This window comes from Mangrovibacterium sp., from assembly GCF_041596335.1.
In the GTDB taxonomy this organism is placed as follows: Bacteria; Bacteroidota; Bacteroidia; order Bacteroidales; family Prolixibacteraceae; genus Mangrovibacterium.
In genome coordinates this window covers 57,672-115,342 of sequence record NZ_JBFHIT010000004.1, presented here as the reverse complement: position 1 = coordinate 115,342, position 57,671 = coordinate 57,672, and the positions used below count along the sequence as shown (strand labels likewise).

Sequence of the window (57,671 nt, the reverse complement as noted above, 5' to 3'; positions counted from 1 at the left end):
TTCAGGGGTAAATCGAAACGCATTGGACAGCAAATTATGGAGAATCATTTCCAATTTTTCGCGATCTGTTTTTCCTTTTAAATCGGGTTGAATCTGAAGGTTAAAGTCAATCTTCTTTTTTGCTGCCAAAAGGTTAAAATCCCGAACCGCATCGTTCACAAAGCCCGACAGATCTGTTTCTTCCGTTTTTATGCCCATATTCCCGGTTTCCAGCTTTCTAAAAAGCAGCAATGAGCGAATCAATCGATTCAGGTTGTTGATATTACGCTCCATTACCGCGACTGACTCCGGCAGATATTGTTTTTTCAAATTCAGAACTTCAACGGCCGATGACAAAATTGAGATCGGTGTCAGTAGCTCATGCGATATGTTGGTGAAGAAACGTAGTTTATATTGATTCAGCTTCTCTGATTTGAGGTGTTCGACCTGTTCCAATTCCAATTTCTGCTTAATCTGCAAGGCTTTAAACCGAAAATATACCACCATTCCGAATACCGATAATATGACCAGGATATAAAACAGATAGGCCCACCAGGTAAAAAAAGGATTCGGACGGACAACGATATCCAGAACTTCTTCTTCGGCACTCCAAACCCCCTGCGAATTGGAACCACGAACCCGTAAAGTATATGTTCCCGGCTCAAGATTCGAGTAGTTGGCTCCGCGCATCTGGGCATTTACATATTTCCAGTCCTTATCAATTCCATCAACCCGATAGGCATACTGATTGGCATCGGGGAAAAGATAACTTAACGAGGAAAAAACAGTGCTAAAATCGTTGTGAGTATGATCTATCTCTATTTTTTTTGTCACACCCTGCACGTACGGATACCGCTGGCCATCGACAAAAACATCTGTAACAACAACATTAAAAGGATCATTTCCTTTGGTAATATGAAGCGGATCAAAAATATTGAACCCATTGTGTCCTCCCACATAAAACCGACCGGACTTATCGTTGAAGAAAGAACGCGATATAAAAATATTCCCCTGCAAACCGTTCCTGTAAAAATACCGATCTGCAGTTTCCGGATTGTTTAATGAAAATCTGGCAAGACCATGATTGGTCGTTATCCAAATATTACCATATGAATCCTGATTGATTCCATACACAATATCTCCGGAAATAAATTGCACGGGATGTGGGGATACAAATTTCTCGGTCGCCTTGTCAATGTAAAACACCCCTTGCCCTTTTGTTCCAATCCAAATCCGGTCATTTGAATCTTTAAACAACGTAATGATTTTCAACGGCGCTTCTTCTTTTGACCAATGCGTAACCTCCGTCTCTCCTTTATTTAGTTCCAACATAAAGAGCCCGGCCGACTCAGTTGAAACAAGCAACCGATGATTATCATACGACACAATTCCGGTTACCGCTCCTCGTGCCGAAGTTTTTGGGATGAAGTTGAGAAAATCAATGTACCGAATCTTAAATTCGCCATTCCCATGGTGCGAAATACGATTGATACCCAATTCCGTGCCGGCATAGATATCCCCATTTTTTTCCAGATACAGAACGTTAACTTCGCGCCCCTTAAAGGCTCTCTGTGTGGTGTTGTTATTAATATATTTTATTTCGCCTGTTTTGGGGTTAACCTGAACCAGACCATTGTACCTGGTCCCCATCCACAAAACGGAGTCCTGATCCCAAAGGAATGAATTGACCGTATTCAGATCAAACTCGTCCGCAATTTTTCGGTATTCCGGAACATCTTTATAGTGAGAGAACTGTTGCGATTTGAAATCATAAACAACAAATCCCAGACTCAACACCCCGAGCAATAATCGTCCTTTTTTGTCGATTTCAAAAGCGTGCACCGCTTGTGTTCTAATTTGCTGATCTAATTCAGGAATTTGTTTCGTGACGAATTTCTTCTGATCCAGGTTGAGTTTCATTGCTCCCCCGCCCTTTGTAGCAATCCAAAGTAAATCGGAACGATCGCGGAAAATATCCTTAATAATATTAGAGGAAATATCTTTATTGTTGCTGGTGGTATAATGGCTAATCTGGTGTTTTCTGGTTAGTGGATACCGAATAGCAGCCAAACCGTATGGTGTACCAATCCAAATTGTATTATTGATATCTTCACGAATGACATGGATAATATCTCCGGGGATTGAATTACTATCCTCTGGATGATACGTAAACGACTTGATCACATTAACTGCGGAGTCGGAGCTAACATCGAGCACATGCAAACCACACCCCCAGGTTCCTGCCCACAAATAGCCCTGACTATCGATGAAAAGCGAATTGACGGAGTTTGTAGTCCCAATTGGCGATGTACGTTCAAATAATTTGTACGAAGTGAGTTTTTTACTTTCCGGCCGAAGCAATAAAAGTCCGCGTTCCCAGCTGCCAACCCAAATTCGCCCCTTAGAATCTTCAACAATTTGTTTTGGAACAATATTAGTTCTCCCGTCTTCAAGTGTAAGTATGTTGGCTGTTTGTGCAACAGGATCTAACTCATAAAGAATTTCGTCAGTTGAAACGTATATTTTTCCGTTTCGGGCAGTTAAGCAATCAACAATACCCTTCTTATCCAACAGGTCGACTGCAAATTGCATGGTCGGTTCAAACGCTTTTGTATACGCATAAAACCCATGATTTGTACAGATAAAAATACGATCCTCGTTATCCGATACAATTTTATTAATCTGTACCCCATAAAATAATCCAAGTTGCGGGTCTGTCTTAAAACTTCTGAATTCGTAGCCGTCGTAGCGGGCAATACCTTCATCAGTTGAGAACCACATGAAGCCATTCGAATCCTGATAGATTGAATTAACGACATCTGAAATCAATCCTTTGTAGTCGCTGTCGATTCTTTCAAAGTAAAGCTGGGAGTAACTCTGAGCTTGGGCCAGAGACTGCAGTATTAAAAATAAAAGAACAAAAAACAACCGGATCATAATCAATGGCTTTGGTTAGTTATATTTGTTATTGTAGGTTCAGTGCAATTCAAACTGCAATTTCACGAGTGCTATAAAAGCGCTACAAGGTTTGACAAAAGTAAATTATTAGATGAAGGATGCAAATCCATCGGGTTGCATTGTTTCCTTTTTATCGGCTCAATTTTTACTTTCGATGATTTGGACAAGCATCAAAAACCTTCACAACCAATTTAGAACTGATGCTTCTGTTTTTCAATTCGTATTTTCGACCTTTCGCCATGTAGATATCCGTTCCGCCTGCACCTACCAAGCGATTATCCAAACGAAATACTTTGCAGGAAATCGCAAAACCAAACTCATATTCGATTACATTTGGCAAAAATAATGATTGTATGGTAATTCCTGTCTTATTGGTTGTTGCGGGATTTGTCTCCTTGATTTTTGGAGCAAACTGGCTTGTTGACGGAGCTTCAGCTTTAGCAAAAAAATACAATGTGTCGGATTTGGTGATTGGGTTGACAATTGTGGCTTTTGGCACTTCGGCTCCTGAATTAGTTGTAAATATTATTGCTTCGCTGAATGGCTATTCCGACATTGTTCTGGGGAATATCGTCGGAAGCAACAATTTCAATTTGTTTATTATTCTTGGTTTCTCCGGATTAATTCTGCCGATTAAAGTTCAATCATCAACAGCGTGGAAAGAAATACCAATTTCACTGTTTGTTGCCCTATTGGCATTGTTCCTGCTAAATGATTTTCACTTTTCCGGACCAACCTATTCAAGTAGAATTGATGGATTTATAAACCTGGGATTGTTTTGCCTTTTCTTGTATTATGTCTTTACTCAACTGAAAAATGAGCCTCAGTCTCATACAACTGACCATCAAAAATCAGCGATAAAAATCTGGAGCTTTATAATTTCAGGACTTGCCGGATTGATATTGGGCGGACACCTTGTTGTGACGAATAGTGTTAGCATTGCCTCCACATTAGGCGTTAGTGAAAAAATCATCGGGCTAACGATTGTTGCTGCAGGAACATCGTTGCCGGAACTGGTCACATCGATTGTGGCAGCAATGAAAAAGAACAGTGACATCGCCATTGGTAATGTCATCGGTTCAAACATTTTCAACATCCTTTTAATTCTATCCATTAGTAGCATAATAAAACCGATTGAGTATAATCCGAAATTCAATTTGGATTTGTTCATTTTAATCGGAGGAACTGTTTTTGTATTTACTTCGATGCTAACCGGCCAAAAGAAAAAGTTAGACCGCTGGGAAGCGGGGATTTTATTTGGATTTTACATTCTATACACCGCCTATTTAGTGATGCAGGAAATATAGTGGAAATGATCCGGCAAGATGGTCGTGATAGTATATGCACAACCACAAAATATTGGAGCGTTACCATTAATAATTATAAAACTACGCCACCTCAATCATATTTTTTGCAAAAAACAAATCTGGAAATATAAAAATCTATATTTGCGAAAAGTTCAAATGAATACAATCTGGATTTAAGTCATTTCATTTCCCGCTATCCGGGTAAAGTCTTTGTTGTCTCCTGCAACAGGCAGGTAGCGAACGAATGAGCAAATTTTTTGAATTTAAATCGAATTCAGATTCCTTATAGTTTACAATTAACAAGTTGGAGAATTGCTTAATAAAGTAGTTGAAAATGTGATGTTTGGCTTTGTTAATTAAATATCATGTCCACTCCTACAGGGAGGTAACAGAGTGTTGTAATAAAAAACAAGTTGAAAAAAGAATGAGTATGAATGCTCGGCATGGGTTTTATGTTAAAAATTTGGCTTTAACCAATTTTTGTGTCTGGGTTTTAATAGTAGTAAGTGTTTCAATTGGAGGGTGTTCAAAAGGAACAAAAGAGTATTATCCTTCCGCTGACTTTGAAGAGTGCGAAACGGTGTATGTTGGATGGAGTACAGCTACTCCGGATTTTACGAAGGATTTAGTAAAAACCCTTTCTATTTATGAACATGTCACCCTGGTATATGATGGGGGTAAAAAGAATGAAAAAAAAATACAAAATGACTTGCTTCAAGAAGGGGTTGATTTAAAAAATATTGATTTTTTATCGCTCGAAATCCCCAAGGCTTCCTTTTGGCTAAGAGATCATTTCCCGGTATTTCTGTATGATAAAAAGGGTCGTGAAAAATTGTTGTTGATGAATCGATATCCCGAAGGAGATTGGCTGATGAAAAAGTTTCCGTTTAAATCGAAAACCAGATTAAGTGGGAATGATTTATTTAGAAGTATTGGAGGAGCGCGCGAATTTAACGGAAAAGGAACTGTTATTTTGGTCAGGCAATATGAGAAATATATTAATGCAGACTGTTTTACGGATCAAATAGAATTCTACTATAAAAATGCTTTTAATCAAACTAATATAATTTGGCTGAATAAAGGATTGGTAACAGATGAAAGCAAAGGAGGAATAGATGGTGATTTTTATTACGAGTTCGCCGGCACAAATGGGCATGTTGATGAGTTTTGTCGTTTCGTAAATGATAGCACGGTTTTGTTGGCAGAAGTTGATTCGATATTAGCCTCTACCGATGAATTAATGCATGAAACTTACTTACGAATGGAAGAAAATTACCAGATTTTGCAAAATGCCCGTCTGCAGGATGGACGAAAGATAAATATTGTTAGAGTACCGGTGGCTCCAATTATTTTGGGAGAAAATGGAACGAGGAATGGAGAAAAGAAATTATCCGTATTAGTTTCAAGTTACCTTAATTTCCTGATTACTGATAAAGTAATTGTTCTACCCTCGTATGACAATTATGTAGATAGTTCTGGTAGTTACCAAAAAGCAGATGAAAAAACAGCCAGTGTTTTTAAGAAACTGGCTCCCAATCATAAAATAGTGTTTTGTGATGCTTATAAATTAAATGCTTCCGGAGGTGGATTCCATTGCGTAAGTTATAACAAAACAAGAAAGCGTAAGTGTTCATAACAAACGGCTGCAAAATAGATAGTCGACCTACGACCCCACAGTTATTCGATCGATGAAAAGATTATAGTTTCGCCGCAATCTCCCATAAATCATTATCCCCATAATGATCTAATGAGTTACCACAATGAACAATAACAATTTCCTTATCGGGAATAACATAAATGTTTTGCCCTAAATTTCCGGAAGCTGCAAATTGAAATGTGGAATCACAATTTGAATGGCCCCACCATTGATAACTGTAAAACACCCTTTTACAACCTTCTCCAAACCATTCGGGATATCTATTGCGAGGAATGCTCTCATTTTCGGTGGTTGACTCCAACACCCAATCCGGGGAGATAATTTGGGTTCCATTCCAATTGCCTTCATTCAAAAAAAGCCGTCCAAATCTGGCGTAATCAATAGCCCTTGCTATCAAACGGCTAGGCATATATTCAAACCCTGATTTCTTACTATCGATCGAAAACAAGGCATCGTATTCCATAATTTTTGACCATAATTTTTGTTCAAGATATTCAGATACCGTGCGATTAGTTGCTCTTTCAAGAATTAATCCCAGATAGCTGGTATTGTAATTGCAATATTGAAAATCACCTCCTGGTTCAGTAGCAATTTTTACCTTTTTAAGTAAAAGTTTACGAACATTCGGGTGGTAGTACCCCACTGCCTCATCGTGCCAGGGTGCATGGATATAGGTTCCGGGCAGATAGCTGGTATTATATTGAAGTCCGGATCGCATTTCGAGCAGGTTTTTGATCGTGATATTCTCAAATCGATGATCGCGTTCCTTGAGTTCAGGAATGTATTTTGTCATGGGATCATTCACTCCTGAAATCAGCCCCTCGTCGATCGCAATACCAATTAAAAATGAAATAAATGATTTTGCCATAGACTGCGAATGAAAATAGGAATCCCTGCTAAATCCGTTAAAATATTTTTCATACAAGATTGTATCCCTACGGATAAATATCATGGCAGTAGTTTGCGACTTTTCGGCCCATTTGTCAAATGTTTTAAAGCCTGATCTGGAGATTCTATCCTGAAATAAGTCTTCAACATATTCATCGTTTTCGCGTTGGGTAAACTGAAATGCATTGGCAGAAGCCGCAATCGTTCTATTTTCATAAAACTGGTAATCATACACATCAGCCACATTTTGAGTAACTAGTCGGTAAACATAGGTAGGAGAATACAAAATCGATAAAATCGCCAGAACGAGAACGAATAATACAATAGGCGTTAATGCAAGAGTTGTAATTACTTTTTTCATCTGCATATATATTAATTAAGTTACTGATTCGCTGTTGGATCAAACAATAAACCTTTGAACATCTTCTGAATCTCACGCGAAACTCGCAGAGTTTATACATTACCTTTTGTTGTAATTTGTACCATGCTCGTTTCATATGTCTGCCACTATTTTTTTTTAATGGCTTCTCATTTTATTCGCACACCAGCTTTTCATTTTTTTCCCTGCTTATAATGCGCCATACCTAAAACAGATACTAATTTTTTAATTCTAAGTGTGGTTTTCGTAAACCACTATACAAGAGCCAGAATGCCAACAAAATTTCGGCAAGCGCCATCGGGAAAGCAAGAAATGTTTCAACCGACTGAAGTTGGTTCGGATCGAAGAAACTTAACTGTCGGGCACCATGCAAAAACGTATAGCCAAGCCCGCCGAAAAAAAGCAAATAGCCTATCGGTTTAGGTACTGTTTGTGACTTAAGTGATAAAGCTCCCAAACCGATGAGATGCAATCCAAATATAATGAGGCCTATCGACCATAGTCTTTCAAACAGTTGAAAATGAGCTGCCGTTTCGACTGCAGTAAGGTGATCGTGAATGGGGTTATCGATTGCTATCGCCGGAACTATTTTAAATAATTGCAAAATGGCAATCCCCAATAATAGCGTGTAAAAAACTCTAATGAAGGCAGTTATTGCCGACAATTGTTTCGAGGCATTGCGAAAAAACCCATACAATGCAAAAGCCACAATCAAGTCAAAAATAAAAATGATACTCCAGCCAGCCAATTCAGTATAAAACAGTGATGTGTTGGCAATCAGATTATTTAAAATCCCTTCAGGGGAATTTGCTCCCAGTTTGCGGTGTGCATAGCCAAACGTGAACCCTGCAACAATGGCCATAAGTACGAGTGAAATGCCTGCTACAATTCCATATTTTTTCGCTCTAAAGTTCATTGATTCGTGTTTAAATTGAAAAAAAATTAAGTAGTTGGTAAAGCCATCTTTTTCGTTGATGGTCCGTTGGCCTGCTCTTCCAACTGATTAGATTGACCAACCATCGGATCAAGTGGCAAAACCCGCTTGAACCGGGTATGCACCCTATTCCCGTCTCAGTATTTTCACAACACGGTTATACACCATTTCAAATAAGCTCCAGGTATAGCCATCAAAGTTGGTTGTATTCACAAATTGAATGACCACCGTGTCGATATCTTTGTGGTATTTTGCAATACTCTGGTAACCCGGAATAAGGCCGGTATGATTGTATACATAGATTGAAGAATAGATTTCCTGTTCTCCTTCATCAAACAAAGAGCCGTCGTTTAAAGCGCGTAGAAATATCCCCACATCTTCTGCTGTCGCAATCATTGAGCCATAGTCAGTTGTTTTAATATCCTCTTCTACACCAACATAATAGCCACTCATTAAATCGTCCAAATTCACCTCGTGAAATGATCCGAACGTATTTTTCAGCCCGAGTGGATTGAGAATTTCCTTCTTAATATATTCGAACTTGCTCATATCCGTCACTTTTTCAATAAGTAACGTTATCAGTAAATAATTGGTGTTTGAATATTCATAGTCTTCGCCCGGGGAAAAGCTAGCCGGCAAATCCAATACGCGTTCAAGCGCTTCGCTGCTGCTTTTTGGGGGATCGATCCAAAAATTTGGAGTGTTCGTTAAATTCGGAATACCACTCCGGTGCTCCACCATCATTCTCAAGGTAATCCTCTCCGCATTTTCAATTCTTCCCACAAGCTCTGGAAAGTAATCGGCAAGCGTTTTATCCAACGACAGACGGTTATCACCGACCAATTTGGTAATGGCCAGAGCATCATACAATTTACCGATACTGGCAATCTTGAACAAGGCATGCGGATTGGCTGGTATCCTATTTTCCCGGTTTTTCCAACCTGCGGCGTAAAATGCAGGCTCTGTTCCTGCGCGGTCTACATATACAAGGATTCCATCAAATCCAAGTCCAATGGCGTCATTTACTTGCTCCTGTACGGTGTCAGGAAGTGGCGTCAACCATGTCTTCACCAAAATCCAGGGCACGAAAAACATGGAGACTACGGTTCCGATAAGCAATACGCCCCGGAGTATTTGTTTGGTTTGTTTCCTTGTCATGATAGTATATTTTTTTAGAATGATGTAAAATCACAACGCATTCATAACAGTCACTTTTCAACTTTGTTTAATCTCCATTTCAACCCAAATAAAGGTCTTAAGAAACTAATCCTTCGAATGATAAATTCATAAATGATGTAGCAAACGCCAAATGTAAACACCGTTATAACGATGAATTTCATAACAGGCGAAATCTCCAACGGTAAAATAATCATAGCACCGGCGTACAAGGCAAACATGTGTATAATGTACACCGGATAGGCAGCTTGACTTAAGCGACTGAGAGCAACACTAGGCTTGTTTAGGTATTTGTATCCAAAACCGAAAAGCCCGAATATCCAGCAATTTGACTCGATGGCCATGAGATAGCCCGGCGAAGTTGTTTCGAATTCCAGCAATCTGATGGTGTATAAAATTACGGCCAGAGCGACATACAGCCACTTCCATTTCGATATCGTTTGCCAAAATACGTTACCACTATACACGATAAGAAAGCCAAAAAAGAAGGCAAGCAAACCAAGGAAAAATCCATGCCATGTTTGAGCATAAATTGAATATATCTGAGGTTTGATAACCATAGCTTCCACAACAAAAAAGATGGAAATAGAAATGGGTCCCATCGGATTACTCAAAAAGGAAGATAGTCCTTTTCTGAATCTCCCTCCTTCTTTTTTCATCAGGTACACAAATAGTGGCGACAACAGCAGCACATAAACAAATATATTCCCGAGAAACCATAAATGACCGGCATGAGCATAATAGCTTAAAGGCAAATTATAGTGCTTTTGAAAAATAAACATATGGAGCGGAGCAATAGCCAGGATGCCAAAAAGAAAAGGGAACAAAATCCGCTTGGTACGCTCAGTAAGCAACTGCCGCAAATTTCGCTTTTTCATGGCAAAATACAGGCCCATACCCGACACGTAAAACAAGAGTGGAATACGCCACACGTTTAGCATAGTCATGGGTTTCCATAAGCTTTCCAGGGGTTCATTGCTTCTGATAAAGCCAACAAACATGGCCCAGGGTTGGAAAACAATGGAGATATGATAGATTAACAACAGGCCAATCGCGATCACGCGCAACCAATCAATATCGTGTCTTCGTTCGGTTATCATTTTAGTTCTCATTTTGAATTGATTACTGCAACATCATGGCAATCACCGGGCGTGTTTTTTCCAGTTCCTGCAAATCAAGTTTTAATCCGAATGGCTCCAATTGTTGCTGAAGCATTTCATAAACAGGCTTCATGTCTGCAAATGGTCCGGCAACAGTTTCGCCAGGTGTCGCTCCGTACTTGTTTTTCAGGGTTTTATCGGCTTTGGCATCCATCAGCATCTGTACAATCTCAATACGACAAAAGAAAGCCGCTGCGTGCAGAGCAGTCGACCCTTCGTTATTTTTAAGGTTTAAATCGGCATTGGCATTAATTAGTGCTTTAACAATAGCCGGTTTGTTGAAAGTGGCTGCCGACATTAATGGCGTTGAACCACTCATTTGATCTTTCTTATTGAGATCGGTGCCGGCTTCGATGTGCTGTTTTACGGCTTCGAGATTGCCCGATATTACAGCGGTCTGAAGATCGATTTTCGGTGCCTCTACTGTCGACTTTGCTTCAACATTTTTTTCCGCCTGCGTGTTGTTGCTTTTGCCCGTTTGCGTGCATGCACTAAAAAAGAACAGGAAAAGAAACGAAAAACTGACAAGCATTTTGATTGAATTAAACTTTTGTGTTTTCATGATTTTAATTTTAATGTTCGACTTAAAAAACGCTGTCACAAAGATGAAACAATCGCCCGTGCAAGGTTTAATAGCTATGCAGCCAAATGTGTTAAGTTTGAATAAGGCATAAAAACTATGACGCACAAATAACAACTATGCAGCAAACAGGCCCTATTAGCCGATTCTGTCGATTGACACATTGCCTGCAATTGCGTAATTTTTTCTACTTTCGTTAAATAAGAACAAGCATGTCGAATACCTCAAATACCACATCCGATTTTATCGAAAAGGCAGAAGCGATTATTCTGGAGAACATCTCGAACGAACAGTTTGGAGTATCTGAATTGGCCGAAACAATGCACATGAGCCGTTCCAGTTTACTTCGAAAAATAAAAACAAACACACAGCTTTCTGCAAGCCAATTTATTCGTCAGGTTCGCCTTATAAAAGGAATGGAAATGCTTGAGCAAACGACAATGTCCGTTGCTGAGATTTCGTATCAGGTGGGCTTTGGAAACACATCGTATTTTATAAAATGCTTTCGCGAACACTATGGGTACTCACCCGGCGAGGTAAGAAAAGGAATTGCTCAGGATGAAAATAAACCAAGCCGTCTAAGTGTTTTGACCAAATACAAATGGCAGCTGATAACGGCCGCGTTTCTACTCATCATCGTCATTCCCCTGCTGCTTTTCAGTATAAGAAGTACCGTTCCAACTGAAATCGACATTGAAAAATCCATTGCAGTGTTGCCTTTCAAAAATGAAAGCAGCGATTCGTTGAACCTGTATTTCGTTAACGGGCTGATGGAATCGACCTTGAATAATCTGCAAAAAATTGGAGACCTGCGAGTGATCAGTCGGACTTCGGTGGCAAAGTATCGGAATACGACGATGGGCATTCCTGAAATAGCCGAAGAACTGAATGTGAATTATCTGGTAGAAGGAAGCGGCCAGCGTGTTGGAAATCAGGTTTTGCTGAATATAAAATTAATTGAAGCATCAAGCGACCGACCGATTTGGGTGGAGCAATATAGTCGGGAAGTGGAAAATGTTTTTGCGCTTCAGAATGAAGTGGCCCGGAAAATAGCTGATGCGATAGAGGCCATTGTGACGCCTGCCGAAATAAAACAAATTGAGAAAATACCGACTGAAAATTTACAGGCTTACGACTACTACCTCAAGGCTCTGGAGCCTTATTACTCCCGAACCAAAGAAGGTTTGGAACAGGCTATTCCGCTATTTAAGAAGGCGATAGAAAATGATGAGCAGTTTGCGCTGGCCTATGCCAATGTCGCTATAGCGTACTACTTTCTCGATGTGTACCAAAAACAAAAACACTATACCGAACAAATCAACGCCTTTGCAGACAAGGCTCTGCTTTACGATCCCAAATCGGCTGAAAGCCTTATTGCCAAAGCACTTTACTATATGCAAATAGAAGAGTACCAATTGGCTTTGCCACATCTTGAAAAGGCTTTGGAGTACAATCCGAACTCTTCAGCTGTGGTTCAGATGCTTGCCGATTTGTATGCCCGCGTAATTCCCAACACCGACAAATACCTGCAATACGCGTTGAAAGGCATTCAACTCAATATCGCGGCCAATGATTCGATCACCCAAAGTTATATCTATTTGCATTTGAGCAACGCGCTTGTCCAAACCGGTTTTGTAGATGAAGCGACTACTTATATTAACAAGTCGTTGGACTACAACCCTGATAATTATTATGCGCCATTACTGAAAGCCTTTATCCTGTACGCCAAACACGAAGATATAGCAGAAACAAAAAAACAATTAATTGAAGAATGGAACAAGGATACGACCCGCCTGGACATTTTGCAGGAAGTGGCGAAAGTCTATTATTTTCAGGAAGACTATGACAGCGCCTTTTATTATTACGAAAAATTTGTCGATACCAGAGAACGATTAAATCTGGATATCTATCCGCATGAAGATGTGAAAATTGCTATGGTCTACCACAAAAAAGGATTGAAAAAACAGGCAACAATATTTTTTAATTCCTACGCCGATTACTGCGAAAAGGATCAATCGATTTACAAAAGTGCCAGCATGGCCGTAAAGTACGCGTATGAAGGTAAAACCGACCTGGCGATTGAGCAACTAAAAGCGTTTGCCACACAGGATAACTACCAATACTGGATCGTGCTATTCCAGGGAAAAGATCCGATTATGAAGCCATTAAAAAGTCATCCGGATTACGACTCGACCATCAAAAGAATAGAAGATCGCTTTTGGAAAAAACACGAGAATCTGAAAAAGTTATTGAAAAATAAGCGACTGATCTGAGCATAGCTGGATTTGGTCAGCTTTATTTGCAGGCTGTTCATAAAGTTGCACGGTTCAAATCGAAGCAAATTTATTTTACCGAAATAACCCGGCTTACATTTACAATCGTTTATGCAACTGGCAAGCTGTTTGAGGCGATTTGTTGCGCATCGTCGCCCATAGAAAACCGCCCCTGATTGTAAGCATCAAAGCGCCTCATTTGGCATTTTGAGTTTTTGCTCAACTACTCAATTCGAGTTACCAATCAAAGACGGCTTCTATAGGTCGAAATGTATTGCTACCCTGAAATACTCCAACTATAATTCTAATGCTTGGATTGATAAGCATTAAACTATTTCATGCGATTGAACACCGATGAACTAAATCACCTTAATGGTACAAATCACTTCTGATATTTCCGGTGTAAAATAGGCTAGGATAGGAATCGCTTCCGCGCCCGGAACCATATTAAAAACCCGGTCTTTTTCGGTATCCTTTATCGTTAATGGTACATTTGATTCAACGACAAGCTTCCCTTCCGGTTTCTCTACTTCAATAACTGTAGGGGAAACCTGAGTCACCTTTTCGCCAGTTGGCGAAATGACTGGCAAAACCAATGCTGACGGAGAACTAATCTCCTGATCTCCTGAAGGTTTCACCTTGAACTCAAAGCGATCGTTAGTGCAAGCATAGTTGATATTAAACACGGAAGCGGTCCCTTCAACCAGCATCCGCTCTTCATCTTTGAGCGAAGCCTCAACATCAAACGCAATTCGATGATCGTTCTCCACCACATTTACCCTGGCTTCCAGATCATAGAGGTTCGTATACCATCGGCCATCTTTAAACGTCTCTATACGAGGAGTCAAAGCAAAATCCTCTTCTGGGTTGGGTTGCTGGTTATTGGGTTCAACAAGAAGGTATTTAGCCATGCTGGCGGCAAACAAAGTACCAACTTTATCATGATACAAAACAGCCAGTGAACCTCCTGTTGCCTGCTGCACATGTTCCTTGTAAACTGCATCGTAAGTGGTTACTGTTCCTCTCCATGAACTTGCAGCAAACAACCAGGTGGCGATCTCCGGAAATTCTTTTACACCCTTAGACACAGCTCTTGGCAAGGCTGTGTCTGGATTTATCCGGGGTAATTTTTTCCCTGCATCCAAAATTGAAGCAAGAGGTTTTGCATGTGCAAAAGTATGATGGATGCATGGCTTAACACCGTGCGAAATGAAATGCGGCCCGCCATGCAGCAAGCCATCGGAAGTACACCGCTTTAAAAGCTCGGTGCTACGAATTGCTGCCGTACCAAAAGCCGGATTTTTATCTGCCATCATGCCAAAGGTTACCTGACTGCCGTCGGTTGTTCGGCTTCCCCAATAACTCCACTTCGCCTGCCGTGTTCCCCAACTGTTGTCCCATGCTCCATCGGGCAGCATAAACTCCAGATGACTTTCCATTGATTTGGAAAGCAGCTCCAACATCTCTTCATCATTTTCGTGAAGTGCATACATCACCGGGCCATTGAGTGACTCTTCGACATTGTAGCCCAAATCAACAAAATTTAATCCACGCGGACTTTTAATATTACTCGGTTTACCTTCACCAAACAACAGCTTATTCGGTTCGGTAAAAAAGTCTTTTACCTCTTTTGCCAATTCCCGGCTTCGCCGGGTGTATGCCGGTTTATCCAATACCGATCCCAAAAGGTTCATGGCATAAACACAGGTAAAACCGTAATTCACATTGGTAAAGGTCATGGTAAATGTATCGTACAAATACCCACCAACCTTTTCCAATCGATTAAGCCATTTCGTTTTCAGCTCATTATCGAGAAGATGCCCATGGTAATGCAAGGCTTCGGCCAGCGCAATGGCACCAAAAACGCTGATCCCTTTCCATGACTTTGGATTCGGGATTACAGTCCAGCTGCCATCTTCCTGCGAAACATTGTTTTCAGCCCAGTTCATGACCAGGATTGCGGCGTCGAGGTACTTTTTATCACCAGTGCTATCTGCCATATACATGAACGGATACACCGCATCCATGCATCGTCCGTGGATAAATCCGCAGGATGGACATCCCAGTGCTCCATGCCGTGCCGGGTTTTCAGGTTCAATGATTTGATGTTTTAACATTCCATTGCACCAATCGGTCAACAGATCTTTCACCAATGTCTGAAAGTATGGCAGCTCTTCAACTGTTTTACTACATCCTGACACTAGTCCGTAAAATGGCGTTGCTAATAAAACCCCTCCCATCGAAAGGGTTTTTACAAATCTTCTTCTTTCCATTATCCTCTATTCCAAGTGAAAGTCAGCCCAATTATTATCCGCTGAAGAGCTTCCTATCATCAATTTGAAAGCTCCTTTTTCTGCTTTCTTTATCATATCCATTCCGGTAAATTCAAGCATTTCCGAGTCAATCTCAAACGAAACTGTTTTTGTTTCGCCAGGTTGCAGACTAATTTTATCGAACGCTTTTAACTCTTTATCCGGTCGTGTTACGGAGCCATACAAATCCTTGATATAAAGCTGAACAACCTCTTTGGCCGACACGCTGCCTGTATTTGTAACATCAACACTAACGGACAATTTTGAATTGATGGTTAGAATCGTATCTGACAATTGCGGGCTTGAGTACGCAAAAGTTGTATAGCTTAGTCCAAAACCAAACGGATAAAGCGGAGTAGTATCCGAGAACAGATAACCTTTCTTGTAATTGATTTCCTTTTGGCTATAGTGAAATGGCAACTGCCCAATAGTTCTTGGTACGGTTACAGGCAATTTTCCGGAAGGAACTGCATCGCCGAATAATAGTTCAGCCACTGCCCGGTCGCCAAATTCGCTTAATTCCCAACAATCAATAATTGCGTCGGCTTTTTCTGAAAAAGTATTGATCGACAAGGTTCGGCGGTGTTTTAACACAACAATAACCGGCTTTCCTAATTTCTTCAGTTCCAACAACAAATCATCCTGATAGCTAACCGGGTTAATATCATCGCGATCACCGATGGCTCCGTTAAAAAATGCCTCTTTCGATGTATATTCATCGCCACCGGCAAAAAGAAGAACCAAATCGCTTTTACGTGCAACCCCCAGAATTTTCTGAATACCTGCTTTGCATTCGGCCTCAGGGGTTAGCGATGGAACGGACATTTGTCCATCGGTTAAATTATATCCTTTCTCAGCAATAAAGTTAAACTGGCCACCGGCAACATTATTAAAGTACTCTTCTGTTTTTTCGTCCAAAACAGGCCCGACCAGAGCAATATTTTTCCATTTACCATGCTGAACAGGCAAGATCGAATTTTCGTTTTTCAATAAAATGACAGACTCCAAATCAGCCTGATGTGCTAACTCCACTGCATCCTCATTACGGGTAGTTGTTTTCGCTTCTTCTTCTGAAGTGTACGGATTATCAAATAATCCCAAAATATACTTGGTACGTAAAACGTGTTTCACCGAGCGGTCGATATACTTTTCTAACTCAGGGTCTTTTTCAACCATCTGAGGCAGAAGCGCGTAGGCATCATCAGCGTACAAATCAACATCCATACCCGCCTTTAGTCCAAGTTCAACGGCATGTTCCGGTGTTTCAGCAACTTTCATAAAATAGTGTAACCGGCCAATGTCATTCGCATCAGAAACAGTGTAACCTTCAAAACCCCATTGGTTTCGTAAAACCTCAGTGATCAACCAGGGGTTACCATGACTTGCAATGCCGTTTATATCGGCATGAGAAGCCATAATTCCCAATGTATTGGCTTGCTGAACGGCTGCCTTGAAAGGAGGAAATATTTCGTCGATTAAAGTACGGGGCGAGATTTCCATTGAAGCAAAATTTTTACCTCCCAGAACCTGAGCATAGCCAGCAAAATGCTTGGAAACGGCGCCAATGTGAGTACTTTTCAAACCATCGAAATCCCCTTGAATTCCAGTTACAGCGTTCACAATCATTTCAGTGACCAGATAGGTATCTTCGCCAAAGGTTTCGCTCATACGTCCGAAACGTGGATCGCGTGCAAGATCGGCTTCAGGCGAATGTGTCAGGTGTAAACCACGCAGACGAGCCTCACGCCCCATCGTATCGTAAACTTTCTTTATCAGTTCAGTATTCCAACTTGATGACAATGCGATAGGTCTGCCGAAACGGGTACATCCGTGTGCATCGACCCCGTTGTACGATTCGGTAACAAAAAAGGTAGGAATCCCCAACCGATTGTTTTCAACAATGTATTTTTGAAGCTGGTTATTCAGTTTGGCTGAACGTTCCGGCGAATAATGTTCTCCGGGGTTTTTAATGCCGGCTATACCGTTTTTCAACCGTTCTTTTACATCATCCGATAAAACAAGGTTATCATTTTCATCTAGCTCAATTCCCTTTGAGGCATGAAACATGCGCATTTGAGCAACCTTTTCATCCAATGTCATTTTCGAAAGTAATTCATCTACCTCTTTTTCAAATAGTTTTTCTTTGGTTGGAGATTTGTCTGTTTCGCCACAAGAAACAATTAAAAATACCAACATCACTAATGCAACAAAATTCTTCATATTCATAATTATCATGGTTTTACTATTTTATTTTTCGTTTCAAATTACCCAATCCGCTGTCTGCAATTTGTCTTATCATTCCTAGCTAAAATTAGTTGCAAACAAGCTGTATTCACTACTCAATTGCACGCAGTTTAATTTCACTTGACTCAAGGCCGTCAGAGACAGCTTCGACGCGGATTTCCCCCGGTTCAAGCTGACTCTGCAATATCATCAAACATTTACCATTAAAGGCTTTGCGCTGGTTGAGCTTAGTCGATGTTAAATCCAGTGGGTCGCCATTGTCGACTCCAATATTATTTGCCGGACCGCTAATTTTAAATTCAATTAAATTGCTGGCATTGGGTACAAAGTTTCCATCCTTATCCATCACATTCACCTCTAAATGAACACAACTTTCACCATCGGCTCTCAGCGTTTTTTTATCTGCGACAATCTCAATTTTGGCGGGTTCCGAGGCAGTTACAACGACATCTTCAGCGACAATTTTCCCATTAGTTGTAGCCACTGCCAATAAAGTACCCGAGGCATAGGGGACATCCCATGAAAGGTTCATTTGTGCGACATTCGGCTTTACCCCCAATGACTTCCCGTCTAAAAACAACTCCACTTCATCGGCATTTGAATAGGTCCAAACCGGAATTACTTTTCCTTCCTTGCCAGGCCAGGTCCAGTGAGGCAGGATGTGCACCATTGGCTTAGTTGTCCATTGGCTCTGATAAAAGTAGTAGTGATCTTTTGGGAAACCGCACAAATCGATAATCCCAAAGTTCCAGAACCGTGATGGCCAGCCTTTTATAGCTTCCCCCAGATAATCGAATCCGGTCCAGCGGAATTCGCCTGCAACATAATCCAGACTATCTGTTCTGCGCCATGAATCGCGGGCACTAATCCTTTCACTTGAATTATCGTACGAAGAGGAATAGAACGGTGAGAACTCCGGAAAAATCTCTTCTTTACTTAAATCAGGAACGGCAATACCTTGCTGTGGCGATCTCATTTCAGTTGTCGTTTTGTAAACGCCCCGCGTTTGAAATGAATGAGGAATTTCTGTCGCTATAAATTTTCTGTTCGGGTAAACAGCCTTATCCTTTTCGTAGAAAACAGAGCCACCACCACCATTGTAACCGGTAACGTCCAACATCGAAGCAAACCCAGTTTCGTTTGCCAGATGAATAAAACAACATCCACAGGTTACCGGACGGGTTGAGTCGAGCGCATGAACAATCTCCATGAGCGGTTTTAAACGCTCTGGTCCCTCGGGGTAGCACTGGTCAGGTATTTCGTTTCCAACACTCCACATAAAAATACTTGGGTGATTGCGGTCGCGAATAATAATATCTTTTAAATCTTGGTGAGCCCATTTTTCAAAATGCTCATGGTAACCATGTTTTACTTTACCCTGGTTCTTTTTGAAATCCTCCCAGGGCCACGAAGCAATCCATTCGTCAAACACCTCGTCCATCACCAGAAATCCCATGGTATCGCACATTGTATAAAATTCAGGACTGAACGGATTATGAGAAGTACGAATCGCATTACAGCCCATTTCTTTTAGAATAACTAACCGACGGTGCAACACATCGTTCGGAACCGCAGCTCCAACAGGGCCACCATCGTGATGATTGTTTACCCCTTTTACCTTGATGTTTTTCCCGTTTAGCCAGAAACCTGTTTCTACTTCAAAACGGATATCCCTAATCCCGAATGGTGTTTCGTATTGATCAAGCAATTCGGTTCCCTTCATCAGCTTAGTTACCAATAAATACTGAACCGGTGTTTCAATCGACCACAAATCAGGCTCTTGAACATCAATCGTTTGATTGATTGTTGCCGAAGCACTTTCCGCCAATTGTTGCTCTGTTATTTGTTCACCAACCTTCTGTCCTTTCGGATTGAAAACTTCAGCGACAATGGTGATGTTTTCGCTATTCGCGGTGGCATTATTGATCGTTGTTTCAATATCTAACTCAGCAAAATCAGCACTTACATTGCCGGCTTTAATATAGGTGCCATTTTCAACTATCGAAACCTTGTTTTTCACATTCAGCCAAACGTTACGGTAGATACCGCAACCAGTGTACCAGCGGCTGTTGGGTTGCGCCGAGTTATCGGCACGCACCACGAGAGTATTGATTCCGTCATTTAAATGTGGTGTTAAATCGTAAGTAAGGCCAACGTAACCATTTGGGCGCTCACCTAGAAGCTGTCCGTTTATCCAGACTTTACTATTGCTCATCACGCCATCAAAAGTCACTAAAACCAGCTTATCGTCCCAGTCATCTCTATATTGAAATGTTTTACGATAGTAGCCCACTCCACCTGGGTAAAATCCGCCAAAGTGGCCGGATGGGTTATCTTTATCAATTTCGCCTTCAATGCTCCAGTCGTGAGGAATTTTCACCTGCCCCCAACCGGAATCGTCAAATCCTGGTTGCGACGCAAGTTTGTGCTCACCCAACTGAAAACTCCAGCCGTCGTTAAACATTATTTTGCGCAATGAAACAATACTTTCCGGACTACCGGAATTACATCCGGCAAAACAAAGGATAATTGAAAAAAACGATACAAATGTTAAAACTCTTTTCATACGATTTAAATTGAAACAGCATTAGCGCACCCGCTAACAATGAACTATTGGACGATTAGTTTTTGGGTATATATTTTTCGGTTTTCATCAGTCACCTTAACGAGGTAGATACCCGGCACAAATTCAGAACCGATGGATACGCGGATCACATCTTCATCGGTCGATTTCGTATAAACCAATTGGCCGGACATGCTGTAAATAGCAATGTCTGCTCTTTTAATATCGCTCAAGTATATTTTGGCTGTTTCGCATGCCGGGTTTGGATAAACTATAATAGCTCCTTTATCTTCTTTAAAATCATCAACACTTGTCACCAATCCCCCTAACCTTGTAAAACTCCATTTGTAATTATCTATCGTTGAAGTTCCTCTTCCCACATCGGTACCATCCGATTTAACATTCAAATTAACGCTCGAGCCGGCATCTAAAACTCCACTAGCTATGATATACAATTCTGAACTTACTTCCGTTATGCTAAAGAGGGCATCACCAGAAGCAAGAAGTTCTGATGTAGGAGTTGCTAACATAGCAGTATTATTACTGGAAGAATTAATGATTACTATTTTTTGTTGATCTCCTGTATAAATGTTAAACTTATCGCCGTTGGCTACAAGGTTAAATTTATTAATATCCGCATCACCTGTACTAGTAACAAGGGCATCATCAGTTGCAATATCATACGCCAACCACTTTGATTTACCGAAATTATAGATCTCATATTGGCCTTCTCCTGAAAAGAAAGTATTCAGAGGTGTTTTTATGGTAATAGTTCTCTCTACTTCTTCATTGTTTGCATCTTTTGCAACAAGTCTGATATTATAATTCAGTTCTGTCAGATTTGTTAAGGTCCACGTAAATGGAGCTGCAGTAAGCGTTCCTTCATTCACATCATTAACAAACAAAGCTACCTCAGTAAAATCGGCACCAACAATAGCCTCCACAGTTAAATCACTGCCCTTGTCAACTTCCATCCCGTTGTAGATATCTTTAAACCCCAGCGTCCGGCCTGCATCAGCGACAACCTCGACAACCATTTGTCCCTTTTTATCCGCATCCGCCTGCAGAGTATACTCACCAAATGATAAACTAGTACCTTCTCCGATGTAAAGCGTCAAATAGGCTTTATCCAGTATTTGTTCCTGACGAACGACGGCAAAATGCCCGATGAAGTTTAGCCCAATTTCCTGAATATTAAAAACCGTCGAGGCGTCTTCCTGGCAAATCACATAGTCAACAACTGTTTTATTGTCAACCTGACTTGTCACCTTAGCTCCTACAATAACGTCTTCCCGATACAAATGCTCAACCGATTTAACGCTGGTATTAGTGGATTTTGATGGTTCAAAAATATGTACATATGGCTTATCCCAGGCTTCACCCTGTTGTCTTACGGCCAGAATCTGTGTGTTTTTGTCGATGTATCCACCTTTTGCTTCGCGTGTTGCCGGCCCAAGGGCTTTAGTATATTCGCGTGCTACCCCGGCCGGAGCAAACATGTTCATGTATGTATTGGTTTCATTCAAATCAAAACGTACCTGGATCGCTGCGTCTGTAGACTCTGTCACATTTGTTTCTTCAAAATATCGCCAACCCGGTGATTTCTGCAAATCACCAATGTCGTTTTGATAACGTGTGGTAGGCGATACACTGAGCTCATTACCATCCATTGTCATGACCTTAGTCGCATCGCCCAGGTTGTGGTAGATATAATCATGAAAATTATTTGTGTCAAGAGATTTTGAACGAAACAGATCAAAATAATAACCAGTCGTTTCACTTGTGCGAATGGTGCTTAGTGTTCGTTTTGATTGCTCATTATTTATTTTGTCATCCAAAAACTGGGTCGAAAAACTAAAACTCGGATGAATCGGATCTTCCAAATGCTTCGGTTCTGCGGCAACATTTACGGTCGTATTCATCCACAAATACGAATCTGTATTCCACGAACCGTTTTGAATACCATGCGTTGCGCCATTGACAATCATTGTATTGTTTCCGGCATGCCGCCAAAAATAGTTTTCATGCTCCGGCTCACTCCTTTCGGCTAGTGTTTTGGGTAAACCGGCATTGGCCGCCATAATATAACCTGCGCCATAGAGCTCCATAGTGATACCCGTACAATGTGAGTGAACGTAATGAGCGCCTCCAATAATACCACAAAGGCCATAATCTTCGTTGTTTTCGTCAACATAATTACGTTGAAGTGCAACGCCCGCATGCTCAATAATTACGGTAGGTTTCTGAAAATCAATCTCGTCCTCCACTGTTTCCGGAATGTCAATTCCCCAGAACAATTGTTCAAATGCCTGCACATTATCAAAGGTGCTAATCGGCACAAGTGGATTATAACCACCAACCGCGTCATAACCTTGCCTTAGAGCAACTTTAGCTTTTTCTTCATACGCGGTAAAACCTCTTCGCTGCGCCAGGTTTAAGGTATATCTGTATAATTCATCTGTCTTGTCAATGTCGCGGTGAGAATCGCCGTAACGCACAAAGCGCCTGTTCGGATGTCTCAGGTTATCGAAAAGGAAGTTGCCATCCAGAATATGCATATTGTTGGCCATCACATTCAGATCCGGCTTAAGACGATCAACGATATTAAGTACCAGGGTAACGTTCTGCATAAAGCTATAACTGACTGCCTCGGGCCAGATACCTTGTTCGCCGAACATTGGTAAGATAGTTTTGGTAAACGAGTTTTGTTCTTTTGTTCCAACATTCCAAAACACATCAAACATTCTTTCACGTTCGGTATCATCTTCAACACAAAGAATACTGAACAATACTCCTGAAGATCTTAGAATGGGGTGGTTACTCACTGTTTTGCCATATTTTGTATCAGCGCCTCCATGCTCATTCAAGGCATTCATGGCAATATTGTAAACCGCCTTTTGTGCTTTCACATTATCAAAATCCACTTTTGTTCCCGTAGATTTCTGATACACTTTTGTATCGGCTGTCTTTAAGAAGTTAACCATAAAGTCATAGGCAATTGCAAAATGCGCATAGCCACTTCGAGGGTCATAAAAATCGCTTCCGCTAAAGGCTGTTGTTTCGGGCGTCCTCGAAGCTACTTGTTCGATGTAGTACCAAAGAATATCGGCAGCAAACTGCCCGTACTTTTCTTCTCCTGTTACATAGTACACCATAGCCGCGTATGAGGCGTAGTTGAGTACCTTAGCGTGTCCGGAATTTGCAGCACTAGCCTCAGATTCAGATAGATTATCATCTGTTGCCAGTGCAGGTATGGTATTCAGAATAGTAGCAGGATTTGATAAGTGAGTGGTCACTTTGTCATCAATAGCAGCTTTCGCCTTAGTGATAATACTACTTGCCCAGCTATAATTCTCGATTTTTGCTAAAACGTCAGCCTTATCGGCTGGTGTAGTCCAGATTACCGGGTGTTGCAACGTTTGAGCAGCGCCAGTGAATGATATTGACAAACTACAAAATGCCAACATCAACAACACATTCAATTTATTCATAACTTGTTTTATTTCAATGATCTAGGTTTAAAATGCAAATTCAAAAAAAAACAATGACTGTGTTCTTTATTCCTCGTCTGAATAAAACGACGGACGATTCCTCGGATATTGTTTTTCCATCAGCTTCTTCATTCGCTCCTCTACTTCCTTGTACACTGGATCTCCTGAATAATTATCACTGTCAATATGATTATCTTCAACATAGCGATACAACTCCGCAACTTGAACTTCCTGTGTATCACTATCTCGCCATTCCGTATATCGCCACTCTCCATCGGTACAAGTACATCCCATTATCTTTCTTCCGCGTGGATAAAGGCTATAAGCCCCCCTGTCCCATTCAATACCCGGATTATCAACGACCGGCAATATGCTTTTGCCATCGATATTTTTGGGCTGAAGTCCGCAAGCTTCGGCAATCGTTGGGAATATGTCGATGTTCTCAACCAAGGCATTCGTTTTAGCATTCGTTACCCGTGCTTTGTATCCGGTTTCCCGACTAATAATCATCGGTACATTTACGTCTAATTCAAAATTGGTATGTTTGCACCAGGCACCATATTCACCCAATTTCCAACCGTGGTCACTCATGAGAATCACAATGGTATTTTTTCTTAAATCCAACTCTTCCAGTGCTTTCATCACTCTGGCCATCTGCGCATCCATATAGCTCACGCAGGCATAATAGCCATGTATCAGCTCTCTGGTCTTATCATCATCCAGAAGTCCCTCCGGAGGTATTCCATAATACTTTCGCAACTCCCCCCATTTTGACAATGCCAACCGGTACATTCCCTTAGGTGTCTCTCTGCTAGGTACTTGAAAATCATCTCGATTGTATAAATCCCAATATTTTCGGGGTGAATTGAAGGGCAAATGAGGCTTACTTAGCCCCACAACCATCATAAACTTTTCATTCTTTATTTTGCGAAGTGTCTCAACGGCATTTCGGGCGACACGACCATCGGCGTAAGCGTCGTCATCCACATCGGCACATTCAAAAGCAGGCCCGTTTCTGGTATCCCCGGCTTTAACCAGGCTATCAATAATCGCCATATTTTCAGGGTTCAGCCAGTCATTTTTTTCCTTGGGAAAATGAATACTCCAGCTCTCCTTATCATCTGATGAATGATGATACACTTTTCCGACACTAACAGTGGTGTATCCATTTTCCTTAAAAAACTGAGGCATTGTAACCATCTCTTTATGCACCGACCGAAGTGGCGTAAATAAGTCATATATACCAATGGTTTCGGGACGTAACCCGGTTAACAAGCTCATACGGGAAGGTGCACAGATGGCCTGCTGACAATATGCTTTTGTAAACATGACTCCGTCAGTTGCCAAGGCATCTATGTTCGGTGTTTTAATTTGATTATTACCATAGCATCCCAACTCGGGACGCAAATCGTCAAACAAAAAAACAACCACATTAGGCTGCTCTGCCGCATTTACACCGGTAAGGCCAACAGTTGTAAGTACCGTTAATACAGAAACAATTTTTATCATGAATCTATCTTTCATTGTCATTATTCAAATGAATAGGAATCAAATTCCACCGACTTAACTTTCTCACCCTTAAACACAAAACACAGGTTTATCGTATCAGGAAGCGATGTTGTAAACTTTCCATAACTTTGAGGCTGACGGCAGGTGATTGATGAGATTAAATCGCCACCAGGATTATTTTTTCTGAGCTCAACAGTGCACTTTTCAATTTTCGAAAAATTAAGTCGGATACCTTTTTTCTCCTTGAGTCCTCCGACATTGTTAAAAATCAGATATTCACCGTCATTGATGGCAGAAATGCTAAATCCGCCCCGGTTGTTTTCTACCTTTTCGATACCGGAAGAATCGTAAAAATCTTCCGCTTCGATCGTTCCATTGCGGGCCTGATAATTACCAACTCCTGTTCCGTCGACCCGAATCAGTGCTATTTCACCATTTTCTTTGTAGTGTACATAGCTCATGAATGTATCGCGGAAATAGCGGTTTCCGGTTTGGCTAATGTCACAATAGGCAAAGTACGACTGATTGTGCCATTGAAAAAAAGAACCATGCCGTCCTTGCCGGAACCCAGTGGGCCATGTGGGCTCAATATAGCCCGAAGCAAAACTGGTCGAGTCCATGATGCAGCCCTTATAGTCAAAAGGGCCATACACACTCTTGCCCATCGCGTAAAAGCAGCCCCACGACAAATAATAGTTCCCGCGATAATAATGCATAAATGGCTTATCATCGGTCGGCTTTTCCATGTTTTTACCATCCAGATTATAGGGGCCACACGGATTGTTTATCTCTATTTTTTGTGGTTTCTCTGCCAACGAGATCATATCTTCATTCAACTTGGCGATATAATAATCCCAAACACCAAAAACGATGTAATACTCACCGGCCTGATCTTGTACAATCCCGAGATCATATTCGTGAGTTGGCGTCATTTCCGAGGTCAACAAAGGTTTTCCAAGGGGATCGCGCCATGGCCCGTTGGGTGAATCCGCGACCATCACTCCTGTTTGCTCGTTCCCCTCCGAAAAATACCAATAGAATTTTCCGTTACGCTTTACGATATCCGTCGCCCAGCAACTTGCAAAAGGCTTTCCGATATAGGTTTCCTCCGGGGTCAAAGTGTACTCGTGCTTCCAGGTTACCAAATCATCCGAAGACCAAAGCCACCAGTCTTCCATGACAAATCCCTTATTATCGATTGATTTATCGTGCGAAGCGGACAAATAGGCTTTACCATCCATAATCCGAATATGAGGATCGTTTGCGCCTTTGTTTGGAATGATCGGATTAGTTGCAAGAACCGATTCTTGCAATGCAAACAGAATTAGGATGAAATATAGTTTAGTCATTGGTCTGTCAAAAAAAAACGTGATTTAGTAATTACTTTTCTGAAGTTTTAGCTTTTCATTTCTCACCAGCAGCAAAGTTCGGGTTTCGTAGTTTTGCCAACTATTTTCTTCGGAAGCGTTGAATGGCCGACTCCCCGAAAGACACTTACCACTAAAAAACGAAACGCTTTGCTTTAGGATTAAACTTCGTCTACCGTACACGCTTAATATTCTTCGTTTGGTGATTTTATTTACACCGAAATTTCATTTAAGCAAGGATTTAAGCGAACCGTGCTGTACACCGAAAACGATTTCGCCATCGTTTTATCCTTCTATGAGAGAAACTGTTATAGAGCTGTTTTTCAATTTATTCAACTTGGTTTTTTCTCCCACTTCAAATCAAAGCATTGATTGCTGCTTTTTATTTCAGTATTGTGCGAATATTAGAAATATTGTTTCATTTTCATTTTTCGGCCTTTTTCAGGACCAAAAAGCGACTTTCTGCAGCTAATTTCCGGACAAAAAAAAGAGGTGCATTTTCATACACCTCATATCCCTCAACTTCGCTTTTTGAATAAGTCTTTAGACAAACTATAAACGAGTCCCACTCAAAATTCAATGATTTTTTTATTTCCGAACTAGGTTGCTGGCTTTGTATCCGATCCGGTGTGCCTTAACCATTATCTCGGCACCGGCGGGAGCGGTCAACGGTTCCTGGAATATGGTCCACGTCTGCGGTTCAACACCGTCCTCACCAATAATTTTATAGCCAATTGATGCCCCCTCGGTCGGGCAGGCAATCGTCAGTTTCCCGTTGCTTTCAACGATAACCGGATCGGCCGTAACAGGCTGCGAATCGGTTCCGTTCCAAAGTTGCTTAATGAGTTCTGCTTCGGGGAGGTTAGGCTGGTCTCCAATTTCAGCAATCCAACGATCCATCTCAAACTTAATTCCTTAAGCTTATCGCCATATGCCGGATCTCCTGCCAAATTATTCAACTCGTGCGGATCAGCTTCGCAATCAAACAACTCTTCGCGAGCTTTGCTTTCGCGAAACCACTGCGACTGAATGCTGTTCAACCTGCCTGCGTCGCGCATAATCAACAATTCCTGCATCGTTGGAATTTGTTCCCGAAACTCTACCGGCAAATAATAAGGCTGTTCGGGTCTGTAATTACGAATGTATTTAAACCGTTCGTCACGAACGGCTCGAATCGCATCTGTAAAGCCGTCAAAACGGTCGGCAGCCGCATGGATGTACTTGCGTTTCTGTGGGGTAGTATAGTCACCCATAAAAGCTTGTCCTTGCAAATAATCCGGTGGTGTAACATTGGCTAAAGAAAGTAGCGTAGGTGCAAAATCGACAAAACTGATCAATTGGTTGTCTTTTGAGCCCGCCAATTGTTTTCCCGGAAACCGGATTATCATAGGTGTGTTCAAGCCTGAGTCGTAGATTAACCTTTTCTGACGGGGCATTGGGCCGCCATGGTCACCATAAAAGAAAACAATGGTATTTTCCAATAAACCATCTTCTTCCAACTGCTTTAATACGGCTCCAATCTGTTTGTCCATTTCAGCAATATTGTTGTATACTTTCCACATATCTCTGCGCACCGTGTCTGTTTCCTGCAAATATGGTGGGATATTGAATTTTGTATCCTTCGGTAAATGAACCGGTGTTTCCTCTTCCGTCATTCTATCGGGCGCCCAGGTATAGCTTCTGTCCCCTTGGTGGTAATGCCTGGTCTCTATATGCCTGAATCCATATGGATCGAACAAACCCGACTCATGTGTATCGGTAAAATTGAAAACCGCATAAAAGGGTTGTCCATCGTCGCGGTTTCGCCAATGGGCATAGGGACTGCTTTCGTCCCACGCTGTAACTGGTGCTTTAAACTGATAATCTTCTTTATAATTATTGGTACAGTAGTACCCTTGTTCCCGAAGCATCTCACTTAGCATTTTCACATTAGCAGGCGGAACCGCTTCGTATGCAGGCAGGCCAGTTACCTCCATGTATGAATTGACACGCATGTTGCTTGCTCCAATCCCCGATGGGTACATTCCGGTAGCAATAGCAGCCCTGCTTGGCGCGCAAACGCCTGCCGTTGAATAAACCTGCGGATAAATTATCCCTTCATCTGCCAACCGGCTCAGGTTTGGCGTTTCTATCGTAGAGTCGCCGAAAGCCGGGATATAAGGCCCCATATCTTCGGTTACCAGCCACAAAATATTGGGCTTTTCTGCTAACTGCACTTTCGAATAGTCGGGAGTACTGCTCCCATCTGATTTTGCTTCGCTTTGGCAGCCTGTAAACAACGCACAGGCTATAGCGACAATCAGTGTTGCTCTAATACTGATTCCTTTTCTTTTCATAAACATATAGTATTGTTACTTATTATATCGGTTCTTTTTCACGTTCTTTTGCGACTTGGTTCCCATAAATAACACAGGAGCCGAATGCGAAGATGTTATGGAACGCGTTTCATATTTATCAGGCATTTTTTCAATGTTCACTCAGCATCACTATTTAGCTGCTTTTGGCCCATCGTAATCATAAGTAAACCAGTCAATATCAATATAACCTTCTTCTTTTAGTTCATTCCAACTGAAAAAACCTAAACGATCCCCGGTCCATTTGCCAAACTCGATAGTAAACTCGGGGCCAAAACGTTCAAAGGTCGTCCCATCCAGGCTAAATTCAAAATAAGCCTGATTTATTTTGTTTGAAGTTCTTACGTACAGTTCATCGCTTTTCAATTCGGGGCCGACGATTTTCGATCCCTTTTTATCCATGAAAAACAAATGCCGTTTGCCATCCTCTTTAACCCATGCGCCGAGCAAATGAAATACGCCGCCATAGCGCACAAAACCAGCCAACTGCCCGGGTTTCATTCCAGAGAGATCGAATTTGGCGACCGCTGTACCTGTTGTAATGCCAAGGATGCGCTGACTCAACGTATTACAGACTCTCCAAAAGTCGGAATCAGAACCATCGTCATTTGTCCACTCGTTTTGAAGCGGGCCATGAGTTTTAGCCAGAGGTAGCGGCACACTTGCTTTTAGACGTAAATATCCCGGATTTTCAGTAAGCGACCAATGGGTAGTTCGAGGGTTGTGATTCCACTCCCATTGCAGGCCCAAAGTTTCGGACGAGAAATCATCGTCCGATTGTGGTGCTGAGATTGGATAACCGTCGATTGGTTTTTTATAAGTCGCAACAGGTTCACCAATGCCGTCTCCATCTTCATCAACCCCAATAATAGGCCAACCATCGATCCAAGTAACAGGCTCAAGGCACTGAGGGCGTCCTTGAAAAGGAATGTCATCATTTTGAATGAGCTGGTGCATATACCACCAGGTACTATCCGGCGCTTGCATCAATCCACCCTGGCTGGCACTTCGGTGTCCAAAAGCAGTCCCTTTTTCTAAAACGATCTTTTTATCGTAAGGTCCATAAATGCTATTGGTTTGCGAACGAAGGACAATTTGCTTGCGGTCGTTCATCGGATTTTTAACCCCGGGCTTTGTTGATCTGTCGCCCAAGTACCATTCAGAAATGAAAATATACCACTGCCCATTAATCTTGTATATTTTTGCGGCTTCAGCACCGTCAAAAGTATACACCAATTGTCCCTCGTCGAGAATTTTAGTGCCATCCCAACTCATGCGGTAGATGCGATTCTCGTTACCCGGAATTTTGTTCGAAGAGTCTTTTTGTTTGCCGGCTGTATTGCAAATCAGATAGGCCTCATGGGTCTCATTGTCCCAAAACACTCCCGGATCGTCGAGCACTTTTTCGTTGGGCAACATAGCAATTGGTGTTGACCAGGGGCCTCTGATATCCGCAGCTGTACTGACCATTAAACCATGATTGTAGTCGATTTGGTAACAAAACCAAGTCCCCTCGTGATAGGCCAAATCGCCCGCCCAAGTACCAAAGGAATAACCATTCATTCGATCCCAATTGTACTCCGGTGCCCACGAAAGGCTATCGAACACATGCCCGATAATTGTCCAGTTGACCATATCTTTTGATTCTAAGATTGGCATACCCGGCGACATATGCTGCTTGGAGGTAATCATATAATAGGTATCTCCGACCTGCTCAATATCCGAATCCGGAAAATCGGCATTCAATATCGGATTGGCATAAGTGCCATCGCCCTGATCACCCCAACTGCCCGTTTGCGCTTTAGCAGCCTCCATTGCACCTTGACTTGTGCAACCAACAAACAGAATCATTAAACTAAACACCAACATCTTATCTATCTTCATATTAAAATATTTACTGGGTTTTTCGAATTATTTCCGAACCCTCAATTTATACGATTGATGACAGGCAACTTTTAACGTTGCCAGATCCTCATAATTTAATTAAAAAACAGTTTCCCGCCCTTCCGGTACTAATCCAGAATGAGCTTGTGAACCGATCTGCTATGATCAGTTGTAACTTCTAACAGATATATACCTGCCGTATAGCGATCGACACGAATTTCCGCTTTTGCAAAAAAGCTGCCTGACAATACAACAGAGCCGCTTAGTGACAACAGTCGGTAGTTTGCTTGACTATTTTCATTTAATTGAATATGAAACAAACCGCGGTTTGGGTTTGGACTGACTACTAAATTCGCGATGGATGGTCGATCCCGGAGGGATGTTACATTCCCAACATCTGTGAGTTCGATGGTATTGACCGAGAGTTTTGGCAAAGTGATCGCTCCACTTCCTTCTTTTTCCAAACTTAAGGGGTCAACGTCAAATCCCAAAGCTCTCTCTTCATCCATGGATGAAAATGCCATCGTCTTATGCACAAATCCGCCTGTATACGCTGCACCACGAACATTGACATTGAAAGGAACTTCCTGATTTGAAAGATTAACAACAATGACACTGGTTTTTCCATCTTTCAAAACAACTCTTGCGTTTACAGCCTTAACGCCATCGACCAAATTAGGTACATCAACCGAACTCTTTAATAGAGTGCTGTTTTCGAATACTGAACGAATGATTTCATAAGTTGAACCAAACAAGGTTTTCTGCAACGGATATTTAATTCGTTCTTTTTCTTTGTTCGCTTTTACATCAAAATAGGTCTCCCACACGACCCACGAGTTAAGTTTTCCATTGACCGAAAACCAGTTTGCCCGCTCATAAGTATCCTGATTTTCGCTCATGAAAATATAACAGTCAGCCATCCCCAGGGCAGATACGGCATTGGAGCCACCTGACTTCACCCCCCACTCTGTTAACCAAATTGGCTTGTCGGGTGCCACTACTTTTGAATAATCGTCGATTGTTTTGCGAAGATGCTCCCGAGCTGTTAAAGCAACGCCATACGCTTCGTTGCTATTGGAGTTATCGTCCGGATCGTATCCCACATAGGTATGTACTGAAACGGCATCAAAGTAGTCAGTCGTTTTTGTTAAATCAGTATTCCACCCCGTGTTGGCGGGGACACTTTTGCGCTCCAGAGGAACCGAAAGTTTTAGCGCCGGATCTAATGCCTTAAGCGCGTTATAGATCGATTTTGCCCGAGCAATGTAATCTGATGTATTAGGGATTATTGAACTACGCTGACTTGGATAGAAATTTTCGTTGCCCATTTCAATGGCTTTCACTTCAAACCCCCGTTTAATCAAATCGTTATAACGAGCAACCGACACAGGACTACCGTTGTCAAAATCAGTACCATCAGCACTCATATTGAAGGTCCACATCATATCGTAGCCCTTGCCTGTTGCTGATTTCTTCTCATCATTTAAAGTATTCAGCTCATCAATACCAACGTATAAATTACTGGCATCCATGGTATTTATACTCGACAGCATTCCAACCTCAACTGTACGCAACATACCATCATCCTTTGTATAGGTAATTTTTTCATCTCCATAAAGTCTGGCTTTGTCCTGCTCCCAATCGTACCAATTGGAGAACAGTCCGTGAGGAAACCGGATGGTTATTGGATCTAAGCTTTTCACAAACTCCTGCCCTTCACTTTTTGCTAAATCATGAGTGTTGGTTCCCAGCAATAAATTGTTAAACGTTTCCTGAGAAGTAGGATCCAGATTGATCGTAGCCTGCAAATCAGCAGACAATGTAAACGGATATGACTGTGCCTGGCTTTGCGACCAAACAACAGCGACCAATATAAATGAGAAAAGTATTGTTTTCAATTTGAAAGGTTTTGTAAAGTTAGTAAGCTCTCCATTTTAGGGAATCGACAACAAGATCGATCGCTTTTCCACAGCTTTGCGCTACCCGCTCTTTTGCTGTTAATAGTTTTAGAGCTGGCATTTCGACCAACCACATAACACTATAAATATCAATGATGGAAATTTAACATTCATCTTTTCTAATTCTTAATTAGTTTTGATTGTTTTAAAAACACCGGTCCTACCAAACCAGCCGGAATGATTTTATCCCCTTTTTTATAAAAATCAGTAATGGTAAAAGTTGAACGCTGCTTTAATGGCGCGGTCTCATTATTCAGGAACCAGTCGGGCATCATTTCAGCGGTGCGGTCAAAACCTGTTTCATTCGGATAATCTTCATCACCAATCAAGCGGTTGGTCCATTGGTTGGTCACTTCAATCTGAATTTTATTCGTGCCTTTTTTCAACGCCTTAGTAATGTCAACACAGTAAGGGCTCATCCATAAAACGCCCAGATCCTGATCGTTAATAAGTACTCGTGCAACCACATTTACTTCACCCAAATCCAAGGTGATTTGATGATTTTTAGCGAGCATTGTTTTACCCAGCTCAAACTCATTTACGTAGATGGCTGTACCGGAATAGTACTTCACGTCTTCTGCCTGGTGATTTGTCCAGTCAATCAGTTCGGGGAAGAGGTAGTTTTTCTGAGCTGATTTTACATCAGGAAATGCCAGTTTCCAATCGCCGATCACCTGAAGAGGCATCGTTGCTACTTCCTTTTCCTGTTGTAGTTGATTATCATCATTTAAGGAATAATTGGCATCATTCAGCTGTTCAGCGGAAACTGCAGGTACGCCATCTGACGAAACTCTGAAAACCACGAATACGGATTCTTTCGACTCAAGATCAATCCAAACCGTTGTTCTGCCATCAGTGTTTGTAAACTGTGCAGTTTTTATCACTTCGCCATTCATCGGGTTCCAAAGTTCAGGTATTTTACCATCTACTCGAAAAGTACATTCAAAGCGTTGTGCTACAGAGTCGGGATTGAAGAAGAAATAGAGGTCTTGCTCTTCACCAAGGCTTCGATGTACAAATGGGCCGTCTTCTCTTCCTTTAATCTTAAAGTCGGCACTGATTTTTTCCGCTTGCATTACGTTTTCCCACGCAAAACCCGGATAAACATTCTCCATCTTTAACATTGCATTTAGCATTTGCTGAAAATCTGCCAAATCGGTCCCTGAGATTAAATAACCTGTAAGCTGTTCGGGCATTTCACCGATGACCGGTATACCTGCCTGCGCAATATCATGCAGCCGTTTCAGGCTCTTTAAGGAAAGCTTTTTGCAATTTTTCAGTACCAAAGCCTTGTATTGCGTTCCTTCGGGAAGCACCAATGCATTGTTAGCGATTTGAATTCTGTTGATCAGAACATCGGCATTCACACAATCGAAATTGCTACCAGTCGGTAAGGCCGGCTCAAAGTCATTGCGCAAATACACTGAATTGGGTGAGCCATCGCCAATAAACACGAGGAAGTCAGAAACCGGAACGCCTTGACGTAGCAGATACTGTCCGCGCATGATGTATTTAAACCAGGCTGCTCCGGCATTGTCCCACCAGGTTTGTACCCGGTCAAAGTTGAATCCCCAGCGCCCCATGGTCATTCCCGGGGCTATATTGGGATTGGCCTGGTGTGTAAAACGGTGAAACATGAACTCGTTAATCCCATAAGTCCAGGCCAAATCGCCTGAGACTTTAGCCATAGCGGGATGCCCTTTCCAGTTAATTTCCGGAGTAGAAGTAAAAGACTCGGCCGAGGTCACATTCTTGCCGTAAATATGCGAAGCCGAAACGGCCGATTGCACCATCGTCATTTCACGATTCATCCAGAATTCGCCCATATTAATATCCGCTTTGGCACCAACATCCAAATCGTTTACCGGACCAAAACCATAAGGTTCGATGTAGCTTTTAACGCCGTCAGCCCGGCACAGCTCAGCAAAATACCCAAAGTAATTGTCGGTCATTAACTGGCAGTTAAGCTGCCGGATATCCCACAAAACAGCTTCCGATGCTTCGGCACTCTCGACAAAACGTCCGGCATAAATCGGTAAGAAGTCGATCAAATTATAAGCATACTTTTCTTTAAACTGAGTCGCATATCCATCTGTCCAGTTTTGCCCACCCATTTCATAACTGTCAATTTCGATGTATTGCATCGCGTTGGGAGCGATTTCTCTCGTATTCTCGATTACTTTCTTAGCAAAAGCGTCGTAGTGCGTTTTAAAAGCAGCGCGGTCAAACTTATCGCATTCCAAACCACGACCGGCATCCGATGCAGGATTGTTAAACGCTCCGGTAGAAGTATAGCCAAATCGCATGATGGTCCATTCACCTTCGGGCAAAGTAGCCTGCAAATCCCCATTCTCATTCAACTTATCAGTGAGGTTGATAATCTGATCTTTGTCGATCACCATATCCGCGAAAGGCTTACCAATGGGCGTTAATTCCCGATCTTCGGTCCGCGCCATACTAATGCGCCCCAGAACATTGTGCAAGCATTGCGTTGAAAGCAGTTTGGCCTCCTTCAATGTCATGGTTTCGTTAAGCAGCAACCTGAAATATTTTGATTTGATGGGTTCAAAAGAATCATTGATGGCCCATTCCCCTTTTCCGGTGCGCACTTTGTACAAATCGCGGACTGTTCTAAAGTTCACGCCATCATCTGACACTTGCAATTTTGCCTCTCCATTTCGATCGTTAAACACAATAAAAGCCGAGCGAATTTCGTGTTCCCGGGGATAAGCATATTGTATCCAGGAATCTTTCTTCTCCACCTTCTGAATAGTGCTCACATCATCCAGCCGATTGTCCATCAAAAGATCGGTTTTAAAATTGGGATCAGACGATGTGATCAATGGTTGATTCTGAATATCAGCCATTTCTGATTTTAAGGCAGGATAGGCCAACACAGCAATATCCTGATATAGTCCTTCGCGGATTGTGGGTTGTGGCAATTTAATATGGATATCTCCACCGGCAATTTGCATCTCACTCCACACCACCATTTTCATACTCTGCTCCGGTTTTATCCAAGGGCCCCCACTCGACGACCATCCGTCGCAGTTGTGCACCCCAAAACTCAAACCCAAACGCTCACATTCGGCAGCTGCATGTTTCAACATTTCGTGGTGTTCAGGTGAGTTATACTTGATGAGCCCGTCAGGGATTTTCTGGTCGATATTAAACAGCAGCACCCCGCCAATACCGACGCGCTGCATTGACTCAAGATCTTTGCTCAATCCGTCTTTGCTCATATTGCCATCTATGGCATGCATCCAGGTTCGGGGTTTAGCTGAGGTTGGAGGGTTTCGGAAATTTTGCTCCAAAGCAGTATCCTGAGCGATGGCGCTTAGCATTGTGAAACCAAGCAATAAAGCCAGACTGATTTTAAGTGTGATTTTATTCATCTGTATTCGTAGGTTTTAATTGATTCCTATTTGATCATCGTTCCCCGGCCATTTATTCATCCCCCAACCAAAAGACAGAGGACACAGGGTTTAAGGTTAATTGATAGGTTACACTGGGCTGTCCATCTTCAACAAAATTGGACGATGCTTCTAACTTTGTCACTTTCCCATTGTGCGGATTCCAGGATTCCAGATTTAGTTTACCCCGAACGACGACCTCAGTTTGGACGACTTCATCACTCGAATTGGTGAAGAAGTAAATGTGTTTTCCATCCTTCATTTTGTGGATGTAATTAAATTTACCAAAATCACTTTTGAGTACCGGATTATCTTCAAATTTCACATCAGAAGAAGGCGTGTATTTCTCAAGTACTTCGGCCAGTTTTTGTGAACTAGGCAGGGGGATAAAAACAGCTTTCCCTCCACTCCCATTTTCAGACACCGCATTGTCATTCAGATCATTCTGCCGCAATGGATTGATGCCAAAGACATCCTCAATCAAATCAATAACTTCTTTATCCTTACCTGGCTCGGCTGATTTAAAAGGTAAAAGCGTAGTCGCGATAATTGTTCCTCCATCAGCATGGAACTGCTTTAATTTTTGAAGGGTTTTTAATGAAATGATGTTGCTTCCGGTAAGAATCATGACCTTATATTCCTGAAAATTCTCCTGATTATTCAGTTTTATTTGGCCATTTTCGATGCTGTATTTTTCATCCAAAAACAGTTCGGGATGCACAAAGGTAAAATCGCGACGAATATCGTTCGTCAACCAACCACTCACGGTTTGGTAATCGGTTTCGGGCGAAATATAAAAGCCCTGACGAATTTTATCCGGATTGTCGAAGCGGAACCATCCGGCCAGCCCTTCAAAAGGGTACATTACCGCAATGTCGCTCACTCGGCGACCACCACGCAAAAGCATACTCGCACGCCCTACAAACTCGGAATAGGCTGGCAATGCGGGTGCAATTTTTTCGCTGTAAGGTGATACCAAAGGCGAGATATAAACCAATTCAGGGTTGTACCACATACCATGTGGGATGACCACATTGACACCGCGGACGAATAAATCCATCATAGAACGATACAACATCAACGAGTCAAAAGTAGCCTCTTTATAAGCGCCATATATTTCAGTTGCCACCAATGGACGGTCGTAATAATCGGCAGCAGAACTGATTAATTTGTGCCCGTTTTGACCAAACTGATATCCAATAATAGCATCGGTTAAAGGCACCTGTGTATACCGAAAAAACTTGAAAATATCGGCGTTCATATCAATGGGTGTCGGATCGTAATTGCCGGGTGGATGTCCGGTACTTTTCACACCATGCTTTTCGTTCCATTCTGCCACTAACCGAGGAAAACCTTCGGCCAGCAACTCTGCCCTTGTGTTGAAAAAAGCGTTCCGGATGGCTTCGGTTTCAGGACCGACATTATACCACAGTGCTGGATAATATGGGCGTGGATCAAAGCCATTAATCTCCTGGAACTTTTCATTAAAACGAGGAGTCCAGGTTCGTGGATGTTGCCAAAAACCCACATCATCAAAAAAGGTCATTTTAATGGTGTTGCCAAAGTATTTCCCGAAGCGTTCGTAATACTTGTCATAGGTTTCATTTATCATGTACCTCACGGCCACCGTATCCATAAAATCCATGCAGAGGTATTTCTTATGGAAACTGTCTTTCACCAAAGGGAACATCATGATATTCCATTCGCCGGAAGGCACTTGCCATTCTAACACCCCATCTTTTTCGTAGCTCGTGATGTCAAAACGTTCTTTCGTTTCTGTGTTAATAGCTACCGCCGACATCAACTGAATACCACGCACACGATCTGAAAACAAGCTTGGCCCCGATACGCTGTGCTCCACTTTATCCAGTCGTTTCATGGTATGTTCAGGGTATAATTCTTCCATTTTACCTCCGGCCATACCACTCGGAAAATCGTTATCGTCATACAGAATGATCTCCATTTCCAACTCCTCGGCCACATCAATCATGTCCTGATAGCGATGAAAATACTCTTCAGACAAAAACTTTGGAGTGGTTCCCGGACGCGTTTCATCCTTTTTGGCCAGGGGCAACAAACTCACCCCTGAAAAGCCAACTTCGTTGGCATCCTGCATCTGTTGCCGAATGCCTTCGGTAGTCATTTCCCCATTAATATGCCAAAAGGGCATGGGTTTAAACTGTGCCGGAGGATTCTTAAAATTAGGCTCCAAGAGGTCATTGCTTCCCTTTTGTGCAAAGGAAAGTACGGCCATAAAGGAGGCAAGCAATACAAGGGCATTTTTTTTCATCTGCTAGTTTTTAAATCATTTCGGTAAATAGGCTTATCGTCGTTACATACACACAATCTATTCAATCACAATCAATTTCTGAGTACTTACGTTTACCGGCCCCACCAAGCCAGCCGGCAAGAGCCTATCTCCTTTTTTATAAAAAGGATAAGTCGTAAACGTAGAACGTTGCCCTAAAGGTGCCGGTTCGTTATTTAGGAACCAATCCACCATATTGTACTGATTTATAAGTGTTAGGTGCGGATCTTTAGCTTCCTGCGGTTTATTGATTTGTGGACGCAAATCATACCCGCTTACGTTCGGAAAATTCTCGTCACCAATCAGTCGGTTGCTCCATTGGTTTGTTAGCTCTATTTGCAGTTCGTTTATACCAACCTTCAAGGCCGAAGTAACATCCACCACATAAGGGTTAGTCCAAATCACACCCAAGTCTTTCCCATTAAGAATTACGCGTGCTACAACATTTACCTCACCTAAATCGAGGATTAGCTTACGATCAGAACCGAGAAGCTGCTTGCTTATTTTAATGGTTTTGCTGTAAGTAGCTGTTCCCGAATAGTATTTTACGCCTTCAAAATCGTGTGATGTCCAGTCTATCAGTTTTGGGAAAGTAAAGGTTTGTGCCCCTTTTTTTAGGTCGGGAAAATAAACTTGCCACTCACCGTCAATGGCTAATGGCTCCGGAATATCATCAACGCTTATTTGTGCCGTTGTGCCATCGGAAAAGTTCAATTTATAGTTCCCGTTCGCTGTAGCTTCCAGCACTGTTTTGCCTTCATCATTTAGCTTTACGCGAAATTTTGAATTGCTGATTGCATCCGCAGGGCGAACAGACTTTACCCCTTTGGCTGACTGCTGAAATACAATAAATGCACTTCCTTCGGCTGGCAGAGTAACAACCACTTTTGTGGTATTACCCACTTGTTCAAAAGCGCTCAACCTGGTGATAGTTCCATCCATCGGATTCCATAGCTCAGGTATCTTGTCGGTTACATTGAAGGTGCATTCAAATGTACGTTGCTCGCCATCTGGATTAAAGAAGAAATAAATGTCTTCATTTTCAGTTTTGCGGTGGATGTAATTGATATCTTCTCTTCCTGCTATCTTTAGGTCAACGGGAAGTTTGAAATCATGATAGACAGCCTCCCAATTCACATTGATTCTTGTTGTGGGGTGGCTCCAAATCTTGCTGACTAGCTTATTAAATTCAGCCTTGTCGGCTTCCGTTACCGAATAGCCGCCGATTTCGTCGGGTTTGCCTCCCAAAATGATGACCCCCTGATCGGATAATTCGTCCAATCGCTTGAGGGTAGATAAGTGCATCTGCCTCACATTATTGAGGTAAAGGGCATGGTAGCTACCCCCTTCCGGCAATATCATTTTACCATCTTTAACGGTTATGCGATTGCTTAATACATCAGCATTTACACAGTCGTAATTGATGTAATTAGGGAGGTTCCGTAAAGCGTTGCGCGAAGCAACGGTATTGGGTGAACCATCGCCCACAAAAGCCAGGATATCGGCTGCAGGATATCCCTGGCGCAACAAATACTGACCACGTGCGAGGTATTTAAACCAACTCTTGCCAGCGCTTTCCCACCAGGTTTGAGTACGGTCGATGTGCGAACCAAAACCACTCATCGTCATCCCCGGTTTTACTTTTGTATTCGGTTGGTGTGTGAAGCGGTGAAATACAATTTCGTTAATGCCATTCACCCAGCCTTGATCGCCCACCGTTTTCAACATTCCCGGGTGTACCTCGTAGTGCATATTCGTGCCCGAAGTAAAGGCTTCGGCAGAAATAATGTTGCGTCCGTAGATATGTCCGGCAGAAACCGCCACATCGACCATTGATTTTCCACTGGAATGAAATTCGCCCATCGGAATATCGGCTTTACGAGCGGCATCAAGTGTGTTAAAAGCCGCATTGCCATAGGGTTCCACATAACTTATCAGCCCATCGTTATGACACAGTTCCGTGAAATAATCGAAGTAGTTATCGCACATCAATTGACTATTGAAATTACGAATATCCCAAAGCACGCGCTCAGTGGTCTCTGCATCATCAATAAAACGGCCGGCATACAAAGGCAGAAACTTGATGATATCGTAATCGAACTGCTCGTTGAATTGTTTTTCATAGCCCTGAGTCCAATTTTGGCTTCCTACTTCATAGCTATCAATTTCAACATATTGCAACGCTTTAGGCGCTACCTTTTTCGAAGCATCAATCACGTTCCGAACATAGCCATCGTAAAACAGGTTGAATGATTCGCGGCTAAATTTATCGACTTCCAAACCTGTTCCTTCAATAGAAGCCGGATCATTTATGGCCGAAGTGGTGGTGTAGCCCACACGCATGATCGTCCATTTTCCTTCAGGCAATGTCGTTTTCAACACCCCTTTGTCATTCACCTTCGCTGTTAGGTTAATGATATCTTTTCCGGAAATCACATTATCAGGTGCTTGTTCTTTTAAGGCAGGTAAGCCACCATTGTTCGAACGGTGAATACTGGTTCGAGATATCATGTTGTCAAAACGATACAGTGAACTCAAATTAACTTCAGCAATATCTAACGCAAAATTTGTTACAAAGCGAAAATAACGGGCGGTGATTCCTTCAAAACTCTCGTCGATGGTGTAGAAATATTTCCCAAGTCGGTTTATTTTTAGCGTTTTCACCTCTGTAAACGTCTCTCCATCTTCGGAATATTCCAGGGTGAAATTTGCATTTTTAGTGCGTTGATTTTCTGATTTCAGGAAAAATGAGCGTACCGTAAACGGCTTACCAAAATCCCATTGCACCCAGGCTTTTTCTCCGTTTGCCACCGTTAACTCGGCGCGTTCATCAATCTTCCCATTGGTTGCAATATTGACATCAAAATCAGGTTTTGAAGCAGTTATAATAGGTTGGCTTTCTGTATCCTCTATTTCGGATGGCAGCGCAGGGTAAGCCAACACAGCAATATCCTCATAGTAGTTGCCACACTTTGACGGACCTGGAAGAAACATATCCACTTCACCGCCATCAATTACCACATGGCGGTGTACCACCTGTTTCATCGAGTGCTCCACAGGCACCCAAGGGCCACCGCTCGAAGTCCAGCCATCGCAGTTATGAATACCAAAACTCAACCCTAAACGCTCACACTCGGCCGCTGTATGTGCCTTTAATGCTATATCCTCGGGTGAATTGAATTTAACCGGGCCGTTAGGAATATTATGGGTCACATTAAACAGAATAATGCCACCAATGCCAGCATCGGCAATAGCTTCCAGATCCTTAGTCATTCCCTCCTTGCTCATGTTACCGCTCATCACGTGCATCCATGTGAGGGGTTTTGCCGAATGGGGTGGGTTTTTGAAGTTGTACCCTAAACTGGCAGTATCCTTTACCTGAGCATATGTTGCAGACAAGCTTAACAAGTATATTATAATCCCTAATATTGGCCTTTTCATCTATTCTATTTTGTTTGTATTAACTGGGGATACTTAGAGTCAGACATCACATATAAGTAGCAGTTACATCCCACTCTCCTGCACCTAATTTGAGCGTTAAATAAGAGGCATCTTCACCTCCCAATACGAGTCCATTCAACGAATCCTTCTTTTTTCCATTCTCCCACACCAACCTGTTATTAACTTTCACTGTTACAATTTCTTTATTGTTCTTTGGAATACCCACAACTGCAGTGGCTTCGTCCGGAGAATATAGTTGTAAGTGATAAGTATCATCACTTGACTCAATACTTAAGTCAATATTCCCTTTTACAGTAGGAATGGTTTTCTTCAGGTGTTTAAAATGAAGCAACGTTGGCATAATTTCATACTCGCTCCAAGCCACTTTAGTGGGGCGTACCCCTGCCACATATTTCGATAAAATGGTGTTCGATCCGTTCCAGGCATGGTTGTAACTGCCACCTTTGGGAAACATTTCGTACAAAGTAGTTAAGTTTGAATTTACCTGACTTTCGTACATTTCTTTCATTCTCGCCAATGATAAATCGGGTCTTCCGGCCATAAACAGGGCCTCTTCGGCCACCCACTCAAAGTGCGGACTACCATATTTATTGGGCACCAAAACATTGGTTACGATGGCCTCATAGTTTTCGGGCTTTGCCAATCCCGATGTGATAGCCAATGCATTGGCTCTGTCGTCTTTAAATTTCTCGTTCGAGCTGTAAAATCCATCTTTCCAGAATACCTTATCGTAATTGGCTTTGATGCTGTTAATGCGTGAAGTGTAGAACTCCAGGTGCTCCTTTTTCCCCAGGATTTTTGCCATTTTTTTAGCTTCGACCAAAGCCTGATAATAGTAAGCAGGTTGCATTGGGGCTGCATCGAGTGTTTCTTTTACACCCCAGTCTAACCAATCCCATGAGTCAGGGCTCTTTCCTTTTCGATACTCTGGCAAGCCATTAGTATCCATTGGGAAAAGCGCTAAATAGTTATAAACATATGGGTAAGCAATTTCCAGGGTCTCAATGTCGCCTGTATTGAAATAATAGGGCCAAACCACCTGAACAATAAATTGTAGGCTTTGACCCACCAATTCACGTACCCGAAGTGGGCCCAAGGCACCCAGTACATCGTTTTCGCTAAAATACACGGTTTGTAAAATGGCTTTTTTCAGCAATTGGCGTCCGGCATCATCCATTGAATAGAACAGGTACCCAGTTTGGTCAGCCACATCTCCAATCCACAAAGCCCGTTCGCGGTCGGGACAATCCATAAAGTTATCGCGCGCACAAACGAACAGTGTATTATTGCCCATCCACCACAAACGACTGAAAAACGGATCGTCCAGTTCAAAATTCCCGGCCATTTCGCCTACACTCATCCAACGGTATTTCAGTGCATTTACTTTAATGCCTGCGGGAATGGTATATTTAACTTCATGACCGTTCATCCACGAAAAACCTTCAAAAGCCTGCACACCCTCTTTGGTAATGTAGGTGGCGTTGATTTTATTTAAACGGTTATCGGTGGTAATAAAAATAGTATCTCCTGCTTTGGCTTCAATTTCGAGGTAAGGCGTAATTTGTTTGTTAAATGGAAGGCGACAGGTTATCGTTTCGCCCCGACTAACAAAGGGCAGTTGCAATTGTGCCTGATTTTCATAATCGACTAGCCCGTAATTAATCAAGAGTGGCACAAAGTTTTCTACAAGTTCATACCATGGTGCAACTCCGGCATTCCCTTTTTCTACGGCGGCAGTCCAGTTTGTATCGTTATAGTCTTCTGTGTACCACGCCTGATCTGTCCAATCGCTCATTCCTTTTTGCGCATTGTACATTACAGGGTACTGAGTCAAAGATTTGCTTGCCGGCTCAATCGTATTGTCGTATGCCGTATGTTGTATGGCCTTCCATGTTTTATCGGAAACGACTTGTTGATTACCCATTTCAGCATAGAAAAGAAATCCTCCTTTTTTACTATCAATATGGGTTCCCTTATGGGTTTCGCGTCCCCAATACCAAGCCAGAACTGCAATGGTATTTTCACCTTTTTTGAGATAAGGTTGAATATTAACGCTTTGATACCATGAATTGGAAGGCGTTACGCCATTTTTTCTGTCCCAAGTGCCCACAGGACTTGGCCCACGTGACAAGCCACCTTCAAAAAGAACCAATTCGCCATTTATCCACAACCAAAACTTGCTGTCCACGGCAATATGAGCTTCCACTTGATTTGGCAATTCATCCAGATTTACCGTTTTTCGAAAACTCATCCAGGTATTGGCTGGGCCATCCTGCTGTTGCCAAATCCATTGGGCACTGCCCCAATCCATCGTAAATGCGTTGGAGATATTTATTGAAATCATTAGTATCAATAATACGCGCTTCATAGATTAATTTTTAACGTAATTGTATTTTTTAACTATCGATAAATTACCCAAACACACATTGTCTCGAATTGCACCAACCTGTATTTATTAAAGTTGAGCTAATTGCTTATGGACTCAAGCGTCCACACACCTGGTTCAACTTCAAAACTGATAAACTCTTCGCCTGACTGTTGTAATTTAATCTGACTTATTGCGTTCTTAAATTTTCCTTTCTCCCACACTAACTTGCCATTTACGATCACTTTATCATTTTTAGGAAGGTAAACGGTTGCAATTGTTTGAGCCGGAGAGATTAAATCAAGCGTATAGCTATCTTCAGATTTGCTTATCTCAATTGTAATATCACCTTTAACCGAGGGGACAATTTGTTTTACCGAAGTTAGATGAGCCAAATTTGGTTTTACTTCAAAGGTTGCCCATGCCACATCGGTAGCTTTTACACCAGCTATATAGCGTGATAGCACATAGTTAGGAGCATTCCAGGCATGATTGGGAGTTCCGGGTTTTTTATCGTCGAATTTTTCGTACAAAGTGGTGAGATCGGTATTGTTAACCTGCGATGCATAACGTTGCTTCATCCTCAACAACCCTTTATCGTATTGTCCGGTAAGCATGATGGCTTCTTCGGCCATCCATTCCATGTGCGGACTGGCTTTTTGCACAGGCAACAATACGCTGTCCACTAAAATTTCGTAGTGTTCCTTTTTTGCCAGGCCACTAATTATAGCCAGTGCACTCACGCGTTCTTCAACTGGCTTATCTTTAGACCCATAACGTGTGTCTTGCCAATATTCTTTGTCAAAATTCGCTTCAATACTTGCAATCCGATTATCGTACCAGGCCACATCTTCCTTTTCATTTAAAGCGAGCGCCATGTTTTTAGTTGCCTTAAGCGCCATGTAGTACAAGACAACGTTTGTTGGAGTTGGATCCGAATCCTCGCCCCAATCAACCCAATTGGCATACCCCTTACGATGTTGAGGCAAACCGTTGGGCTGCATTTCCCAAAGTTTTAAATAATTTAAAATAGAAGGATAGGCATTGGCGAGTGTTTCCTTGTCACCAGTATTGAAATAGTATTGCCATACCACCTGATCGATAAATTGCAGGCTTTGACCTGTCAACTCACTACTCTTTCCCCGATACGCTCCAAATCCGGGAGCTAATCCCTGGATAGTATCACCATTGCGATAGGCAATGGTATTATCAATTCCTTTTTTCAGCAATCGGCGTCCCGCCTCATCCAAAGTATAGAAAATGGCTCCTGTTTGATCGGCTACATCGCCAATCCACAAACCTCGTTCCCTGTCCGGACAATCCATATAGCCGTCACGGGCGCATATGTAAAGGGTATTGCGCGCCATCCACCACAAGCGGGTAAAATATTGGTCGCTACATTCAAAAGTTCCGGTCATTTCGCCTACCCCAGTCCAACGGTATTTTAGTTCAAGAATCTCCACTCCGGCTGGTATTTGATATTCAATGATATGTCCGTTGAACCAGGTATATCCTTCGAATTCCTGAATACCATCTTTGGTAATATAGGTAGATGTCAACAGATTAAATGGATTGTCGGTATCCACAACAATCGTTTTCCCTTCTTCACTTTTCACTTTTAAATAAGGAGTGACCTGTTTGTTGAAAGGAAGCTTTGCCTGAATTACAATGACCGAATCTGTATTATTTATAAAAGGAAGTTTAAGGTTAAGCTTTTCGGAGCCAAAGTCATGGTAAAGGGATTCATAATCAGCCAATCCCCGATCATTCCATTGAGGAATAGCACGCGCAACCAATTTACCCCAGGGCATACTGTTTGCAGCACCTTTTGCCACCGGATAATCCCATTCACTATCGTCAAAACCGTTTGTGTACCAAGCATTTTCGGTCCAGTCACCCATCGCTTTACGCCCGTCGAAGCGTACCTTAAAGGCTTGCACACGGTTTGGACTGGCATTTCCTCCACTCTTGGGATCGTAAGCAGGATGAGCTTTCATTTTCCAGCTTGAGTTTGTGTTGATTTCGGGTACTTCATCTGACGATACATAAAGCCCTCCCTTTCCACTATCTTCGTGGGTTTTGTGCGTGTTTCCCCAGTACCAAACCAAAATAGCGATGGTATTTTCGCCTTGTTTCAGGTAGGGTGCAATATTCACCGGATCGTAGTAATTGGTATTTGGAGCTGCACCACGTGCCAAACCTCCTTCAAACAAAACCATCTCACCATTTATCCATAACCAATATTTGGTATCTACTGCTATTTTGGCCAAAGCCGCCGCAGGTACCTGACTAAGATCGAATGTATTGCGAAAGGCCAACCAGGTATTTGCCGGCCCCACTTCTTGCTGCCAAATCCATTGGGCATTGCCCCAATCGGAATTACCAGCATAGCTTACGCTTGAAAATAAGGTTGTTAATAGTAAAATCAACCCAATAAATGTTTGCTTTTTCAGTAACATGAGTTCAAGTATTGCTTAATTTGAAGTTTACTTTTTGCAGTTGCCATGACAACATGATTACTATGCTTTTATGGAAATCAAGATGGTAAGGTATAATACCTTTGGCGTTAGCCTTATTGGTATACCTAGCTTACAAAGTGATTTGGCCCCGGCTATGAATGGTTGTCACCAAAAAAAGCAATAAAGCAAATGCATATTTTAAGTCGTTTCTCATCCGGGATGCCTTATTTAATTCTTATCAATGTAGTCCAGCAGAAAAGTCTTCACCTCCTCAACGGATCCTTGCTCTAAACCACCACTAACATTTGCACCTGTTAACCAATAAAGCACCATACCGGCATCGGAACAATCCCAATAACCTTTCTGGAATTTAACCACATCGTCCACTTCGGCCATTTTTCCCATCAACCAGATGAACTTTATCCGGTCATCAGCATGATTCATAGCCCAGTTCCACTGGTCTTCAGACACTTTTAAATTTATATTCTGATCCGGAATGCGAACCTCTTCGATACCAAAATCCAGAATTTGCTGCCATTTGTAAAAGTCGCCGGCATCGTCGTTTGCCGGGTGATGTGTGATCACTTTTACAAACCGGTGCTTTTCTTTTGGCGTTGCATCCAGCGCAAAACCTATCAAATCGGGTTCTCCAGCCTCAACAATCCACAGCGGATCATCAGCTGTTGACGCGTTGATGGCTTTTGCCAAATCTTTAATCGTTTCATCCAATTGCCATTTGGCGTCGTAAAAAGTTAACCCCTCGAAACCGCCCCAGCGTCTTGCTGTACCATCGCAAGTTGTTTGCATCATGGCATGCCGTTCTTTTTCAGCTGCTTCCGAAATTCGGTTCACCCGAACCAAATCGCAAGAATGAGAATAATGAACCAACCGACTTTCCATACCCGATGCACGTAGCAAGGCTATTGAAACGGCCGTTCCTCCCAGGTCGTCCGGGTCGGGTGAGTTTCCATCGGCAACAACTGCAATACGACCTGCAGGAGGATTTATTCTGCCTTGTGATATTGCGGCGTTCGTAAAAATCAACCCGGCAAAGAAGAATAGAATTAGCTTTTTCATCGTTAATTTTATTTTGATCGATTTTAACACTTAGTACTCGAACAGATAGTTACCGGAACCTAGTTTGATTGCCAAATTTGAACCAGACTCGCTTATACCTTGCTTGATTTCGTTACTGAGGATGTCTGAATTAAGCAATACTTGCTTGCCTGCGGCATTGGGCAGCGTTACGGTTCCAGTTGAATTAGCAGGAATTGTTACTTCATAAATAAATTTATCACCTTGGGTTTCCCAAGCCGATTTCACGACTCCATACATGGATTCAAATTCAACCTTTGCATTGGTTAGCCCTCCGCCAGGATGCGGATGGAACAAGATGTGCTTATAACCGGGATTTTCAACATCAATACTTAATCCGGCCACATAAGTGTATAACCACTCTCCGATTGCACCGTAGGAGTAATGATTAAAGCTGTTCATCCCTTCGATGATCGATCCATCCGGTTTCATGGTATCCCAGCGTTCCCAGATCGTAGTTGCCCCCATCGTAACCGGATATAACCAGCCCGGGAATTCTTTACGGTTCAGAAGCATGAAAGCCAGATCATCGCGTCCAATTGCAGACAAGGTGCTGCACAGCAAGGGAGTTCCTAAAAAGCCTGTTGTAAGATGACCGAACTTTTTCACATCATCGACAAAGTAGTTGATCGCATTTTCACGCAAATGCTCCGGAATAAGATCGAACGAAATAGCCATAGCGTAAGCTGTTTGCGTGTGCGAAACCAAGCGACCGTTTTCCGTTACAAATTCCTTGATAAAGGCTTCCCTGATCTTTGGAGCCAACCCCTCATATTTTGTGGCATCGGCTTCATTTCCTAAAATACGAGCGACTTTGGCCAGCAAGGAAGTCGAGTAATAATAATAGGCTGTTGCAATAAAATCCGTTTCTGTATAAGCGCCCGGATAGCCGGAATTGTCAGAGTGAAAAGAAAGCCAGTCGCCCCACTGGTGACGTTTTTCGTTCCAAAGGTAATCATCGCCGGCATGCTCTTTTACGTATTCCACCCAGCCTTTCATGCTTTCGTACTGTTCTTCCAAAATTCGCTTATCACCATAAGCACGATACACGGTCCAGGGCACAATAAGCGCAGCATCGGCCCAGCCGGCACAGCCGCCCAGTTTGTTATTCCACATATCAGGAATGACATTCGGAACCTGACCGTTTGGCCGCTGATCTGCAGCCAAATCTCGTAGCCATTTGGTATAAAAAGGAGCCACACCAAAATTAAAGGCCGCGGTCATGCTGAAAACTTGCGTATCACCAGTCCAACCTACCCGCTCATCGCGTTGGGGGCAATCGGTTGGAATATCCAGGAAATTATCGCGTTGTCCCCATTGAATGTTGCTTTGCAATTGATTAATCAATGAATCGGAACAAGTGAAGGTACCGGTAGGCTTCATATCGGAATGAATGACAATACCGGTAATTTTATCTTTTGTGACCTCTCCCGGATAACCTTCAAGTTTTACATACCGAAATCCGTGAAAAGTAAAATAAGGCTCGTAAACTTCTTCGCCCTCTCCTTTCAAGGTATAAATATTGGTAGCATCAGCTGTTCGCAGGTTTGTTGTATAAAAATTACCATCTTTATCCAGTACTTCGGCAAACTGAAGTTTTACTTTGTCGCCACTTTTTCCATTCACTTTCATGCGCACATATCCAACCATATTCTGCCCTAAATCGAGTACCAATTCGCCTTTAGGAGTAGTGATAATCTCGATCGGCGTGATTTCTTCAATGGCTTTAACCGGCAAACCGTTTGAAGCAACCAGAATATCTTTCGGATGATTCAAAATAGCAACTTCATCCCAGCTACCAGCATCGAAGCCGGTATTGGCCCAGCCTGACATTTCTTTGCGGGCATCGTATTTTTCACCATTGTAGATGTCAGATTCCAAAATTGCACCGTACGATGCTTTCCAGTTTTTATCGGATACAATCAGTTCACTTGTGCCATCGGCATAAGTAACTTGCAATTGCACCAGCAAGGCAAGTTTATCACCATAATAAGCTTTGTCGCCATCCCAGCCAATATAGCCGCGATACCATCCATCGCCCACCATGGCGCCAATTGCATTGTCCTTTTGCAACATGGAAGTCACATCGTAGGCCTGATACTGCACCCGTTTCTTGTAGCTGGTATAACCCGGGGTGAAAAGCTGATCGCCCACTTTTTCGCCATTAATAAACAACTGGTACAAGCCAAGCGAAGTCACATAAACCCGTGCTGATTCCACCTTTTTCGAGCAGTTGAATTCGTTTCGATAGTATTGCGCGGGCAATGATTTTTCCGAAACTTCTTCTTTCATCGTAATCCACGAAGCTTTCCACTCATCGGTACTAAGTATGCCTGTTTCCCAGTAAGCAGGTTCGCTCCACGAACTTACCTTGCCCTTGTTGTCCCAAATGCGGACCTGCCACCAGAGGCGTTCCATCGACTTTAGCACTGGCCCGTCATATTCAACATTGACCGATTGAGCGGAATTAACTTTGCCTGATGTCCAGTGCAATCGCTTTTGACTGGCCAGATCCGTGGGTGATTGAGCTACCCGAATCTCGTACGCTTCCTGCAACACATTTTGCTGATCGGAAACCATTTTCCAGCTTAGCCGGGGGCTTTTAACATCGATCCCTACCGGGTTCGTCCGGTATTCGCAAACCGGATTTGCCACTTGCAATTTAGCCGAAACATTATTCGCTAAGTTGCAAGCTAACAACAGCAGAAAAAATTTGATTATACTATTCATAAGCTAAAAATTTGATTCGCTAAATGGTTTCTTTATCGCGGTTAGTTTTCGTTGCCTCCGTTTTTTTCTTTTGCCAACACCACATACATGCGGCAATCTTCGGGTGCATTTCCATCGCAATTCCCGGCCATGATGATGCTTTCACCGGCTTTTGCTTCGCGTTTAAACAACGACATGGTGACGTCACCCAACTTGAAATCATCTCCGGTATCGGTATAATTCTCTTTCAGGAACTTGGGACGTGCCACCCGGTCGTCGTGTCCGACATAAATGGTCATGTCTGCTCCTGCCACAAATTGCAACTGGTCGCGCGCCCAATATCGATTATCGGAGTTTGGCATACGGACATATTCCGAACCGTTTAGATATCGGGGAATTGTGGTATAATTATAGGGCAAATCGGTATATGCTTTCTTTCCCCACATCGCGTTTGTCCGCAACATGGCCGGAGAATCGCCGGTGTAGCTAAACTTCGTAAATAGCTTACTCTTAATATTTTCACCCGGAGTAAATGGTGGAATGAATGGCGTATGAACAGGCATCGGTTCTTCGGTTGCCAATACCTCAAACACCTGTGGCATTTCGGTTGACAGACCATCGGCAAAATCGACCTTCAGCGAAGTCAATTCGATCGTTGCCGGTTTTAATCCTTCACGCGTAGCGGTAACCGTTACCGTTCCGGCTTGCAACAACGAACGCAATGCGACACGGTTGATCCCACATTCGGTATTTAGATACAAATTATTTGTCGAATTCTCCAATCCGCTGTTGTAACCACCGCGCCAGATAGCCGCACCGGATACCGTAAAATCAATTCGTCCTTTATCCAACGGGCAGCGTTGTCCGTCTTTATCCACTACCTCAACGTCGAGCAAAACGATATCCGATCCATCAGCCAGCCATCCTTTTGGCCCTGTGATCGGGCTTAGTTTTATGGCTACCGGCTCACCAATGGTCTTCTTGGCTTGTGCAACCCGTAATTCATCGGCAATAAATGCTTCAGCTTTTATCTCTCCTGATTTCCACTGAACGTCGGGGAATTCGAAAACATACCCATTATCGGGGATCGTGTCGATGCCGATCAACTCATTGTTGACATATAACTTAACTGCAGCGCAGTTGGAAACGACATACATCGTCTTTTTTGTGTCTTCTGTGTAATTCCAGTGTCCAACAATGTGCACCTGAGGTTCGGGGCGCCACATCGATTTTAGAGCATAAAAAGCTTCTTTTGGTAAGCGAACGCCATCAACTTCACCACTGGCACGCGTTACTTCGGTCGGGCAGCGACCTCCATGAGGGCCATCTGAAAACACCCAGTTAGCGCCGCCACTGTGATAAGGTTTCTTACCCATTTTATTCCACCAGTGATCGGCTTGCCTTACAGCGAAGTCCTCAGATGTCAGCTTGTAGGTATTAAGCTTGAAATTGGGATGGCTAAAGAAATTGTCGTCCGGAGAATACTCATCCCATGAACGGCGAGGTGATTCATCCCTGCAATATTCGCTTTCAACGATTGGCAGGTTCGTAAATTCACCTTCCCATCCTTCGGTGCCAATTTCAATGCTGACATAATTAACGGAATGGTCGGCCAAATCGGCCCGTCGGTTCCCCATCAATCGTTTACCTTTTGAGTCGTAGGTATTGATCACATCAAGAATTTGCTCGTAATGCGGAGCCGACTCGGCCCAGTTACCACCTTCCCAAATGAAAATAGAAGGGTGATTGCGATAATACACCACCATATCGCGGAAAGCAGCAATACGAATATCCCAGGTCTCTCCTTCATCTTCCGATTCTCCGGCAACGCCCGGCATTAAGGTTACAAAACCATATTTATCACCCATCGCGATCTCAGCCGGTGAGCCGGCACAATGTCCCCATCGAATAAAGTTACCTCCGGCTTCATCCATCAACTGATAAGTGAAATCGCGCAACCAGTCTGGTAATGCCGTTCCCAAACCTGCCCAGCTGTTAGTTGGTTTTTGTCCCCAGCCGTGCAATTTGGCATACTCGCCGTTATTGTAAAAGCCAGAGTCCTTATTAAATTCGAAGGTGCGAATCCCCAGTGGAGACTCATAAGTATCAACAACAGTTTCGCCTTCTTTTACAACAGTAAGTACCTTGTACATATAAGGGTAGCGAGTGTACCATAACTGAGGATTTTCAACTGTGGCTTTTGCGGTAACGATTTGTTTTTGACCTGCTTTTAATTCGGTCGAAGAGCTTGCAGTAGAGACTAAATTCCCTTGATTATCGTATATAAGTGCCTCTACCGAAATATCTTTATCTGCATCATATTCGTTAAATATTTCGGCCTCTACATACACATCCGCATTCTCCTTGCTGATATTCTCAGCGTACACATAGGTACCAACCGTCTTTAAATTATCATACAAGGGCAATGTAATGTGAAGCGGATCCATGGTATGCAGAAATACATTCCGGTAAATACCGCCATGGATAGGATGCCAGTGTTCGTGGTTCCAAACCAAAGGGAAATTGTCTCTGAAATCATCTCCCCGGTCATTGTTCACTTTTACGGCAATCACATTATCTCCGTCGAAGTTAAGGTATGGAGTCAGGTCGTAACCAAATGGAATAAAGCCAGTTTGGTTTTTTCCGAGGTATTCACCATTAATGTAGACATCGGCAATTTGACGAACTCCTTCAAATTCGATATAAACCTTTTTCCCCTTTTCGGTTTCAGGAAGCTTAAAATGTTTGCGATACCATACCGTACCACGCCATTGGTTGCTTTCACCATCGTGATGGCCTAAACTATAATCGTCAAAAGTATCTTCGTCATTAAACGTATGCGGGCAACTGATGGTGTTCCAATCTGCATCGTCAAAAGCGATGGCATCTGCTTTTTCCTGGTTGGATTTAGTAAATTTCCAATCGAGATTGAAATTATACTTCGCCCGGTTACCTGCAGGCGCTTCACTTATCATTTGGTTTTGGTTCCGACATGATAGCATTATCAGTACGGATAAAAGTGTCAGTACGATTGGCCATCTCAACACATTCCTATTTCTTTTGGTCATTTTCGTTTTCATTATTGATCATTAATTCTTATCTGTTCTGTTCTGTTTGATCTATATGCGACATTAATATTCAGTTTTAGCGTAACCCGGTATCCTTGATACAGAGTGTTATTTTAAAAAAACATCAACCAATTACCACGAACCCTATCATAAGCTCATGGTAATTGGCCGAGTGTTATTTTATACTGAATATTTTTTCAAGCCGAATATTATCTGATGCACTTCCTGCCATCAGGTTGAATTCACCGGGCTCTACAATCCTTTTTAAATCCACTCCGGTAAACGACAAATCGGTTTCCGGAACAAGAGAAAATTCAAGTGTTTTTTCTTCTCCTGCTTTTAACCATACCTTTTCAAATCGTACCAATAATTTTGCCGGGCGGGTAACCGAAGCAACTTTATCCCGGAAATAAATTTGTACAACTTCTGCTCCGTCCCTCTCTCCTGTATTTTTCACTTTTAGTGAAAACGTAACATCTTCATCGACATTAAAAGCCTCTTTATCAATATTTAAGTCGGTGTATTCAAACGAAGTGTACGATAATCCATGCCCGAATGCATAAACAGGAGTTGGTGGTGTTTCCCAATATCCTTTGTAGAACGAGTTTGCTTTCATCGAATAATAATAGGGGATCTGGCCAGAGGAATGCAAAAAGCTGATCGTTAATTTACCCGACGGATTAACGTCTCCAAAGATTACTTTAGCCAACGCATCGCCGTTTGTTTGTCCAAGATAAAAGGTATTTACTATTGCATTTGCCTTTTCTGCAATCTCAGGTATCGCATAAGGTCTGCCGCCCATTAACACAACAACCACTGGTTTGCCGGTTTTAATGGCATCCATTACCAGTTTTTTCTGGTTGCTCAACAAATCGATGGTTGAACGGTCGCCTGCAACCCCCGGTCGGTAAAATGCTTCCCTGCTTGTCGTCAGGTTTCCGCCGACACATACAATGGCAACATCCGATTTCTTAACGACATCTATTGCTTTCTGTATCGATTCCCGTTCTTCGGCTTCGGTATATTCAATGATGGCATCTTGCCCGTTTACATTATCAAACTTTGCAATTTTGCATCCTTCTGCATAGTTCACTTTAACCGATGTTCCCACGTAGTTTGTTATTCCTTTCAGGATATTCACAACATGGTCATTTTTTATGGTATAAGTCCCCATTTCATCCGATGCAGCATTTGGCCCGATAACAGCAATGTTCTTAATTTTTTTGCTGTTTAAAGGAAGAAGGTTGTCTGCGTTTTTCAATAAAACGATTGATTCTGTTGCCATTTTTTCGGCCAGTTCAACGTGTTTTTCGTTTCCGATAAAAGAAGCAAGACCTTCGGTTTCGGTATATGGATTTTCAAATAAGCCCAGCATAAACTTCAAGCGTAATATCCGTTTTACGCTTTCGTCCAATTGCTTTTCAAGTTCCGGATTTTGCTCTACAACCTCTTTCAGGTATTGAAAAGCCGAAGAAGAAGGCAGGTCAATATCCATCCCTGCTAATAATCCGAGCATTGCCGCCTCTTGCGGTGTTGCCGCCATGTGGTGAAATTCCTCCAGCCGTTTTATGTCGTTATAGTCTGACACAACAATGCCTTTAAAGCCCCAGGTATCTCTTAACAAATCCGTTAACAGCCATTTATTTCCATGGGCGGCCACGCCGCCAACTTCGCAATGAGATGCCATCATCCCCAACGCATTCGCTTGTTCAACAACTGCTTTAAAAGGCGGTAAAATATCGTCATGCAATACTTTGGTATCAATAGGTGTCGCGGCAAAATTTCTTCCACCTTCAACTTGGCCGTAGCCGGCAAAATGCTTTGGGGAAGAAATGATATGAGTCATGCCCGGATTCCCTGACATACCTCCTTGTAAACCCGAAATAATTGAAAGCGCCATTTGAGTGGTCAGATAGGTATCCTCGCCATAGGTTTCTTCAATCCGCCCCCAGCGTGGGTCTCTGCCAATATCAAGAACCGGTGTATGCGCTTCATGCCCACCTCTGGCTCTGGCTTCGCGGCCAATGACATCAAATACTTCATTTACAAGTTTCGGATTCCAACTCGATGCCATGGCAAGTGGTGTTGGAAAAACCGTAGAATTACGCCCGGCATGACCATGTAAACATTCTGTTCCGATAATTGCAGGTATCCCAAGACGGGTGTTTTCTTTTAGGTATTTCTGAAGGCTGTTGACCATTGCAACACTTTGTTCGGGTAAGCGCTGGTCGAATGTATTTTCAATGAAACCGATTCCGTTTTTTATTTGTTCTTCAATCGATTTTTCAATGGGCTCTACCCCTTCTTCAACAGCGGCCGATTTTCGGATAGAAGCTGCATTTAGTTGCATGGCCTTTTCTTCCAAGGTCATTTTTGATAGCAGGTCATCTACCCGATCGTCAATACTTGCATTGGGGTTTTGATAGGTTGCCTCAGCGTTTTCTGAAACACCATCGGTTCGCTTTTGCTGGCATGCTACAAAAAGCAACACAGCCAATATTATACTTATTCGTTTTTTCATGGGTACATCAATTTACAATCCTAAAACGCTTTATTAATCTTTGCTCGTTCCTCTGCTGAAACAGAATATTTCGCTTTTAACTCTTGATATCTCTTTTTCAACTCCTCCAGTTTATTTTTATAAGCCGGGTCAGCGGCCAGGTTTTCAATTTCGTGTTGGTCGTGTTTGGTATCGAACAATTCCTCAGAATCCACTTCAATGTAATTCATGTATTTAAAATCTTTACCAACAACACCTTCAACCATAGGTATTTGTGGACCACCAAGGAAGTAGTGTTGGTAAAAGAAATCGGTTCTCTCCGGAGTTTTATTTTCCACAACATCAATTAGGTTCATGCCATGCATGCCTTCGGGCACTTCAACTCCGGCCAATGAAAGAATGGTTGGAGCGATATCAATGTTCAAAGCCATTTGCGGAGCACGGTACTGCTTAATTTTATCGGGCAAACCGGGAGCGTAAATGAAAAGTGGTACCCGAACCGACTCTTCGTAACCATACCATTTCCCCTCCATACCATGTTCTCCTAAAAACATGCCGTTATCGCCCATCAGAATGATGATGGTATTGTCAGCAACACCCAGGCTTTCCAATTTGTCTCTCAGTTTTCCAACAACATCATCCACACCAGTAATCAGGCGGTAGTAGTTTTTCACATTTTCCTGATACAACTCAGGCGTTCCAAACAATCCTTTCCATCGTTCTCTTCCAAAATTTGCTTCTGTCCGGAGAACATCAGGCAACTTTTCCCAATAAATGGGGTCGGCAGTCACTGGCGTTGGAATGGTTACATCCTGATAATAATGTTGGTATTCGGGTTGAATGACATATTTGGGAGGATTGCCATCCTGCTCGTGTGGAGCTTTAAAGCTAACCGAAAGGCAAAACGGACCTTGATCGGCAAACTTATCGACAAAGCTTAGAATGGATTCCCCAATCGTGTCGGTATCGTGAATTTCTTTTCCGTTTTTACCGATTGTAATGTAATCAGGTTGCGCTTTTCCGCCCTCTTCGGTATCGAATACAAAATCAAATTCATGAAATGGCGGGTGATGCCCAACACCATATTTTCCGATGAACCCAATTTTGTATCCAGCCTCTTTCAGCAGGTGCGGATAAGATTTCTGATACACGTCTGGCTTTAAATCCGTGTTGAAATCGTGCACCCCGTGACCTGACTCATATAGCCCGGTTAGTACACTGGCACGGCTAACGCAACAAATGGAAGTTGTAACATAAGCGTTCTGAAACAGAATTCCCTGTGTGGCTAACGCATCCATGTTGGGGGTTTGAATGATTGG

Annotated in this window: 28 protein-coding genes (2 of these 28 cut by a window edge); 3 read left to right on the top strand and 25 right to left on the bottom strand. The window is 42.5% G+C overall.

Annotated elements, in window-relative coordinates; all coding sequences use genetic code 11:
- Positions 1-2,916 carry the 5' portion of a two-component regulator propeller domain-containing protein gene (locus ABZD21_RS02890; protein ID WP_372772776.1) on the bottom strand. The gene continues 1,173 nt to the left of window position 1, outside the view, so the window shows 2,916 of its 4,089 coding nt (coding positions 1-2,916); it begins with the start codon at positions 2,914-2,916; its stop codon lies off the left edge, out of view.
- A gap of 374 nt (positions 2,917-3,290) precedes the next feature.
- Between ABZD21_RS02890 and ABZD21_RS02885 the strand changes: the two genes are divergently transcribed.
- Both ABZD21_RS02885 and ABZD21_RS02880 read left to right on the top strand, forming a co-directional pair.
- On the top strand, positions 3,291-4,244 hold the full coding sequence (locus ABZD21_RS02885; protein WP_372772774.1) for a calcium/sodium antiporter: 954 nt from the start codon (positions 3,291-3,293) through the stop codon (positions 4,242-4,244).
- Between the two features lie 424 nt (positions 4,245-4,668).
- Positions 4,669-5,880 (top strand): agmatine deiminase family protein, encoded by a 1,212-nt coding sequence (locus ABZD21_RS02880; RefSeq protein ID WP_372772772.1) that lies wholly within the window; start codon positions 4,669-4,671, stop codon positions 5,878-5,880.
- Between the two features lie 61 nt (positions 5,881-5,941).
- On the opposite strand, the gene ABZD21_RS02875 is transcribed toward ABZD21_RS02880, so the two are convergent.
- From ABZD21_RS02875 to ABZD21_RS02855, 5 genes are all read right to left on the bottom strand, one after another.
- Positions 5,942-7,150: a serine hydrolase domain-containing protein gene (locus ABZD21_RS02875; RefSeq protein ID WP_372772771.1), complete on the bottom strand. Its 1,209-nt coding sequence runs from the start codon at positions 7,148-7,150 to the stop codon at positions 5,942-5,944.
- Between the two features lie 235 nt (positions 7,151-7,385).
- Entirely contained in the window at positions 7,386-8,084 is a 699-nt protein-coding gene (locus ABZD21_RS02870; RefSeq protein ID WP_372772770.1) for a DUF4386 domain-containing protein, read from the bottom strand.
- Between the two features lie 144 nt (positions 8,085-8,228).
- Complete coding sequence (locus tag ABZD21_RS02865) at positions 8,229-9,260, bottom strand: serine hydrolase domain-containing protein (protein WP_372772768.1); 1,032 nt, start codon at positions 9,258-9,260, stop codon at positions 8,229-8,231.
- Between the two features lie 50 nt (positions 9,261-9,310).
- Complete coding sequence (locus ABZD21_RS02860) at positions 9,311-10,390, bottom strand: acyltransferase family protein (protein ID WP_372772767.1); 1,080 nt, start codon at positions 10,388-10,390, stop codon at positions 9,311-9,313.
- Positions 10,391-10,400: 10 nt separating this feature from the next.
- The gene (locus tag ABZD21_RS02855; RefSeq protein ID WP_372772766.1) at positions 10,401-11,000 is read right to left on the bottom strand and encodes an ankyrin repeat domain-containing protein; all 600 of its coding nucleotides are present in this window, start codon (positions 10,998-11,000) and stop codon (positions 10,401-10,403) included.
- 230 nt (positions 11,001-11,230) lie between these two features.
- Here ABZD21_RS02855 and ABZD21_RS02850 point away from each other — a divergent pair, with 230 nt between their 5' ends.
- A complete protein-coding gene (locus ABZD21_RS02850) occupies positions 11,231-13,291 on the top strand; it encodes a helix-turn-helix domain-containing protein (RefSeq protein WP_372772764.1) in 2,061 nt (686 codons plus the stop codon).
- A gap of 359 nt (positions 13,292-13,650) precedes the next feature.
- On the opposite strand, the gene ABZD21_RS02845 is transcribed toward ABZD21_RS02850, so the two are convergent.
- From ABZD21_RS02845 to ABZD21_RS02755, 19 genes are all read right to left on the bottom strand, one after another.
- On the bottom strand, positions 13,651-15,564 hold the full coding sequence (locus ABZD21_RS02845) for a hypothetical protein (protein WP_372772763.1): 1,914 nt from the start codon (positions 15,562-15,564) through the stop codon (positions 13,651-13,653).
- A gap of 6 nt (positions 15,565-15,570) precedes the next feature.
- Complete coding sequence (locus tag ABZD21_RS02840; RefSeq protein WP_372772761.1) at positions 15,571-17,829, bottom strand: glycoside hydrolase family 3 N-terminal domain-containing protein; 2,259 nt, start codon at positions 17,827-17,829, stop codon at positions 15,571-15,573.
- Between the two features lie 109 nt (positions 17,830-17,938).
- Positions 17,939-20,413: a glycoside hydrolase family 2 TIM barrel-domain containing protein gene (locus ABZD21_RS02835; RefSeq protein ID WP_372772759.1), complete on the bottom strand. Its 2,475-nt coding sequence runs from the start codon at positions 20,411-20,413 to the stop codon at positions 17,939-17,941.
- A 44-nt stretch (positions 20,414-20,457) separates the two neighbouring features.
- Positions 20,458-23,901 (bottom strand): T9SS type A sorting domain-containing protein, encoded by a 3,444-nt coding sequence (locus tag ABZD21_RS02830; protein ID WP_372772757.1) that lies wholly within the window; start codon positions 23,899-23,901, stop codon positions 20,458-20,460.
- A gap of 66 nt (positions 23,902-23,967) precedes the next feature.
- Entirely contained in the window at positions 23,968-25,410 is a 1,443-nt protein-coding gene (locus ABZD21_RS02825) for a sulfatase (RefSeq protein ID WP_372772755.1), read from the bottom strand.
- A 20-nt stretch (positions 25,411-25,430) separates the two neighbouring features.
- Positions 25,431-26,759 (bottom strand): family 43 glycosylhydrolase, encoded by a 1,329-nt coding sequence (locus tag ABZD21_RS02820; protein ID WP_372772754.1) that lies wholly within the window; start codon positions 26,757-26,759, stop codon positions 25,431-25,433.
- A gap of 782 nt (positions 26,760-27,541) precedes the next feature.
- Positions 27,542-29,113 carry a sulfatase gene (locus tag ABZD21_RS02815; protein WP_372772752.1) on the bottom strand — a complete coding sequence of 524 codons (1,572 nt, stop codon included), beginning with the start codon at positions 29,111-29,113 and terminating at the stop codon, positions 27,542-27,544.
- Positions 29,114-29,263: 150 nt separating this feature from the next.
- Positions 29,264-31,015, bottom strand: coding sequence for a glycoside hydrolase 43 family protein (locus ABZD21_RS02810; RefSeq protein WP_372772750.1), 1,752 nt, complete (start codon positions 31,013-31,015; stop codon positions 29,264-29,266).
- Positions 31,016-31,143: 128 nt separating this feature from the next.
- Positions 31,144-32,913, bottom strand: a complete 1,770-nt coding sequence (locus tag ABZD21_RS02805) for a T9SS type A sorting domain-containing protein (protein WP_372772749.1) — start codon at positions 32,911-32,913, stop codon at positions 31,144-31,146.
- Positions 32,914-33,092: 179 nt separating this feature from the next.
- Positions 33,093-36,368, bottom strand: coding sequence for a glycosyl hydrolase (locus ABZD21_RS02800; protein ID WP_372772747.1), 3,276 nt, complete (start codon positions 36,366-36,368; stop codon positions 33,093-33,095).
- Positions 36,369-36,420: 52 nt separating this feature from the next.
- Complete coding sequence (locus tag ABZD21_RS02795) at positions 36,421-38,676, bottom strand: glycosyl hydrolase (protein WP_372772745.1); 2,256 nt, start codon at positions 38,674-38,676, stop codon at positions 36,421-36,423.
- A 57-nt stretch (positions 38,677-38,733) separates the two neighbouring features.
- A complete protein-coding gene (locus tag ABZD21_RS02790) occupies positions 38,734-42,135 on the bottom strand; it encodes a glycosyl hydrolase (protein WP_372772744.1) in 3,402 nt (1,133 codons plus the stop codon).
- A 46-nt stretch (positions 42,136-42,181) separates the two neighbouring features.
- Positions 42,182-44,524: an alpha-L-rhamnosidase C-terminal domain-containing protein gene (locus ABZD21_RS02785; protein WP_372772743.1), complete on the bottom strand. Its 2,343-nt coding sequence runs from the start codon at positions 44,522-44,524 to the stop codon at positions 42,182-42,184.
- 98 nt (positions 44,525-44,622) lie between these two features.
- Complete coding sequence (locus tag ABZD21_RS02780; RefSeq protein ID WP_372772741.1) at positions 44,623-46,980, bottom strand: alpha-L-rhamnosidase C-terminal domain-containing protein; 2,358 nt, start codon at positions 46,978-46,980, stop codon at positions 44,623-44,625.
- Positions 46,981-47,208: 228 nt separating this feature from the next.
- Entirely contained in the window at positions 47,209-48,057 is an 849-nt protein-coding gene (locus ABZD21_RS02775; protein WP_372772739.1) for a hypothetical protein, read from the bottom strand.
- Between the two features lie 30 nt (positions 48,058-48,087).
- A complete protein-coding gene (locus ABZD21_RS02770; protein ID WP_372772738.1) occupies positions 48,088-50,805 on the bottom strand; it encodes a glycoside hydrolase family 78 protein in 2,718 nt (905 codons plus the stop codon).
- A gap of 41 nt (positions 50,806-50,846) precedes the next feature.
- The gene (locus ABZD21_RS02765; protein ID WP_372772736.1) at positions 50,847-53,759 is read right to left on the bottom strand and encodes a sugar-binding domain-containing protein; all 2,913 of its coding nucleotides are present in this window, start codon (positions 53,757-53,759) and stop codon (positions 50,847-50,849) included.
- Positions 53,760-54,027: 268 nt separating this feature from the next.
- A complete protein-coding gene (locus tag ABZD21_RS02760) occupies positions 54,028-56,373 on the bottom strand; it encodes a glycoside hydrolase family 3 N-terminal domain-containing protein (protein WP_372772734.1) in 2,346 nt (781 codons plus the stop codon).
- A gap of 20 nt (positions 56,374-56,393) precedes the next feature.
- Positions 56,394-57,671 carry the 3' portion of a sulfatase gene (locus tag ABZD21_RS02755; RefSeq protein ID WP_372772733.1) on the bottom strand. It continues 159 nt past the right edge of the window, so the window shows 1,278 of its 1,437 coding nt (coding positions 160-1,437); its start codon lies off the right edge, out of view; it ends in the stop codon at positions 56,394-56,396.

Excerpts from the sequence above, each read along its gene's own strand:
- ABZD21_RS02770 (WP_372772738.1), bottom strand. The coding sequence starts at position 50,805 with ATGAATAGTATAATCAAATTTTTTCTGCTGTTGTTAGCTTGCAACTTA.
- ABZD21_RS02830 (WP_372772757.1), bottom strand. The coding sequence starts at position 23,901 with ATGAATAAATTGAATGTGTTGTTGATGTTGGCATTTTGTAGTTTGTCA.
- ABZD21_RS02785 (WP_372772743.1), bottom strand. The coding sequence starts at position 44,524 with ATGAAGCGCGTATTATTGATACTAATGATTTCAATAAATATCTCCAAC.
- ABZD21_RS02820 (WP_372772754.1), bottom strand. The coding sequence starts at position 26,759 with ATGACTAAACTATATTTCATCCTAATTCTGTTTGCATTGCAAGAATCG.
- ABZD21_RS02795 (WP_372772745.1), bottom strand. The coding sequence starts at position 38,676 with ATGAAAAAAAATGCCCTTGTATTGCTTGCCTCCTTTATGGCCGTACTT.
- ABZD21_RS02825 (WP_372772755.1), bottom strand. The coding sequence starts at position 25,410 with ATGATAAAAATTGTTTCTGTATTAACGGTACTTACAACTGTTGGCCTT.
- ABZD21_RS02775 (WP_372772739.1), bottom strand. The coding sequence starts at position 48,057 with ATGAAAAAGCTAATTCTATTCTTCTTTGCCGGGTTGATTTTTACGAAC.
- ABZD21_RS02885 (WP_372772774.1), top strand. The coding sequence starts at position 3,291 with ATGGTAATTCCTGTCTTATTGGTTGTTGCGGGATTTGTCTCCTTGATT.
- ABZD21_RS02870 (WP_372772770.1), bottom strand. The coding sequence starts at position 8,084 with ATGAACTTTAGAGCGAAAAAATATGGAATTGTAGCAGGCATTTCACTC.
- ABZD21_RS02855 (WP_372772766.1), bottom strand. The coding sequence starts at position 11,000 with ATGAAAACACAAAAGTTTAATTCAATCAAAATGCTTGTCAGTTTTTCG.
- ABZD21_RS02765 (WP_372772736.1), bottom strand. The coding sequence starts at position 53,759 with ATGATAAGTGAAGCGCCTGCAGGTAACCGGGCGAAGTATAATTTCAAT.
- ABZD21_RS02880 (WP_372772772.1), top strand. The coding sequence starts at position 4,669 with ATGAGTATGAATGCTCGGCATGGGTTTTATGTTAAAAATTTGGCTTTA.
- ABZD21_RS02845 (WP_372772763.1), bottom strand. The coding sequence starts at position 15,564 with ATGGAAAGAAGAAGATTTGTAAAAACCCTTTCGATGGGAGGGGTTTTA.
- ABZD21_RS02780 (WP_372772741.1), bottom strand. The coding sequence starts at position 46,980 with ATGTTACTGAAAAAGCAAACATTTATTGGGTTGATTTTACTATTAACA.
- ABZD21_RS02850 (WP_372772764.1), top strand. The coding sequence starts at position 11,231 with ATGTCGAATACCTCAAATACCACATCCGATTTTATCGAAAAGGCAGAA.
- ABZD21_RS02800 (WP_372772747.1), bottom strand. The coding sequence starts at position 36,368 with ATGAATAAAATCACACTTAAAATCAGTCTGGCTTTATTGCTTGGTTTC.
- ABZD21_RS02835 (WP_372772759.1), bottom strand. The coding sequence starts at position 20,413 with ATGAAAAGAGTTTTAACATTTGTATCGTTTTTTTCAATTATCCTTTGT.
- ABZD21_RS02810 (WP_372772750.1), bottom strand. The coding sequence starts at position 31,015 with ATGAAGATAGATAAGATGTTGGTGTTTAGTTTAATGATTCTGTTTGTT.
- ABZD21_RS02760 (WP_372772734.1), bottom strand. The coding sequence starts at position 56,373 with ATGAAAAAACGAATAAGTATAATATTGGCTGTGTTGCTTTTTGTAGCA.
- ABZD21_RS02840 (WP_372772761.1), bottom strand. The coding sequence starts at position 17,829 with ATGAATATGAAGAATTTTGTTGCATTAGTGATGTTGGTATTTTTAATT.
- ABZD21_RS02815 (WP_372772752.1), bottom strand. The coding sequence starts at position 29,113 with ATGAAAAGAAAAGGAATCAGTATTAGAGCAACACTGATTGTCGCTATA.
- ABZD21_RS02790 (WP_372772744.1), bottom strand. The coding sequence starts at position 42,135 with ATGAAAAGGCCAATATTAGGGATTATAATATACTTGTTAAGCTTGTCT.
- ABZD21_RS02865 (WP_372772768.1), bottom strand. The coding sequence starts at position 9,260 with ATGACAAGGAAACAAACCAAACAAATACTCCGGGGCGTATTGCTTATC.
- ABZD21_RS02860 (WP_372772767.1), bottom strand. The coding sequence starts at position 10,390 with ATGAGAACTAAAATGATAACCGAACGAAGACACGATATTGATTGGTTG.
- ABZD21_RS02875 (WP_372772771.1), bottom strand. The coding sequence starts at position 7,150 with ATGAAAAAAGTAATTACAACTCTTGCATTAACGCCTATTGTATTATTC.